Genomic DNA, 57,671 nt, shown 5'->3' on the forward strand with positions numbered 1-57,671 from the left:
GCCGCCGGGCATCCCGCCGCCGGGCATGCCACCCAGACCGCTGCCACCGGGGTTCGCACCACCGGGCGCGTCCGGCACGTCGACCGATCCGATGGTGGTGGGCTTCCAGTCCGACTCGTCGCCGGTCAGCAGGCCGTGCGAGTCCGGGGCGTCCGGCAGGCTCACGCCGCCGGCGCCACCGCCCGCGCCGCCACCGGGCATGCCGCCGCCCGGCATTCCCGCGCCCACGCCACCGCCACTGCCACCACCGACGCCGGGGCCGGTGAGGCCGGGGATGTCGATGCCACCACCGATGCCGGTGCCGCCGGACGTGTTCGCGGTCGGCGCGGACGGCACCTTCGGCGGGGTGAACGCGCCCACGCCGCCACCGGACCCGATGCCGCCGCCGGACCCGGAGCCACCACCGATGCCGGTGCCGCCGGACGTGCCGGGCGGCTTGGGCAGTGTCGGCGCGGTGAACGCCGGAACACCGCCGCCGGTCAGGCCCGATCCGCCGCTGCCGCCACCGATCCCGGTGCCGGTCGGTGTGTCGAAGCCGGGCAGGCCCGTGGTCGGTGTGCTGAAGCTCGGCGTGGAGATGTTCGGGGTGCTGATGTTCGGCGTGCTGATGTTCGGGGTCGAGATGTTCGGCGTCGAGATGTTCGGGGTGCTGACGTTCGGCGTCGAGATGTTCGGCGTGCTGATGTTGGGCGTCGAGATGTTCGGCGTGCTGATGTTGGGCGTGGAGATGTTCGGGGTGCTGACGTTCGGCGTGCTGACGTTCGGCGTCGAGATGTTCGGGGTGCTGATGTTGGGCGTGCTGATGTTGGGCGTCGAGATGTTCGGGGTGCTGACGTTCGGCGTCGAGACGTTCGGGGTGCTGGGGCTCGGGGTCGGCGTGTTCACCGGGGCGTTGCTGCCGGTGTTCGCGTTCACCGCGCTGGTGGTCGCCTCGTACTGGGTGGCCACCGTGTCGACGACCTTGAGCATCGCCTCGGTCATCGGCTTCTCGAACGGGCTGCCGGTGATCGAAACCAGGCCGTTGCCGCCGACCGCGTTGTTCGCCTCCCGGGACAGCGCCGCGAACGACTCGTCGAGGTAGGCCATCGTCTTCTGGCCCCACTGCAGGTACTGGGCACTCGCGTTGAGCTGCGACGGGACCGAGTTGATGCTGCCGATCCCGGCCGCGCCGGAGATGTGCTCGGCCTGCTTGCCGATGCTCTTGGAGAGCCCCTCCATCTTGGTGAGGAACGCGTTCGCGGCCGTCCCCTGCCAGCCCCGGCCCTCACCGGCGATCGCCTTGGACTGGTCGTGCACAAACGTCTCGAGCCACAGCAGCGTGCTGAGCGCGCGCTGGAAGGCGGCATACGCGTCCATCACGGACTGCGCGTTGACCAGCGTGGCGGCCCGGGCGATCTGCTCCGGCGTGGCGATGCCCGCGGCGCCGGTGATCGAGGCCCGCAGCATCGCCCAGCCGCCGGACGTCCGGGCCCAGCCCTGGTAGTCGTTGAGGTCCGTCGCGTCGACGGTGGTCGGCGACCACCAGCCGCCCCCGGATTCTTCCCAGTCCTTGCGGTCGTACTGCTTCGCCATCGCCCTGATCCTCGAGAGAACTGAAAGTTACGCGCGCCGGGCCACGGCCGGGCCCGGCGCTGCGGCGGTCAGGCGGAGCTGCTGCCGTGGTTGCCGACGCTGGTGATCTGGGCCCAGGCGTCGTCCATCACGCCGTCGAGCTGGGTGGTCGTGACGGTGTTGAACTCCTCGGCCGTCTCGTACTCGTCCATCATCTGCTTCAGGTCGACCTGCAGGTCGACCAGCGCCGTCTGCAGCGTCAGCATCAGGTCCATCGCCTCGCCCTTGAGACCCGAGCTGGTCGAGCCGGTGCCCTCGATCTTCTGGCGCATCACCTCGGCCTTGGCGAAACCGCCCGGCTTCATGTGGACGTCCTTGAGCTGGTTGTGCGCATCGATCAGGATCCCGGTGCCGGCGGGGTCGGCGACCGCCTTCAGCGCGTCGATGAAGTGCTGGATCGCCTGGTGGCTGACGACCAGGTTGCCGTCCGGGTTGTTCTGCACGTCGTACGCGGGGATGTTCGGCCGGACGAAGCCGGAATCCTTCGTCGGGATGTACGTGTGGTGCGGGTCAAACGCGTCCGGCTTGACCGTGGCCGGCTGGGTCGTGCCCTGGTAGGTCTTGACGAGCTCTTTCCAGTGGCTCGTTTCGAGCACATTGTCCTTGTACCACTGGTAGGTGTCTTTTTGTTCCTGGTTGTACCCGTTCCAGTCGAACGGCGGCTGGTACCTGCCGGTGTGGGTCGCGTTCCAGTGCGAGATGTCCTGATGGATCTTGTCGATCAACGAGTCGGTCCAGCCCGCCGGCTTGCCGATGGTGCCGTCGTGCGTGCCGAGGACGCCGATCTGCTTGATCGCCTCGGTGTTGGCGTAGTCCATGTTCGCGCCCATGTCAGCTGACCTCCGTCGCTCGGGCTTGGTGAGAACGCATCGCCGGCCTGGTCAGGCACGCCAGGCCGGCGAGGAACCGGCCCTGCGGCCGGCGGGGTGGGCCGGCGTCGTGCGACGCCGGCCCGGGCGGTCAGCCGCCGCGGACGTCGTTCCAGATCGAGGCCTGCCGCTGCTCGGTCGTGCCGTAGTTGTCCGAGATCTGCAGCAGGGTGGAGCGCGCCTGGTCGAGATAGGTGGACATCTCGTTGGCGGACTGGTCCCAGACCTGCTTGGAGACCGTGTACTGCTCGCGGGCGGCACCCGTCCAGTCGGCCATGCTGCGCTCGACACTCTGCTCCATGTCGGTCAGCGCCGACTTGATGCGGGTGTTGATCTGGTTCATGTCGTACAGGGTGGCATCGGCCTGATTGAAGTCGAACCGGAAGTCGGACACCGTGTCGGGTCCTTTCTGAAGCTGAGGGGTGGTGGGGAGGGCGGATCAGATACCGGGGAGGGCCTGCCCGAACGACTGCGCGGTCTGCGCCGCCGAGTCCTCGGCCTCGGTGTAGCCCTTGGTCGTGACACCCATCACTTCGAGCATGTTGACCAGCTCGTCGATGACCCGCTTGAACGAGTTCTCCCAGCTGTCCATGGCCTGGTTGAAGCCGTTGGACGCCGTGCCGGTCCAGCTGCTCTGCAGGGTGGCCATGTTGGAGTTGACGTTCTGCAGGTAGCCGGTGAACTCGGTGGCCCGGTCGGAGAACTGCTGGGCAGCGAACTGCATGCCTTGCTGGCTGGTTTGCACCGTAGGCATCGTCACGTCGGTAGCTCCTCTTCGTGGTACAGGTCTGGGAACACACGGTCCGAAGTGGATGCCGATTCGCGCCAAAGCTGTTTACGACATCCGTCCCGATCCACGCATGTCGACGTCATGAAACCGCCCGCCATGAGACCTGTCAAACACCAGCGGCAGAAGACGGGCATCTTTTGGGCAGGGCGCAATCAGGAAAACATACGGAGACAAGGCGACGTAACGACGAATTTTCCCAAGCTTGCTATTGTCTCGCGGGCCTGGGCTGCACCGCCGCCGCAGGTGCTCACCGAGGGGGTTGCATGAACGGCAGCGAGCGCATCGAGCAGCTCTTCGCGGAGTACCAGCGACAACGCGACAACCTCGCGGACATGCAGCGGAAAATGAGCGAGATCTCGGCCTCGGCCACCTCACCGCGCCGCGAAGTCACCGTCACGGTCGGTCAGAACGGGGTGCTCACCGACATCCAGTTCGCCAACGGCACCTACCGCCGGATGACACCGTCCGATCTGACCGCTGTGGTTATGACCACATTCGCCGAGGCGAAGGAGGCGGCCATGGACCAGGCCGCGCAGATCCTCGCCCCGATGCTGCCGGACGGCCTGAACGCCGCGGATCTGGTGCGGGGCAAGGCCGGTGCCGACGCGTACCTGCCGGCCGAACCGCGGATCGCGACCAGCGTCCGCGAGATGCTCGGGATGCGGGGGCCGACGGCATGAGTACCGCGCGCGGACAGATGTGGGTCAACCCCGACGGCGTCGTCAACGTCGGCCGGGCCTACGGCGAGCACTCCGACACGTACGCCCGGCACGTGCGGGCCATTCACCAGCTGCGCAACCAGTACGGCGAGGCGTGGGGCGACGACGAGACCGGCCGGGAGTTCTCCAAGAAGTTCCTGGCCGGGCTGGACCAGCTGGAGGCGCTGGTCGGCTCGGTCCGGGGGACCCTGGACTACACCTCCGAGGGCCTGACCACCGGCGGCCGGCAGTACCGCGCGGCCGACGACGACGCGCGCACCGCGGGCTACAAGATGGAGCAGGACTTCAGCGACCTGTCGGTGCCCACCGGCACCGTCGCCGCCCGGGTCACCGAGGGCATCCCGGCCGAGCCGATGTCCCGGCTCTCCCGGTCCACGCGGCCCGGCACCGAGACACAGCCGCTGCTCGCCCGGACCATGTCCGCCCGGACCGAGGCGCAGCCACTGCTCGCCCGCACCCTGGCGGCCGACACCGAGGGGCAGCCGCTGCTTGCCCGGACCCTGTCGGCCCGGACCGAGGGGCAGCCACTGCTCGCCCGCACCTTGGCGACCGAGACCGAGGGGCGGCCGCTGCTCGCCAAGACGGCCCGGCTGGCCGTGGCGGACTCCGACGGCCTGCCGCTGGAAGACGCCCAGCTCACCCCACGGATCAGCGCCGCGCTCACGCCGGCCATCCCGGCGATCTCGTCGTACGTGGCCAAGCCCGAGTACACGACCGCGCTCGTCGACGGCCGGCCGCTGCCCGAGGGCTACCGCCTCGAGGCGTTGAACCCGTTCGCCGACGGCACCACCCGCATCGACGCCAGCCTCTACGACGCGGTGGCCCCGATCGGTCACACCCCGGTCACCGACGCCGAGGGCCGGCCGCTCGACCCGGACGGCAGGCAGTTCTTCATGGTCAAGGACAACCCGCAGGCCGACCCGACGGCGTCCGGCTACCGGCCGATGTTCCTCAGCTTCACCGCGGACGGCAGCGCCGCACCGCTCGGCCCGGCCTACTGACCTCCCGTGCCCGACTTCCACATCCCGCACGACCCCGAATGGCAGTGGGTCTACGACCTGATCCTGTACGGCGTCGGCGAGGAGTTCCCGCAGGCCGACCCGACCCAGCTGCGCGCGATGGGCGACGACCTCTACCAGTTCACCAACACGCTGCTCGGCGGGATGGCCGCGACGGCCAACCTGGGCAACGCGCTGAGCGCCCACCAGGACGGCCAGGCCGCCGAGGCGTTCGGCCGGTTCTCGCGCGGGATCACCCAGAGCATCCCGCAGGGCGCGAACATCTCGACGTCGCTGGGCGGCGCGTCGTACCAGTTCGCCCTGGACTCCGAGTCGACCCAGTACGGCATCGTCATCGCGGCGTTCACCCAGGTCGTCGAGATCGCGATCGCGCTCTCCTCGGGCTTCGGCGCACCGGCGGTCCCCGGGCTGATCAAAATCGGCCAGGAGATCGTCAAGACGCTCATCGAGATGCTGTCCACCCGGCTGCGACAGGTGCTGCAGCACCTGGTGTGGGAAGCGGTCCAGGAGGGCCTCGAGGAGCTCTGGCAGAGCGCGGCCGGGCAGATCGTGCAGATGGCCGAGGGCCACCGGCACGGCTTCGACTACAAAGACCTGGGGATGTCGTTCGCCGGCGGCGCGTTCATCGGCGGCGGCGTCGCCGGGATGCACATGATCGGCGGGAAGTTCTTCCCGAAGTTCACCAAGAACGTCTTCGGTGGCGAGGTGCTGTCCGGCGGCGCCGAGACCCTGTTCGAGGGCCTGTTCAACACGATCGTCGGCGGCGGCGGCTTCAACCCGGGCGCGACGTTCACCTCCTCGATCATCGGCGGGATGGCGCACAACGGCGCCTACGAGATCGGCCAGGCGATCGGGCCGGGCACCGGCGGCGCGCACGGCGACCTGCCGCCGTCGACGCTGAAGTCCGCGGTCGGCTCAGGCGGGAACACCCCGCCGGCGCTGACCACCGGCGTCGCTCCCCCGACCACCGGCACCGGCAGCCACGCCGACACCGGCGCGCCTGCGCCCGCTCCGGGCAGCACGGGAACCGGCGGCACGGGCACGGGAACCGGCGGCACGGGCACCGACACCGGCGCGGGAACTGGCGCGGGAACTGGCGCGGGAGCAAGCGGCACGGGCACCGGCAGCACAGGCACCGGCACCAGCGGCACCGGCACGGGAGCCAGCGGCACGGGCGGCACCGGCACCGGCACGGGAGCCAGCGGCACGGGCGGCACCGGCGCGGGAACTGGCGGAACGGGCACCGGGACCGACGGCACCGACACCGGCTCGGGTACCGGCACCAGCGGCACGGGAACCGGCGGAACGGGCACGGGAACTAGCGGCACGGGCACCGGCAGCACAGGCACGGATACCGGCGGAACCGGCACGGGGACTGGCGGCACCGGCGCGGGAACCGGCGGAACGGGCACCGGGACCGACGGCACCGGCACCAGCGGCACGGGCACCGGCACCGGCACGGGCACGGGCGGGACCGGCACCGGCTCGGTCGGCGGAACCAGCGGCGACAGTGCCTCCGCCGGCGGCAACGCGCCGAGCACGAATCCCGCCGGCGGTAATTCCCCGGGCAGTTCGTCCTCGGGCACCGGCCAAGACGGCAATTCCGCCACCGGCAATGCCTCCAGTGACCAAACGGTCACCGGAAACAACGGTGGAACAAATTCCAGCGGCGGCAATACCAGCACCGATGCGGCAAACAGCGGATCCGCCGGCAGCAATATCGGGAATGGCACCACCACTGTCGGTAACGGAACCACCGGACAGCCGGACATCTCGCACTCCGGCGGCACCACTATCGGTACGGGACAGCCGAACACCGGCAACCAGAACACCGGCATTACCGGTAATTCGAACACCGGCACCGTAAATACCGGAACCGGCAATACCGGCAGCGTGGGCAATCAGCCCTCCGGCACGAACCCGGCCACCGGCACGAGCGAGACCACACCGACCCGAGGCAACCCCGGCACCACTGTCACGCCACCACCCGCGACAGCCCCGCAGACCTCGACAGTGGTCAACGCTCCCCCGATCGCCTCCGCCACCGCCAGCCCGGCGCCGACCGGCGGCCTCCCCGGCTTCGACACCCCCGCCCCGGCCTCGGCCACCACGAACCCGGCCACCGACACCCCCACCGGCCCGGCCGCCACCAGCACCAGCGTCCCGGCCAGCAGCACCACCACAGGTCCGGCCACCGGCAGCACGAACACCACGAGTCCGACCACCACCAGCCCCACCGGCCCCGCCCCGGCAAACACCCCCAGCCCCGGGACCAACCAGACCAGCACCACCACGCCCTCCACCACAGGCCAGGCCACCGCGAACCAGGCCACCCCAGCCCCCACCCGCGCAAACCCCGCCACCACCCCCACCCAGGCCACCCCCCAGCGCCCCACCACCCCACCACCCCCGCCGACCGAGATCGGCCTGGTCACCCCGATCGACTCACCGGTCGCCCCGCCGACCCCCGAGATCACCGCCCCGGCACCGCAGGTCGAGCTCCAGGCAACCCCCGAGGTCACCCCGACCGCACCGCAGGCCGAGGTCCAGGCGACCCCGCCGACCCCCGAGGCACCCGCCCCGCCCGCCACACCGATCGCCGCCACACCCACACCCGCGCCCGCACTCGACGACGACGTGGACCTCGATCTCCCCCCGTCCTCCAGCGCCCCCTCCTCTCTGCGCCTCAAGTCGGACGCCCCCAAGATCGCCACCGCGCCGATCGCGCGGACCAACCAGGCCTACGACCAGCGCGCCACCCCCGCGGACGACGTCCTGGCGCGTGAGGACTACGGCACCTACTTCCAGCAGCTCAACAGCAGCCTGGACGCCGGCAAGCCGCTCGCCTACGTCGTCAACACGATCCTGCCGGTCCGCGACGTCTCCAAGATCCCCGCGATGATCTGGAGTGTCGTCACCGGTCTGCAGGATCCGGCCGGCGCCACCGGCCGGGTCGGGTTCGTCTTCGGCGTCAACACCAAGGCGTCGGCCGACGAGTCCGAGAGCCAGCTCGCCGGGATCGACGACGCCATCACGGAGCTGCGCGACAGCGATGCCATGCGCCCGTTCGCCGACTACCCGATCGCGTTCGTCGCGTCGACGTTCGAGGACAAGTTCCCGGCCGGCACGATGCGCAACGAGGTGCTGAACAGCCCCGCGACGCTCGACCTGCTCGCCGGGTTCCTCGAGGCGGGGCACCACCCCTACGTCTCGGTCCAGGACTCGGACGCCAGCAGCCGGCTCGTCTCGCCCGCCGGCCCGCACGTCTTCGACCACTTCGAGACGCTCCTGGCCCCCGCCGACCAGCAGGTCCAGAACTATCTCGACACCCTGGCCCCGCAGAGCCCGACCGGCAGCGACGTCGACATGGCGGTGGACGAGACGGCCGCGCAGCCGGATCCGCCGTTCCGGCCGCTGATGATGGCCGGCGGCTACCGCCCCGACGACCTGCAGGCCCAGCTCGACGCCGCGCTCGGCGACTCGGACGTCGACGAGGACGTAGCCGAGGAACTGAACAAGCTGGCCGAGAACCCCGCAAAGATCACCGCGGCGATCGACAAGGTTCGCGCCGACATGGTGGCCCGGCAGGCACAGGCCAAGGTGCACCCGCTGCTGCCGTACGCGCCGGAGCCCAACCTGTTCCTCGACGGCCTCGCCGTGATGGTCGACACCGAGCTGCAGTTCGGGCCGAAGGGCGCCGAGTTCGATCACCTGGCCAAGCAGCTCACCACGTTCGCGGCCGGCGAGCTGCACCAGAGCTTCGCCACGGCGCACGCGGAGGCCGAGGTCGACCTGCCGGTGCCGGACAGCACGGAGTCGACCACTGTCGACGTGCCGATGGCGCAGGACCAGACCGAGATCCACGAGTCGGTCGCGGTGCACGGCGGCAGCACCACGCTGCCCATCCGCGGGCCGGCGTTTGTTGTCGACTTCGTCGACGGCGCGGTCAGCACCGACCTGCTGCGGCTGGCCCGCGGGCTGCTGCACAGCTCGGCGCTGCCGCAGAGCCATGCCGCACCGGCCCACCCGGTCGACCGGTTCTTCGACTCGAAGCCCGCCAAGGCGGGCACGTCGTTCGCTGACGTGGCGACCCGGGCGGGTCTGCGCGGCGCCCCGGCGGCCGACGGTTACTACCAGACGTCCGAGCCGTTGCGGCCGATCCGGCACGACGACACGGAGGCGGACAGCACCGATCCGGACGTGTCCAAGAAGGACAAGAAGGACCTGGGCAAGAACAAGGCCAACAAGATCAGCGGGGCTCTCGCCCAGCCCGTTGCGCCCTGGGCCGGGGAGGAGTCGGAGACACCGTTCGGGGACGTCACGTTCGGCATCGACCCGCAGCACAAGGCACGCGCCGCCTACGAGTCCATCGCCGGCAACCCGGCCGGCCGCGACGAGCGGATGCAGCGGTACCGGGACAACGAGCTGGACGCCGAGTCCAAGACCGACGAGATGGACACCGACACCGCCCAGGACACCGTCGTCGACCTGACGGACCAGCTGGACGACGTCGCCCTGGGCAGCAAGCGCCGCCGCGAGGAGACCGGTTCGCCGGAGCCCGACGCGGCCCCGCCGCCGGCCAAGCGCCGCGAGGTGCTGCCCCCGGCGGAGTCCTCGGCACCGGGGAAGACACCCGGTCCCGCCACCGAGCCGGAAAATGTCAAAAACACCGGACATCTGCTCGGCGACGCGGCCCAGCCCGAGTCGGCCTGGGCGAGCCGGGCAGCCGACGTCAAACCCGCGCGGATCTCGACCGAACGCTTCGACCCGGGCACCGGCGGGCGCCGCAACGGGCCCACCCCGACCGGTGGCATGGCCCCCGACAACCTCACGATCGACAAGCACGGCCCCGGCTGGCTGGACGGCGCGCTCACCCACATCGCCTCGGACGTGCGACGGGTCCAGGCAGATGACGGCGCCTGGGTGCAGGAGCACACCGTACGGTTGGAGATCGGTGCTTTTGATCCGTCGGTGCGCTCGGCCCAGCAGGGTGCGCCGGACGGCTCCACCCCGAGTTCGCCGGCCGACGTGGCCGCGGTCCGCGAGGCCGCCGCGCGCGCGGTCGACGAGCATCTCAACGGCAAGTACCAGCTGCCCAACGGCGACCAGCTGCACGTGCGGGTCGAGTTCGTCGATCCGCCGGCCCCGGGCGGCTCGCACCCCGCCGACGCCCAGCCGCACGCGTCGGTCTGGGTGCACAACGGCACCGACGACGCCCGGCAGTTCCACTGGCCGGTCGACGCCGTCACGTCCGGCGAGAGCGGCGTGTTCGCCCACGAGGTGCTGCACTTCCTCGGCGCGGCCGACACCTACCACGACCGCGAGATGCTGTTCCGCAGGCCACCGGCCGGCCCGGACGCCCGGGTGCCCACCGCGCTGACCGACAACCCGCACGACACGGGCCCCGGTCTGATGGGCCGGGCGGCCCGCGGACCGGCCCCGGTCCTCACTCCCGGCGACCTCAACCGCATCCACCAGGCCACCCAGAGCGCGGTCCGCGTCCCCGAGGCGCCCGTGAACGGCCCGACCGACTCCCCCGCCGCGCGCGAGCAGGAACCGACCACCGCCGCGCCCGCCGAGCAGGAACAAGAGCCGACGCCCGACGCGCCCACCGCCCGTACCCCGGAGGTCGACAACGACCTCGACCGGCCGCCCTCCTCGGCCGCACCGTCCTCCTCGCGCCCGGAGACCGAAAAAGCCCAGCAGACCGATGCCCAGCAGACTGTGGTCCGGGACCTGCTCAGCGACCCGCAGCGCCTCCCCGGCATCACCGTGATGATCGACGAAGCGATGAACTTCGGTCACCAGACCGCCGGGATCTCGCTCATCGAGTCACTGCGCAAGCTCGGCTACGACCGCGACGTCACCGTGGTCGCCTCCCCCGGCGTCTGGACCAAGGTCGACAAGCTGCTGCCCCCCGGCACCCCGGGCATCACCCGGGTCACCCAGGACGAGTTCCTGGCCAGCCCGGCCAACCCCTACTCCGACCAGCGCACCCCCGGAGCACCGAACCGGCTCGTCCTGGTCGGCGCGTCGGACACCATCGACACGAGCAACGCGGACTCCTTCCTCAACTACATGGGCGCCGACCAGGCCGTCGTCTTCCAGCCTTACGCGTGGAAGAACGGCAGCCGGCTGGCGTTCTCCCGCACCGGCCCGGGCGCCACGGCCACGGTCACGGATCTCAGCCAGGGCACCATCCCCGCGGACGCGATCTTCAACACCGACATGCCGGCCCTCGACACGGCCACCGCGACGGCCACGATCCGGACGGCCCACGGCGACAGCAACCTCGGTGACGCCCTGGTCACGGTCGCCACCGCCGCGCTCGACGACACCATCGACGTGATGCCGGTCTACGGCCTGCACCGCCTCGACAAGGAGCTGCGCCCCGGCGCCGGCATGGCCCTGGCCCACGGTGTGCACGCCGCCGGCCTCGGCCGCCCCGCGGTGATCCTGGAGATCAGCGAGTCGGACGTCGACTTCTCCCCGCCCCGGGACGCGAACCCGGTCCCGTCCTGGCTGACCACCGTCGACCTGCGCGCCGGCGAGCCCTTGACGCTCGACGGGCTGAACCCCGGCGACGTGGTCGTGGTGCGCACCGGTCCGCTGCGCAAGGACGTCTTCCAGACCGCCTACCAGCTCGGTTCCCTGCCGGCGGTCCTCGATGGCGCGAACACCGCCAACCTGGTCCAGCTGCTGGACCGGCCGTACTTCTCGCCGCGGCCCGAGGACACCGGCTTCCCGGACTCCGGTGACCCGGCCGACGCCGGTCAGATCACCGCGCTGACCGCGGTCGCCGATGCGATCCGGGTGGACAGCGCATGGTCGACGGCGCTCAAGGCGGAGCAGAAGGGCCCGTACCAGAACATCGCCACCATCGCCACCGCCACGAGCGTGCTGACCAGCCGGTCGCAGGCCGTCGTGGACTACCCGGGCGAAGAGGATTTCCTGCTCGGCGACGAGTTCGACCGTCTCCGCGATGCGCTGCCGAGCCGCCTCGACGAGGTCGTCGCCATCTTCGGCGGGAGCCCCGAGGCGGTCGCCGCCGCGCAGCCCGTCACCGGGATGACGCAGAAGCAGAAGATGGCGGCCCTGGAACGGCAGATCCCGGTCACCGAGGAACAGATCCAGCAGTTGCACGCGCTCCTGGACGACGAGCGCGCCAACCTGGTGAACCAGGTCCGCGACCGGTACCAGCACCACTCGACCGACCCGAGCCCCGAGTCCGTGACGGCCATCGCCACCGCGATCAACGACCTGCACACCTCGGACAGCGCCCTCAAGCAGTACTTCGACCGGGTCGCCGCGTCGGCCCGCGACCCGCGCCGCGACCAGGTGCTGCAGGGCCTGTCGCACTTCGCGGCGAACCAGCCCGGCACGACCGTCGGCAGCCAGAGCGCCACGTCACCGCACACCGAGGCCGAGGACCGGCTGCGCGACACCGACTATCCGTTCCTGCTCGACGTCAACCCGCTGCGTGACCAGGGCGGCGAGCTCACCACGAACTGCTACGTCGCCGCGATCGCCACCGACATGTCCCTCGCGTCCGGCGGCATCGACCGGTTCCAGGCCGGCGGCGCGGTGGCCAGCCCCAGCGAGTTCCTGGCCAACTACGCCGGGCGGCCGCTCGACACCGTGCGTGACCTCGACCAGGTCCGCGACATCCTCACCGCGGCGGGCCCCGGCGCGCGCGGCATCGTCACCGTGCAGCGCATGGACGGAACCGGACACGCGTTCAACGTCGTCCACGACCACAACGGCGTCGTCTTCCTCGACGGCCAGGCGGGACACTTCGCCGCGCTCGACCCCGCGTACCCTCGCATCAGCCTGGTCTCCACCGGAAACCGCGAGTTTCCCTCGGCCGGCCTGGAAACCCCCGCGGTCCCGGGACCGCTGGTCGGCACGCTGTCCGGCGGTGTTCCGGACTTCGGAAAAACCTTCGACGGTACGTCCATGGGCGTCGAAATCGAGCTCTCCGGCGTGAGCACGTCCCTGGATCGCGGCTCGACACGCGCGTTCGGTTACGTCGCGTCCACCGGCGACACCCCGCTCGTGATGATCACCAAGGACATGTCGACCGGTGATCATCCCAGCCGGTCGAACTGGAAGACGCACACTCTCGAGCTGGTCACCTACCCGGTCGAGGTCTCCTCCGCCGACGGCGTCCAGCTGCGCAAACAGGCCGTGCTGACCCTGCTCGACCACCTGGACACCCACCTCGCCACCGGCGGCGGCCCCCTCACGTCGGCGGACCTCGGCAACGGCCTGCAGCTGGTGGTGACCAACAAGAACCACGAGATCACCTCCGGTTCGCTCGACACCGACCGGCCCGGCACCAAGATCGCCATGCCGGTGTCGATGCAGCAGGTCACCGTCGGCATCCGGGCCTCCGACGTCACCACCTCGGACGACCCGGTCGCCGTCGCCGTCCGCCAGGCGCCCTGGTACGACGACAGCCACACCGGCACCGCGCAGTCGATGCTGGCCACCGCCCCGCCCCCGGCCGGCGTCGACGTGGAGCAGGTCACCGGCGCCTACACGTATGTCATGTCGGTGATCGGGTTCGTCGCCCAGCTGGTCAACGACAACAAGATGTCGATCGGCGACTACTACCCGGCCGACAGCACCAGCACCTCGCTGACCGACCCGAAGATCAAGAACGCCTGGGCGGTGCTGCCCCGCACCAAGCCGATCAAAATGGTGCACTGGCTGCCGGCCGCCGAGAAGGCCGCGACGCTCAAGCTGATCCGCGAGACGCCGCCACCGGCCGACGCCAACGCCGAGGCGTGGCGGGCCGCGCGCGCCTACATCGTGAGCCAGCAGGGCGACGTCGCCGGGCACGGCATCGACGACGCCATCATCGGCGGGGAGCCGGCGGTGCTGTTCGAGCACCGCACGATCACTCCCGACGTCGCGGCGTTCGTGCCGTCCCGGCCGGAGCAAGTGGTCGTGATCACCGACCTGGCCTCGACCTTCGGCGACAACCGCAAGACAGCGGTCGCCCGTGCCGGCACAGAGGTGTCGAGCCCGCAGAACGCGACGGACTTCGCCAACTGGATGCGCACGAAGGTCTCCGAGGCCCGGGCCAGGACGGCCTCCGACGCCGCGCTGATCGCGCAGAGCGCCGTCAACCAGAAGATGACCTGGCTGGCCGAGAACCGCCCGCAGACCTGGCAGGCCATGCTCGCCGAGCTGGCACCCACCACCCGCCCCGCGCCGGCACCGACCGCCGGACCACGGACCGCAGGTCAGCGCCCCGACATCGTCGCGACACCGGTCACCGCGGACGAGATCGCCACCCTGCGCGACACCACCGCCCCGCGCACCGCGAACACCACGTCTTTCGACGTCGTGGAGCTGACACCGACCCGCACCGGCGTGCCGGACCTGGTCGCTTCGTCGTATCGCGAAGCCGGCCTCCCCGTCCCGGAGACCAGCCGCCCGGTGATCAACCTCGGCCGCGTCGACGGCCCCGTCGCCTACGACCACCGCCTGCTGAGCACCGACAACGGCCGGACCGTGCAGGACTTCACCGTCCGCGTGCACCTCGACCCCCGCGACACCACCGCGACCGCGCAGCTCGACCAGACACGGCAGCGCGCGATCGACGCCGTCAACGCCGCCTACAACCAGGGCTTCCAGATCGGCGACGACCAGTTCCACGTCACCGTCGAATTCACCGACGACGCAGGCAGCGCCCACACCTCGATCGCCCTGCACGGCGACACCACCCCGGCCACCACGCAGACCGTGTGGACCACCGCCAGCAGCGACCTCGACCTCGCCCACGAGATCGGCCACTACCTCGGCCTCGCCGACGAGAACATCGACAACATCCGCGTCTTCAACCGCGACGACACCGCCCGGCACGCCACCGACGACTCCCTCATGGCGACCACCGCGGCGAGCGACGACCCGCAGATCCTGCAACGCCACCTGGACCGGATCGCCGCCGCCGAAGAGGGCGCGATCGGCACCACCAGTACTCCGGACGGCACGATGGGCACCCGGCCCGCGCCGGTGCCGCACACCAACCCGGCGTTCGCGCAGCTCACCGCGACCCCGGCGACCCCGGTGACCCGCGCCGGCTACCTCGCCGCCGTGGACCGCAGCCTCGACGAGGCGCGGCCGCTGGCGTTCGTGGTCAACGCCGCCCTGCCGGTCACGGACCTCGACGACGTCCCCGCCATGATCGAACAGGTGCTGGCCGGCCAGCAGGGCTTCGCCGACCGGGTCGCGTTCGTCTTCGACGTCAACGTCAGGGCCAGCGGCGCGCGGGCCAAGCGGGAGGCGAAAGCCGAGGTCGAGGCCGCCATCGCCACGCTGCTCGCCGACCCGCGGATCCGGGACCTGCCCCAGCCGGTCGCGTTCGTGGCGTCGGTCTTCGGCACCGCGAAGTTCCCGGCCGGCACGATGCGCAACGACGCGCTGCACAGCCCGGCGACCCGCGCCCTGCTCGCCGCCTACCACGAGGACGGGCACCACCCCTACGTCTCGGTACAGGACTTCGACCTCAGCAGCCGGCTCGTGTCGCCGACCGGGCCGCACGTCTTCAACCACTTCGACGACCTGCTCGCACCGCTGGACGCCCCGGCCGACCCGGACACGATGGACACCGGCGAGCCGGAGCCGCCGGAGCCGCCGTTCCGGCCGCTGATGTTCGCCGGCGGCTACCGTCCCGACGACCTCGCCGCCCAGATCACCGCGGCCGGTGCCCAGCCGAACCCCGCCGCGGACCTCGGCGCCCTGGGCCAGCCGGCCCACGTCACCCGGGTGTCCGGCAAGATTCACGCCGACATGGCCGCCCGGGACGCGCAGGCCAAGGTGCATCCGCTGCTGCCCTACTCGCCGGAGCCGAACCTGTTCGTCGACGGTCTGGTCGTGATGGCCGACCCCGGGCTGAGTTTCGGCCCGAACGGCGCCGAGTTCGACCAGCTGGCGAAGGAGCTGAACACGTTCGCCGCCGGCGAGCTGGAGGAACGTGCCACCGGCCGGCACGACGAAGCCCCCGCCGACGAGCAGGTCCCGCCGAGCACCGCGCCGACCGACGTCGAGGACGTCATCCTGCCGCAGGACAAGGCCGAGATCCTGGCGTCGGTGGCGGTGCACGCGGGCAACTACACGCTGCCCGGCCGCGGACCCGCGTTCGTGGTCGACTTCGCCGGCGGCGCGGTCAGCACCGACCTGCTCCGGCTCGCCCGCGGCGTGCTCAAGAACGGCCGGCTGCCGCAGGACCACGCTCCCGGGGCCGCCCCGATCGACCGGTTCTTCGACGGCAAGGACGAGAAGGCCGGCGTCAGTTTCAAGGCCGTCGCGGACACCGCGGGCACCGGGGACTACCAGACCTCGGAACCGCTGCGCCCGTTCCGCCCGGGCGGCACCCGTCCCGGCGTGGCCGCGGACGACCGGGCCAACCTGGGCGACGACCCGGTGAACACGCCCAGCCGGGCGCTCGCGCAGCCGATGGCCGGGCCGTTCGCCGGCATCACCTACGGCATCGCCGAGGAACACCGGATCCGGGCCGCGTACGAGTCGATCGCCGGGCGCCCTGCCGCGCAGGACCAGCGCTGGTGGCGCTACGTCGAGAACGAGGTCGTCGGCTTCGTCCGCGACGACGTCACACCCCCGCCGGCCCACTCGCTCTACCACGCGGTGACCGACGGATCCGACGCGGCCGCGAAGGCGCTGCGCGACAACGCTCTCGGCGCGTTCGCCCACGGGCCGGCCCGGCCCCAGGTCACCGCGAACGCCGCGGCGGACGGCACCGGTTTGCCGCACCTGGCACACGCCCTGGGCGGCGACGGCTACGGCGCGCACGGGCACGCCCCGCGCTACCTGGCCACCGCCCTGGGCCGCCCGATCGAGGTCCGGCACGTCCGGGACGGCTCCCTGACCGGTGACATGGAGACGTTCACCCCGTTCGGGCCGGCCACCGGCGCGCTGCCGATCGTGGTGCACCGGCACGAGTCCGGCTGGTTCAGCACCACCGCGATCGCGCCGGGGCCGCTGCTCGCCGCGGAGTCCGACGTCGCCGAGCTGGCGGACCGGCTGGAACGCTCGACCGCGATCTCCAAGCGGGGCCGCGACCAGCGCAGCGCCAGCCCGGAGACCGGGCCGCCGGCCAAGCGCCACGAGCCGGCCGACGTGGAGATGGAACTGGTCAGCGGCCCGGCCGCCACCGGCGACGCCCAGTACACGGCGATCCGCGACCTGCTCGGCGACCAGCGGCAGATGCCGGACATCACCGTGCTGATCGACGAAGCGCTCAACTTCGGCCACCAGACCGCCGGTCTCACCCTGATCGAATCGCTGCGCAAGCTCGGCCACCACCGGACCATCGACGTGGTCGCGTCGCCGAACGTCTGGGCCAAACTCGACACGCTGCTGCCGCTGGGCACACCCGGGGTCAACCGGATCATCGAGGCCAAGTTCGACCCGGACCACCCCTACGTCGACAGGCGCCAGAACCAGCACCGGCTGGTGCTGGTCGGGGCCGCGGACACCCTCGACGCGGCCAGTGGCAAGGCGTTCCTCGACTACCTGGGCGCCGACCGGGCCATCGTGTTCAAGCCGTACGCCTGGCAGAGCACCCACCGGCTGGCGTTCAGCCGGACCGGGCCGAGCGACGACGTCACCACGGTCGACCTGGACACGGTCATCTCCCCCGACGCGATCTACACCACCGACGTGCCGGTGCCGGACGCGACCACCGCCGAGGCGACGATCCGCGCCGCCATCGGTACCGGCCCCCGCGCCGACGGGCTGGTCACGATCGCCAAGGCCGCCCTGGCCGACGAGATCGACGTGATGCCGGTCTACGGCCTGCACCGCCTCGACGACGAGCTGCGCCCCGCCGCCGGCCTGACCCTGGCCCACGGCGTGCACGCCGCCGCCCTCGACCGCCCCGCCGTGATCCTGGAGATCAGCGACTCCCGCGTCGACTACGCCCCGGCCACCGACAACCCGTCCTGGCTCACCACGGTCGACCTGAACGCCGGCGAGCAGGTCGACCTGACCGGTCTCGGTGCTGGCGACGTCGTGGTGGTCCGCACCGGTGGTCTGCCCCAGGACGTGTTCCGCACCGCCTACCAGCTCGGGTCGCTGCCCGCGGTCCTGGAGGGCGCGAACACCGCCAACCTGGTCCAGCTGATCAACCGGCCGTACTTCTCGCCCCGGCCCACCACCAGCGCCGAAGCCACCCGCTTCCCGCACTCCGGCGACCCCGATGCCGACGCGGCACCGATCAGCACGCTCGGCGACGTGACCGAGGCGATCCAGGCCGGCACCGACTGGTCGGTGGAGGTGAAGGAGGACCAGACCGGCCCGTTCGGCACGATCGGCCGGATCACCACCGCCACCAGCGTGCTCACGAGCCGGCTGCAGGCGATGACCGCCGACCCGCGTGAGGCCCACCTGACCCAGGAGGACTTCGAGCGACTGCGCGACGCCCTGCCCGGCAGCATCAAGATCGACGCCCCGCAGATCCTCGGTTACACCGCCGTGGTCGCGGACGCCGTCGCGCACAAGAAGAACGACTACCGGCAGTTCGAGGCCGGCGAACTGCGCCGGATCCCGATCACCCCGGCGATGATCCAGCAGCTGCAGGCGCGGTTGGACACCGAGCGCGCCACGGCCGTGCGCGAGGCGACCACGAAGTACCAGGACCACTCGAACGTCCCCGATGACGCGGCCGTCGCGACGATCGCCACCGCGATCACCGACCTGCGCAACCCGGACAGCGCCCTCAAGCAGTACTTCGACCGGGTCGCCACGGCCGCCCGCGACCCGCAGCGCGACCAGGTCCTGCAAGGCCTGTCGCACTTCGCGGTGAACCAGCTCGGCATCACCGCGCCGCTCGGCAGCCAGCCCGCCGTGTCCTCGCACACCGAGGCCGAGGACCGGCTGCGCGACACCGACTATCCGTTCCTGCTCGACGTCAACCCGCTGCGCGAGCAGGGCGGCGACCTGTCCACGAACTGCTACGTCGCCGCGATCGCCACCGACATGTCCCTGGCCACCGGCGGCATCGACCGCTTCCAGGCCGGCGGCGCGGTGGCCAGCCCGAGCCAATACCTGGCCAACTACGCCGGACGGCCACTGGACACCGTGCGCGACCTCGACCAGGTCCGCGACATCCTCACCGCGGCGGGCCCCGGCGCGCGCGGCATCATCACCGTGCAGCGCATGGACGGAACCGGACACGCGTTCAACGTGGTCCACGACCACAACGGCGTCGTCTTCCTCGACGGCCAGTCCGGCCACTTCGCCACGCTGGACCCCTCGTACGCTCGGATCAGCCTCGTCTCCACCGGCGACCAGGAGTTTCCCTCGGCCGGCCTGGAAACCCCCGCGATCCCGGCGCCGCTGGTTTCCGGCGGCGTTCCCGACTTCGGAAAAACCTTCGACGGTACGTCCATGGGCGTCGAGATCGAGCTCTCCGGCGTGAGCAGCGCCCTGGAGAGCGGCTCGGCACGCGCGTTCGGCTACGTCGCGTCGACCGACGACGGCACCCCGCTCGTCATGATCACCAAGGACATGTCCACCGGTACGGTCCCCGGGCGGCCGAAGTGGACGACACACACCCTGGAGCTGGTCACCTACCCGGTCGAGGTCTCCTCCGACGCGGGGGTCGAGCTGCGCAAACAGGCCGTGCTGACCCTGCTCGACCACCTGGACACCCACCTCACCGCCGGCGGCGGCGCCCTGACCTCCACGGACCTCGGCAACAACCTGCAGCTCGTGGTGACCAACAAGAACCACGAGATCACCTCGGACCGGCCGGGCACGAAGATCTCCATGCCGGTGTCCATGCAGCAGGTCACCGTCGGCATCCGGGCCTCCGACGTCACCACCTCGGACGACCCGGTCGCCGTCGCCGTCCGCACCGCACCCTGGTACGACACGACCCACCTCGACCGGGCCGGCCGGGAGCTGACAACGGCGGCCCCCGGTCTCGACGTGGCCCAGGTGGCCGGCGCGTACACCTACGTGATGTCCGTCGTCGGCTTCGTCGCCAAACTCGCCGACGACTACGGCGTGCCGCTCGGCGACTACGTGCCGCCCGGCGGCGCGCGCACCCACCTGACCGACCCCAAGGTGAAGAACGCCTGGGCGGTGCTGCCCCGCACCAAACCGATCAACGTGGTCAGCTGGCTGTCCGGCCCGGAACGGATCGCGGCCCTCAAGCTGATCCGCGAGACGCCCCCGCCGGCCGCCAACGCCGAGGCGTGGAAGGCCGCTCGCGCCTACATCGTGAGCCAGCAGGGTGACGTCGCCGGGCACGGCATCGACGACGCCATGATCGACAACGGTCACGCGGTGCTGTTCGAGCACCGCACGGTCACCCCGGACGTGGCGGCGTTCGTACCGTCGCGGCCCCTGCCCACGGTCGTGATCACCGACCCGGCCGCGGCGTTCGGCGACAACCGGCGGGCCGCGGTCCAGCGCGCCACCGCCGAGGTGTCCAGCCCGGCGAACGCGACGGCCTTCGCCGACGTGATGCGCACGAAGGTCTCCGAGGCCCGGGCCAAGACGGCCTCCGACGCCGCGCTGATCGCGCAGAGCACCGCCAACCAGAAGATGCAGTGGCTGGCCGAGAACCGCCCGCAGACCTGGCAGGCCATGCTCGCCGAGCTGGCCCCGCAGACCCGCCCGGCGCCGGCCTCTACCACCACCGGCCCTCGCACCGCAGGTCAGCGCCCGGAGACTGTCGCGACACCCGTCTCCGCCGACGAGATCGCCACCCTGCGCGACACCACCGCCCCGCGCACCGCGAACACCACCTCCTTCGACGTGGTCGAGCTGACCCCGACCCGCACCGGCGTCCCCGACCTGGTTGCCGACTCCTACCGCGAAGCCGGCCTCCCGGTCCCGGAAACCAGCCGCCCGGTGATCAATCTCGGCCGCATCGACGGCCCGGTCGCCTACGACCACCGCCTGCTGAGCACCGACGACGGCCGCACCGTGCAGGACTTCACCGTCCGCGTGCACCTCGACCCCCGCGACACCACCGCGACCGCGCAGCTCGACCAGACACGGCAGCGCGCGATCGACGCCGTCAACGCCGCCTACAACCAGGGCTTCCAGATCGGCGACGACCAGTTCCACGTCACCGTCGAATTCACCGACGACGCAGGCAGCGCCCACACCTCGATCGCCCTGCACGGCGACACCACCCCGGCCACCACGCAGACCGTGTGGACCACCGCCAGCAGCGACCTCGACCTCGCCCACGAGATCGGCCACTACCTCGGCCTCGCCGACGAGAACATCGACAACATCCGCGTCTTCAACCGCGACGACACCGCCCGCCACGCCACCGACGACTCCCTCATGGCCACCACCACGGCGAGCGACGACCCGCAGATCCTGCAACGCCACCTCGACCGGATCGCCGCCGCCGAAGAAGGCGCGATCGGCACCACCAGCACCCCGGACGGCACCCTCGGCACCCGGCCGGCACCGCGCCCGCACACCAACAACGCGGCCTTCGCCCAGCTCACCGCGACCCCGGCGACCCCGGTGACCCGCACCGGCTACCTCGCCGCCGTGGACCGCAGCCTCGACGAGGCGCGGCCGCTGGCGTTCGTCGTCAACGCCATCCTGCCGGCCTCGGACATCGGCCAGATCCCCGCCATGATCCAACAGGTGCTGGCCGGGCAGCAGGGCTTCGCCGACCGGGTCGGCTTCGTCTTCAACCTCAACGTCAAGGCCACCGACCCGGACGCCAGGCGGGCGGCGTTCACCGCGACCGAGAACGCCATCACCGCGCTGCGCAACAACCCGCGGATCCGGGACCTGCCCCAGCCGGTCGCGTTCGTGGCGTCGACGTTCGGCACCAAGGATTTCGAGCCCGGCAAGATGCGCAACCTCATCCTGCAGCACCCGGCGACCCGCACCCTGCTCGCCGCCTACCACCGCGACGGGCACCACCCGTACGTCGCGGTCCAGGACTTCGACCTCAGCAGCCGGCTCGTGTCACCGACCGGGCCGCACGTCTTCAACCACTTCGAGAACCTGCTGGCGCCGTTGAACGCCTCGGACACACCGGCCACACCGGCCACACCGGCCGACCCCGACGCGATGGACACCGGCGACCCGGAGACGCCAGAAACGCCAGAGACGCCGGAAACACCGGAGCCGCCGTTCCGGCCGCTGATGTTCGCCGGCGGTTACCGCCCCGACGACCTCGCCGCCCAGATCACCGCGGCCGGCACCCAGCCGAACCCGAACCCGAACCTCGTCCAACTGGGCCAGCCGGGCCGCGTCACCCAGGTGTCCAACAAGATCCGCGCCGATATGGCCGCCCGGGACGGGCAGGCCAAGGTGCACCCGCTGCTGCCGTATTCGCCGGAGCCCAACCTGTTCGTGGACGGCCTCGTCGTGATGGCCGACCCCACGTTGAGCTTCGGCCTGAAGGGCGCCGAGTTCACCAACCTGGCCAAGGAGCTCAACACGTTCGCCGCCGGCGAGCTGGCGGAACGCTTCACCGGCAGCTACCAGGCTGCCCCCGCCACCACGGCGGTGCCGCCGAGCACCACACCGACCGACGTCGAGGACGCCTTCGCCACGCAGGACAGGACGGAGATCCTCGCGTCGGTGGCGGTCCACGCCGGCAACTACACGCTGCCCGGCCGGGGACCCGCGTTCGTGGTCGACTTCGCCGGCGGCGCGGTCAGCACCGACCTGCTCCGGCTCGCCCGCGGCGTGCTGGAGACCGGCAAGCTGCCGCAGGACCACGCCCCCGCACACCACCCGGGCACCCGGTTCTACGAGTCCAAGCCCTCGAGGAAGGGCACCAGTTTCAAGGACGTGGCGGGCACCGCGGGTACCGGCGACTACCAGACATCCGAGCCGCTGCGCCCGACCCGTCGCGGCGTCACACGTCCCGACGTGGCACCGGATTACCAGGCCCACCTCGGCAACCAACCGGTGAACACGCCCAGCCAGGCGATCGCGCAACCGATGGACGGCACGTTCGCCGGCATCACCTACGGCATCGCCGAGGAACATCGGGTCCGGGCCGCCTACGAGTCGATCGCCGGGCGCCCGGACGCGCACGACCAGCGTTGGTGGCGCTACGTCGAGAACGAGGTCATCGGCTTCGTCCGCGACGACAACACGCCGCCGCCGGCCCACTCGCTCTACCACGCGGTCACCAGCGGATCCGGCATGGACCCGAAGGCGCTGCGCGACAGAACCCTCGCCGCGTTCGGCGACCCGGCGTTCCGGACGGCCGTCACCGCGAACGCCGTAGCGGCCGGCACCAGCCCGCAACACCTGGCCAACGCCCTGGCCGGCACCGGCTACGGCGCGAACGGCCACGCCGCGCGTTTCCTGGCCACCGCGCTGGGCCGCCCGATCGAGGTCCGGCACGTCCGGGACGGCTCGCTGATCAATCGCACCGAGACGTTCGCACCGTTCGGGGCGGCCACCGGCCGACCGGCGATCGTGGTGCACCGGCAGAAATCCGGCTGGTTCAGCACCACCGCGATCGCGCCGGGGCCGCTGCTCGCCGCCGAGTCCGACGTCGCCGAGCTGGCGGACCGGCTGGAACGCTCGACCGCGATCTCCAAACGGACCCGGGACCAGCGCAGCCCCAGCCCGGAGACCGAGGCACGGCCGGCCAAGCGCCGCGAACCGGCCGACGCGGAGATGGAACTGGTCAGCGGCCCGGCCGCCACCGGCGACGCCCAGTACACGGCGATCCGCGACCTGCTCGGCGACCCGCAGCAGCTGCCGGGCGTGACCGTGCTGATCGACGAGGCGCTCAACTTCGGTCACCAGACCGCGGGCGTCACGCTGATCGAGTCGCTGCGCAAGCTCGGCTACGACCGCGACATCACCGTGGTCGCCTCGCCGAACGTCTGGGCCAAGCTCGACACCCTGCTGCCGGCCGACATGGACGGCATCAACCGGGTCACCCAGGCCAAGTTCGACCCGGAGCGGACCTACACCGACGCACGCCAGAACCAGAACCGCCTGGTGCTCATCGGTGCGGCGGACACCCTCGACGAGGACGGCGGCGAGAACCTCCTCGACTATCTGGGCGCCGACCAGGCCATCGTGTTCAAGCCGTACGCCTGGCAGAGCACCCACCGGCTGGCGTTCAGCCGTACCGGGCCGGGCGAGGACGTCACCACGGTCGACCTGGACGAGGTCATCTCCGCGGACGCGATCTTCAACACCGACGTGCCGGCCCCGGACGCGGCCACCGTCGAGGCGACGATCCACGCCGCCCTCGATCCGAGCCCGCGCGCCGACGGCCTGGTCACGATCGCCAAGGCCGCCCTGGCCGACGAGATCGACGTGATGCCGGTCTACGGCCTGCACCGCCTCGACGACGAGCTGCGCCCCAGCGCCGGGCAGACCCTGGCCCACGGCGTGCACGAGGCCGCCCTCGGTCGTCCCGCCGTGATCCTGGAGATCAGCGACTCCCGCGTCGACTACGCCCCGGCCACCGACAACCCGCCGTGGCTCACCACCGTCGACCTGAACGCCGGCGAACAGGTCGACCTGACCGGCCTGAGCGCCGGCGACGTCGTGGTGGTCCGCACCGGTGGTCTGCCCCAGGACGTCTTCCGCACCGTCTACCAGCTCGGCTCGCTGCCCGCGGTCCTCGAAGGCGCGAACACCGCCAACCTGGTCCAGCTCATCAACCGGCCGTACTTCTCGCCCCGGCCCACCACCAGCGCCGAAGCCACCCGCTTCCCCCGGTCCGGCGACCCCGCCGCCGATGCCGCGCCGATCAGCACGCTCGGCGACGTCACCACCGCGATCCAGGCCGGCACCGACTGGTCGGTGGCGGTGAAGGAGGACGAGGACGACGGCCCGTTCGGCGCGATCGGCCGGATCGCCACCGCCACCAGCGTCCTCAAGAGCCGGGCGCGGGTGATCACCGACCCGGCCGAGGCCCACCTGACCCAGGAGGACTTCGATCGGCTGCGCCGGGCGCTGCCGGACAGCATCGAGGACGACGCCCCGCAGATCCTCGGCGACACCGCCGTGGTGGCGGCCGCTCTCGCGCACCAGCCCGCCGACGGTACGCAGTTCATGGCCGGCCAACGGCGCCGCATTCCTCTCGACCAGCAGATGATCGAGCAGTGGCAGGCCCTGCTGGACAACCGGCGCGCCGCGATGGTGGCCGAGGCGAGCGAAAAATACCGGGACCACTCAAACGCACCCAGCGACACCGCCATCACTACGATCGCCACCGCCATCACCGACCTGCGCAACCCGGACAGCGCGCTCAAGCAGTACTTCGACCGGGTCGCCACGGCCGCCCACGACCCGCAGCGTGACCAGGTCCTGCAAGGCCTGTCGCACTTCGCGGCGAGCCGGCCCGGCGCCACCCTCGGCAGCCAGAACGCCGCCCCGGCGCACACCGACGACCAGGACCGGCTGCGCGACACCGACTATCCGTTCCTGCTCGACGTCAACCCGCTGCGCGAGCAGGGCGGCGACCTGTCCACGAACTGCTACGTCGCCGCGATCGCCACCGACATGTCCCTGGCCACCGGCGGCATCGACCGCTTCCAGGCCGGCGGCGCGGTGGCCAGCCCGAGCCAATACCTGTCGAACTACGCCGGACGGCCGCTCGACACCGTGCGCGACCTCGACCAGGTCCGCGACATCCTCACCACCGCCGGACCGGGCGCCCGCGGCATCGTCACGGTCCAGCGCCACGACGGCAGCGGCCACGCGTTCAACGTGGTCCACGACCACAACGGCGTCGTCTTCCTCGACGGCCAGGCGGGGCACTTCGCGACGCTCGACCCCTCGTACGCTCGGATCAGCCTCGTCTCCACCGGCGACCAGAAGTTTCCCGCGGCCGGCCTTGATGTGCCGGCAACGCCGGCGCCGCTGACGGAACTGGTGTCCGGCGGCGTCCCGGACTTCGGAAAAACCTTCGAGGGTACGTCGGTGGGCGTCGAGATCGAGCTCTCCGGCGTGAGCACCGCCCTGGACGGCGGCTCGGCACGGGCGTTCGCCTACGTCGCGTCCAGCGACGGCACCCCGCTCGTGATGATCACCAAGGACATGTCGACCGGTGACCATCCCAGCCGGAAGAACTGGAAGACGCACACCCTGGAGCTGGTCACCTACCCGGTCGAGGTGGCCGCCGAGGCCGGCGTGGAGCTGCGCAAACAGGCCGTGCTGACCCTGCTCGACCACTTGGAGACCCACCTCGCCACCGGCGGCAGCCGCCCGCTGACCTCGACCGGCCTCGGCAACGGCCTGCAGCTGGTGGTGACCAACAAGAACCACGAGATCGGCTCCGGCGCGGCGGACGGCGAACCGGCGTCCACGAAGATCGCCATGCCGGTGACCATGCAGCAGGTCACCGTCGGCATCCGGGCCACCGACGTCGCCACCTCCGCGGAGCCGGCGGCCGCCGCCGTCCGCAACGCACCCTGGTACAACAAGGACCACGCCACGTGGGCCCGTGACGAGCTGCACACCGCGGCCCCCGGCCTCGACGTGGACCGGGTCGCCGGCGCCTACACCTACGTGATGTCGGTCATCGACTTCGTCGCCAAGCAGGTCGACGACCACAGCATCGCGATCGGCGACTACGTGCCGGCCGGCGGCCCCAGCATCACGACGCTGACCGACCCGAAGGTCAAGAACGCCTGGGTGGTGCTGCCCCGCACCAAGCCGATCACCATGGTCGGTTTGCTGCCCGACCCGGAACGGATCGAGGCCCTCAGACTGATCCGCGAGACACCCCCGCCCACGGTCAACCCGGCAGCATGGCAGGCCGCGCGCGCCTACATCGTGACCCAGAAGAACGACATCGCCGGCCACGGCATCGACGACGCCGTCATCGGCGGGGAGTCGGCGGTGCTGTTCGAACACCGCACGATCACCTCGGACGTCGCGACCTACGTGCCGTCCCGGCCGGAGCAGGTGGTCGTGATCGCCGACCCGGCCGCGACGTTCGGCGACAACCGGCGGGAGGCGGTGGCCCGCGCCGGGCGAGAGGTGTCGAGCCCGGCGAACGCGACGGACTTCGCCGACTGGATGCGCACCCAGGTCGCCGAGCACCGGGTCAACGCACCCGCGGACAAGCTGATCGCCCAGAGCGCCGTCAACCAGAAGATGACCTGGCTGGCCGCCCACCGCCCGCAGATCTGGCAGGCCATGCTCACCGAGCTGACCCCCACCACCGCACCGGCGACCATCCCGCAGGACGAGCCGGCGGCCCCGCTCGCCTCACCACCGGCCCTCGCCGCGACCGATGTACCCGTCGCTGAGACCGATGCACCCGTCGCCGCGACCGACGCACCCGTCGCTGAGACCGATGCACCCGTCGCCGCGACCGACGCTCCCGTCCTCGAGCGGGACGCGCCTGTCATCGAGCGAGAACAGCACGTCGCGCCGGCCGAGCCGGAGGCGCCGCTCGCACCGCCCGCTGAGCCGGAACAGCCGGAACCGCCGGCCGAGCCGCCCGCGGAACCGGAGCCGCTGGTTCCGCCGGTCGCGCCGGAACCCGAACCGCAGGAGCCGCCGGTGCCCCCGGCCGCGCCGGAACCGGAACCGCAGGATCCGCCTGCCGACGACGAGATCGTCGCGCCTGCCGCGCCGGTCGCCGACGACGCCCCGCCGCCCAGCGAGGCCGACACGCTGCGCGCCGCACTGCCCGGATATCTCACCCGCAACGAGTCGCTCGGCATGGCCGAGCAGATCCGGGCCACCCAGGACGCCGACATCGCCGCCCAGGTGCGCGCGCTCGCACCGACCATCACCGCGGCCACCCTGGCCGAGCTGCGCGACGACGTGCGCAACGGTCTCGGACAGTTCGTCGGCGCGCCGCGGCCCTACCCGACCATGGTCAACGGCCGGCCGGCCGAGCTGCGGGTCACCGCCACGCTGGACTTCACCGGGCTGACCCTCGACCCGCCGGCCCCCGGCGACGAGGACACCGAGCGCACCCTGGCCGGCGAGACCCGGGCCGCCTACACGAACCGCATCAAGGTCGCCCAGGACCACCACATCGAGGGCCGGGTCGGCATCGGGGTCATGCCGCCTGCCGTGTTCGGTGCCGGCCTCTCCGTGCCGACCGCGCCGAACACCAGCCAGTCCAACACCCAGACCGCCGCCTTCCGCACCACCACCGAGGTGGTCGCCGGCGGGCAGACGAAGATCACCGTGCCGGTCACCCTGACGGCCACCCTGGTGGACGCGGACGGCCGGATCATCGGGACCGGCCCAGTCACCGCCGACGGGTCGGTCGGGCTGAGCGTGGCGACCGCGCTCACCGAGCCGCCCGCCCTGCCGGCGCGCGCCGACGACGCACCGGACCTGGCCGGCGAGCCGCCGAAACGGTTCGGCGTCGAGCAGGCCACCGCCCGGACCGCAGCCGCCGACGGCACCTACTTCGAGCAGGTCGAGACGCTGCTCGGCGAGCTGGGTCTCGGCGACGTGACCCGGATCGGCGCGCCCGGCCGTACCGTGCTGCAGCAGATGTTCAGCGACACCGGGCTGGCCGGCAACCTGAGCCGGTCGGTCGCCTACGACACCACCGATCCGCACAAGGGCTGGGTGACCTCCGACCCGCTGCTGCGGGCGCCGAAGGGCTGGCGACGGTTGTTCCCGGGCAAGGACCGGGCGATCCAATACCGTACGGTCGCCCGGCAGGTCCAGGTGGTCGACGAGATCGACGAGGCCGAACACCACGACGACTCGCGGATGGACGTCACCGGCACGGCAGGCACCTCGGCCGAGCGGCAGTGGGGCGGCTACGTGATGGCCGGTGTCGGAGCCGACGCGGCGCCGATCGCGTTCGTGGTCGGGCCGAAGGTCGGCGTGACCCGGCGCGGCGCGCACAAGCAGGAGATCGCCGAGCGGGTGTCCACCACCAAGCGGGTCACCGCCAAGGGCCCCGCGGTGCGCTACCAGACCGTCTACGAGCTGCAGGTCCGCGTGATCGGGCACCCGCCGCGGTTCCTGGCCGGCCGGCTCGACGCGCTGCAGTGGACCACCCGGGACCGGGCACACCACACCCCGCTCTACCCGGACGACACCGGCTGGCAGGGCCGTACCGGCACGAACCGCACCCACTTCGGCCCGGCCCAGCTGGAGCAGGGCACCTCGTTCGGCGGCGCGATCGTCAACGACCTCAGCGGCGGCGACAAGGTGTACGACTCGCTGCTGCAGGTGCTGCGCAACGTACCCGGGAACAAGGGTCTGCGGGTCGACGAGGACACCTTCCTCAAGCAGTTCGGCGACCCGACGCTGGCCCGCGGCCTGACCGCGGGCGTGCAGGCGATCCTGTCCCGGGACTCGGCGGCGCGCACCAAGCTGTCCAACCGCCAGCTGCGCTACCTGCTAGACCGGATCGTCGGCCCGGGCCTGGAGCTCCCGCTGATCAAGCAGGGCAAGCTGCACGACTACACCACCGTCGTGACGGTCCGCGGCACCCTGGACGGTCTCTCCGACGGCGAGCTGGCCGACCGCGGCACGATCGAGACCGACGCCAAACGCAAGATCGTCGCCGGGGCCGGCGGCGGCAAGGACACCAGCACCACCCTCGACGTCGGCGTCGACGCGACGGTGATGGGCCCGGTCGGCACCGCGGGCGGCGCGCTGTTCGGCGGCCCGCGGGTGTCGCACACCTGGGTCAAGGGCAACGACATCGGCGTCGAACGGCGCGCCGCCGTCGACTCCCGCACTGGGCCGGCGCTGACCGAGGACGGCGACGTCGGCACCGTGCCGATGCGCGAGTTCGCTGGAACCCTGCAGGTCACCGCGCAGACCCGCTCGTCGGTACGGCTCAACGCGAACGCCCGGCGGCTGAGCCTCGGCACACCCGGCCGGCACCTGCCCGACGTGGTCGCGGCCGGTGGCACCGCGCCCACGACGTTCCCGCTGAAGCTGCGCTTCCTGGTGCCCGAGCACCGGGTGAGCACCACCGCGCCGCCGGCCGCGCCGGTGGTGGCACCGGCCAACCAGGCGCCGATCGTGGACCCGGCACCGCTCAACGAGATCACCGGCGGCTACCCGAACGACCTGGACGGCGCCCGGATCGAGTCGTTCGTCGGGCTGGAACACCTGCAGGAGGCGGTGCGCGAGACGCTCGTCGACGCCGCCCAGGACCCGATCTTCCGGTTCCCGGACGGCCGGATCTCCGCCGCGATCGGTGAGGTGCTCTCGCCGGAGCGGCTGACCGGGCACCCCGAGGTGTTCAGCAAGCCGGTCACGCTGGCGAACCTGACCCACTCGCGGCGGGCCGCGGACGCGATCGGCGACGCGAAGGTCCGGCTGCGCCCGACCAACCCCCGGATCCTGGCCCCCGCCGAATACGAGAAGGCCCGCCAGGGCCGCTCCGGCGGGACGAGCAGCCGGTCGCGGCACGGCTGGGCGGTCGACGCGAGCGTGTCGGCCGGCGCCTTCGCCGCGATCAGCGGGCCGGCCACCGACCGCGGCGACCACACCTCCGAGGGCAGCGCCCGGCTCGCCGCCTCGCTCACCCCGTGGCAGCGCACCTGGGGCAAGGTGACCGAGAAGGTGCTCGCCGGGCGCGCCAAGCTGCGCACCGACCCGGGCCCGCAGCGCCGGGTACTGGTGCAGGTCGACGTCGAGGCCGAGATCGTCGCGGAGGCCCGCCACGCCAGCAACCTCGACCTGTTCGGCCTCGGCCGGCCGACGACCGGCCGCGCGGGCCAGCAGTTCACCATGCCGGACGCGGTGCTGATCTGGCTGACCGAGGACCAGGTGCACCGGATGCGCGCCGCCGACCTCGCCCGCGACGGCGAGACCGCCGACCGGGCCCTGCGGCAGCAGCACCTCCAGGAGACCGAGGCCCAACAGCACGACGAACGCACGCAACGGCAACGCCAGCTCGCCGAGCACGCCACCCAGCTGGCCGCACTCGGTGCCGGCCCGGCCCGCGACGCGCTGCTGCAGCGGCAGGCCACCCAGGTCCAGGACCTGACCCAGCGACAGGTCCAGCGGCGGACCACGCTGCTCGCCCGCCAGCAGGGCGAGCAGGCGGCGGCCCAGCAGCACCACGCCGGCCGGGTCGCGGCGCTGGCCGGGCTCGCCCCGGCGGCCGTTCCGGTCACCCCGCCGGCCCGGCAGCTGCCACCGGTGGGGCTCACCGGGGCGGGCACCGTGTCGTACGGAATCGGCGGTGTCGCCTCGACGATCGACCTCAGTGACCAGATCGCACCGCTGCGCCGACGCCTCGCCACGGAGCTGGGTGAGCCGATCGCGAACGCGCTGCTGCCCGACTCCCCCGGCGCGCAGCCGCACGACAACGTCCGGGCGCTGCAGAGCTTCCTGGCCGACGCGCACCACCACGCCGGCAGCGCGGCCAACGGCGGGCAGAGCCTGCCGCTGCGCCTCGAAGGACGCTGGAAGGGGCACACCTACCACGCGACGCTGAGCGCGGCGTTCGTCACCGAGCCCACTTTCGACCGCATCGAGCACGTCGACGAGCTGTCGGTCACCGACCGGGCCACCTCGACGCTGGCGACCACCAACTCCCGGGGCCGCACCCTCGCCTCGGTGGCACTGACCGTGGTGGGCCAGGGCGCCGGCACCCACCAGCCGACCGGTGCCGAGCTGACCCAGACCACCGGCACCGGGCCGGGCACGATGGCCGGCGGTGGTGGCGTCCAGGCGTCCGCCGCGCTCGGTACCAAGAACACCAAGTCCACCGCGTCGATCACCCGTGATCAGAAGCAGTCGCTGAGCGTGTCCGGGCCGATCGCCACCTACCGTGGCAGCCTGCGGGTCGACCTGACCGTGACCGGCGCCGGCCTGCCCGCCGACGGCGTCGCGGTCAGCGACACCCGGGTCGTCGACGTGCACCAGCACCCCGGCGCCAGCCGGCCGGCCGGGCCGCTGGGCGTGGCCCACCGGGTCCGCCGGGTGCGACCGAACCGGCTCGGCGACGACAGCCGGCAACGGTGGCGCGACGCGGCCGGACACGACACGCTGCCCGAGCCGGGCCGGTTCGCGGTCGAGCACGTCTTCGCCGACCTGACCGTCCTGCACCGGGCCGCCGAGCAGGCGCTCGTCGCGTCCGGTGCGGCGATCGACGAGAACGTCCGGACCGCGATCCGCAACGGCATCACCACCTCGACGGTCAAGGCCGGCCTGGCGATCATGTCGGACGGCCGGTTCCTGCTGCCGCTGCCGGCGGCGCTGGGCCGCGACCTGATCCTCGACGCGCGGTTGTTGTCCGGGCCCCGGTTCGCCGGCGCGGACGCCGACATCGACCTCGAGGGCTCGGCCGGGACGCTGCGCAGCGACACGGTCGAGCGCACCGCCGGCCACCGGTTCGGCATCCGCACCCAGATGCCGATCATCGCCGGCGGCGTGAACCACCCGCACGGCGCGAAGGCGGTCGGCCCGGACGACCTGCAGGCGCGGCACCCGTTCGGCGCGGTGAACGACCGCAACCACCTGGAACAGCCGCTCTACGCGACCACACCGGACCGGATGCGCAAGGGCGTGGCGACCCGCCGCGACGACGGTGACCCGGTGGCGGACCTGCCGGTCGAGGACCAGGACACCGACGACCCGGTCACCCGCGGGCTGTCATATGGGGTCGCGTTCCGGTTCATCGCGCGCTCGCACTCCACCAGTGGCGGGCAGCCCCGGCACCAGGCCGGGATCGAGCTGACCGTGGACGACGCGGTGTCGGTGCGGATGGACGACGCGTCCGCCCTGGCCCGGACCGGGGAGGCGCTGCCGCCGGCGCTGCGGGAGGCCGCGATCGCCGTCGCCGAGCAGGGCACCGCCTGGACCGCCGCGATCCGGCGGCGGGCCGGGCTGGCCGCCCAGCCTGCGCCGGACCCGGTCGCGCTCGCCGAGGCCGACACCGCGATCACCACCGCCGAGACGGCGTGGTGGGACGCGCGCGCCACCCACGACCGCGAGCTGGCCGCGGTCCACACCCCACAACCCGCGCCACTGCCCCCGGCCGCCCCGCCAATCCCGCCGCCGGACGCACCGGTGGTCCTGCCCGTGGTCCTGCCGCCGGACGTGCCGGTGGTCCTGCCCGTGGTCCTGCCCGTGGTCCTGCCACCGGACGTGCCGGTGGTCCTGCCCCGGGCCGAGCCGCCGGTGCCGTCGGCGACGCCGCCGCTCGCGCCGCCCTTCGTGCCGGGAGCCCGGACGTTCGTGCCGAATTCCCTGGCGCCGGTGCCGGAGGAACCAGAAACCCCGGCGCCTGAGCCGATCACGCCTCCCATCCCGCCGCTTGAGGCGGTCGCGCCTGCCAGCACGCCGGAGATTCCAGAAATGCCGGAATCGCCGGAAACCGACCGCTGGGCGACCCCGGACGGCACGGTCGTGCGTACCGGCCCCGGCACCTACACCGCGAACGGCACCCCGCAACTCCCCGGCCCGGCAGCCACACCCGCACCGCCCCACCTCGCCCGGGTCTTCGACTCGTGGGACACGACCGGCGGCGGTCAGTTCACCCCCGACCACCCGCTCCTCTCCGCCGGTGACGAGATGTCCCGCGCGCTCGCCTACCTCGACGCCGGCACCCCCGTGCTCACCACCGGCACCGAAGAGCTCGACGTCTACGACACGGAAGCCGGCCCCGTGGTCCCGCTGACCTACCGCACCGACGGCCGGTGGATCTGGACCGACGCGGCCGCCTACTACCTGCGCACCTACGCTCTGAGCCCGGACGAACGACTGCTCGCCGACCTGCGAGCCCGCGACTATCACCACCCGCCGGTCGACCCGGCCGCCGCGCGGCGTGCGCTGGCCCAGCTGATCGGTGACCCCCAGGAGGACAGCCCATGACCTACGTGTTCGCCCCGTCCCCACCGGGCGCCCCCGCGTTCGGCGCACCCGGCGCACCGGTCCTCGACCTGGTCGGCCGTTCGTCGGTGCTCGACGACGCGGACCGGGCCGCGGTCACCGCCGTCGCCGCGCTCCCGGGCGCGATCGCACTCTGGCGCTCCTGGCAGCTCGACGGACCGACCCGCGTCTACGTGCTGGCCACCACCGGAAAACCCCCCGCGTTCCCGGCACACTGCTACACGCCCGGCGACGACCTTTCACCGTACGTCCGGGCAGCCCGCCGCTCGTCCGCGCTGCTCTGGACCGCCGCCGACGCCCCGCCGCTGCGCCTGGCCCAGGTTTTCGACGCCGACGGCGGTTTCGCCCCGGACCACGAACGACTCGACGGCCCCGGCCGTGACCACGTGCTCGCCTACCTGACCGCGGGCGCCGCCGTGCTCGGCACCACCGACCGCGGCACCGACGTCGTCGACCCGGAACGCGGCGCGGTCGTCCCGCTCGACCTGCGTACCGATGGGCGGTGGATCTGGCCCGACATGGTCACCTACTACCTGCGCGAGCACGGCCTGGCCCCGGAGCCGGACCTGCTCGCCGCCATCCGCGCGGCCGCCGCGCCACCGGCCGTCGACCCGGTCGGCGAGCACCGCGCGCTCGCCGCGCTGTTCCAGTCGGGCGCGCTGTCACCGGCCGGGAGCGCCTGATGCTGCTGATCGACCCGGAATGGTCCGACGCCACGGACGACGACGACACGCCGCCCGCGGAGGCGGTGCTCGGCGAGTGGGCCGAGGGCCCGGACGGCGCGCTCGGCCCGTTCCGCCCCAACCCGGACTACCGGCCGCGGTTCGAGAACTCGCCGGTCGACCCGCTCGACGCGGTGATCCGGCTGGCCATGCACGGTGACGCCGAACTCGACCAGGTGCTCACCATGCTCGGCGGCAGCCTGGTCGAGATGGCGTTCAACGGCGACGGCCGGCCGCTGCTCGCCCACTCCCCCGACGACCGGCTGTGCGTGCTGATCGCGTCCAGCCCGGCGCACCGGCGGCAGCTGTTCGCGCCGCAGTGGCGCGAGGTGACCCTCGCTGACCTGCTGGCGGCACTGCCCGACGACGCCGACGTGCTGGTCAACCCGGGCGGGCCGGCGTGGGTGCGGCTGGCCGGCGACTTCATTCGTACCGTCTCATGACCATCTTCGTGTCGGTGGCCGCCTACCGTGACCCGCAGCTGGTCCCGACCGTGCAGGACTGCCTGGCCAAGGCGGACCGGCCGGACGAGATCCGGGTCGTGGTGTGCTGGCAGCACCACGGCGACGAGGACGTGTCGGCGATCGCCGCCGACCCGCGTGTGCAGCTGATCGACCGGGATGCCCGGGACAGCCGCGGCGCCTGCTGGGCCCGCGCCCAGATCATGGCCGAGTACGCCGGCGAGGACTGGTTCTTCCAGGTCGACAGCCACACCCGGTTCGCGGCCGGCTGGGACTCCCGGCTGATCGAGCTGGCCGCCCGCACCGGCGCCGCCAAGCCGCTGATCACGTGTTATCCGCCCACCTACGACCCGACCGGCGACCAGCCGCCCGGCGACGTGCCGGCCGAACTGGTCATCGAGGGGTGGTCCGACGCCGGCCTGCCGATCATGGGGCAGCGCACCATCGAGGACTGGGAGAACCAGGACGGTACGGTGCCGGCCCGGTTCCTGGGCGCCTGCTTCCTGTTCGCGCCCGGCTCGTTCGCCCGCGAGGTCCTCTACGACCCGGCCATCTACTTCCAGGGCGAGGAGATCCTGCTGGCCGCGCGCGCCTACACCGCCGGGTACGACCTGTTCCACCCGGCCGAGGTGCTGGCCTGGCACTACTACCTCCGCCAGGACAGTCCGCGGCACTGGGACGACCACGCCGCCGACGGCACCGACGCGAGCTGGTACGAACTCGACCGGGCCAGCCACCGCCGGGTCCTCACCAAGCTGTACTTCCCGGAGGTCGGCCACCTGGCGATGGGCCGGCACCGCACGCTCGCCGCCTACCAGGAGTACGCCGGCGTCGACTTCGTCGCCCGCAAGTGGACACGACCCGCCACGGTCACGGGCGACCGTACGCCTCCAGCAGCCGCAACCACACCTCACTGACGGTCGGATACGCCGGCACCGCGTGCCACAGCCGGTCGATCGGCACCTCGCCCACGATCGCGATCGTCGCGGCGTGCAGCAGCTCGGCGACGTCCGGGCCGACGAACGTGACCCCGACGATCACCTTGCGCTGCTCGTCGACGACCATCCGCGCGTGGCCCCGATAGCCGTCCGCGTGCAGCTTGGCGCCGGCGACCGCACCGAGGTCGTAGTCCACCACGCGTACCGTCAGCCCGGCGCGTTGCGCGGCCGCCGCGGTCAGACCCACCGAGGCGACCTCCGGCTCGGTGAAGACCACCTGCGGCACCGCCCGCTCGTCGGCGGTGGCCGCGTGCTTGCCCCACGGCCCGTCCTCGACCTCCGCGCCACCGGCCCGCGCCACGATCACGTCACCGACCGCCCGAGCCTGGTACTTGCCCTGATGCGTCAGCAGCACCCGCCGGTTCACGTCACCGGCTGCGTAGAGCCAGTCGACGCCACGGACCCGCAGCGTCTCGTCCACCTCGAGCCAGTCCCCCGGCGTACGCCCGATCGTCTCCAGGCCCAGCTCGGCGGTGTTCGGCACCCGCCCGATCGCGACCAGCACCTCGTCGGCCTCGACCATCTCGCCGTCGGTCAGCGTGAGCCGCACCGCCCCGCCGTCCCGCTGCACGGCGGTGACCTCCGCGCCGAGCCGCACCGTCACTCCGGCCTCGCGCAGCGCCGCGGTCACCCGCTCCCCGGCGAACGGCTCGGCGGCGGGCAGGATCCCGTCGCGGGCCAGCACGGTGACCGCGCTGCCGAGCCCGCTGAACGCGGTCGCCATCTCACCGGCCACCACACCCCCGCCGATGATCGCCAGCCGGGCCGGCACCGTCGCGGCGGCCGCCGCCTCCCGGCTGGTCCACGGTGCCGCCTCGCGCAGCCCGGGCAGGTCCGGCAGCAGCGCCGCGGTCCCGGTCGCGACGACCACGGCGTGCCGCGCGGTCAGCGTGGTCACCGTCCCGTCGGCGCCGGTCACCTCGACGACCCGGTCGGCGGTGATCCGCCCGTGGCCGCGGTGCAGCGTGATCCCGGCCGAGGCCAGCCACGCGGTCTGCCCGTCGTCCTTCCAGTGCGAGGCGAAGTCGTCCCGGCGGCGCAACACCGCTGCCGGGTCGAGGTCGCCGGTCACCGCCTGACTCGCTCCAGGAAGATTTCGTACGGCCCGGAGCGCGGCCGCGCTGCGCAACAGCGCCTTGGTCGGCATGCACGCCCAGTACGAGCACTCCCCGCCGACCAGCTCCCGCTCGACGATCGCGGCGGTCAGCCCGCCCCGCACCACCCGGTCGGCGACGTTCTCCCCGACCGGTCCCGCTCCGATGACGATCACGTCGTACGACATGGGGTTCATTGTCAGACGGTCCGGCGCAGGCGCAGGGCCGAGATGAGGAAGAAGACGCCGCCGGGGATGGCGTAGCCGGCGATGTTGGTCAGGGCCGGGTCGGCCGCACCGGCCGCGGTGACGAACGAACTGCCGGCCAGCACCGAGATGCCACCGCTGAGGATCATCGGCCACTGACCGCCCATGCCCCGCCGGCGCACCCCGACCAGCAGCTGCACCAGACCGGCCACGATCGCCCAGGCGCCCCACACCCGCAGCACCGCCGGGATCCCGGACGACGTCGCGACGGCCACCCCGACCGCGGTGAGCGCGCTGACCGCGATGTTCACGTAGAGCAGCACCGGCGACCCGGCGCTCCGCGACGACCGGGCGTCGACGACCGCGGCCGCCACGTCGAACAGCGGGTAGATCACCAGCAGCACGACCGCGAGCGGCCCGAGGTGGGTGGCGGTCGTGAACATCACGAGGGCCCAGACGATCGCGAACCCGAACCGGACGAAATACAGCCGGCGCAGGGCGTCGGGAGCGGTGCTCACGTGCGGCTTGGCGGTGGTGGTCATGCGACTTCCCTTGGTAGAACGAACGTTCTGTCTCCGCAAACAATGCGGGTCCGCTCGCCGCTTGTCAAGACCGAACGTTCTATCCGCTACCATGGCCGCATGAAGCGCAGCGACGCCGAGACCCGGCCCTCCGAGGCCCGCGACCGCCTGCTCGGCACGGCCAGCCGCATCTTCTACGCCGAGGGCATCCACTCCGTCGGCGTCGACCGCATCATCGCGGAGGCCCAGGTCACCCGGGCCACGTTCTACCGGCACTACCCCGGCAAGGAAGACCTGGTCCTGGCGTATCTGCACGCCTCACACGAGATCGAGCGCGCCGCCGTCGAGGCCGCCGTGGCGAGCGGGCAGCCGCCGGTCGAGATCCTGCGAGCGATCGCCGGCGGCATCGCCCAGTACATCCGGTCCCCCGGCTTCCGCGGCTGCGCCTTCCTCAACGCGGTCGCCGAGTATTCCGACCCGGCCAACCCGGTCCACCAGGCCGTGACCGACCACCGCCAGTGGTTCCTGGACACCATCACCACGCTGATGTCCGGCGCCACCCCCACCGCCCGCCACTTCGTCCTGCTCCGCGACGGCGCCATGGTGTCCGGCTGCCTCTCCGACCCGGCCCCGGTCAGCGAAACGTTCCTGCAAGCCGTCGAGAGCCTGCTCCAGACCCACCCGACCACCCAGCCCACCTGAGAAACCGCGGGCCGGTCACCGCCACCGGCGGTCCGGGCACATCCGCGACACCAATCCCAGCCTGGAACGCAGCGCGCCGCCCGCTCCCGGCGCCATCAGCCCCTCGCGAGCGTCAGACCTTCCCTGCCGTACCGTGCCCTCCTGGCTGGTCCTGGTCACTCAGTGAGTGAGCGGCCCCGCCGTCACGGTCGTCGAGCTCGTCCATCCAGCGGCGCCGGAGCACCGTAGGGACGTCTCCGGTCGACGCCTCCCGGACCAGGTCCAGTTCCGCCGCGGTCAGCGGCAGAGCCGGGAACGCCCGCCCGACCGCGGTGGCGAACGCCGAGCCACGCCGAGCCAGACCCGGGGAAACCTCGAGGTAGGCCGGGAGGTAGGGCGCCACCAGCTCCCGCTGCGACGGCGACCAGAGCCCGGCCGCGAGCGCCCCGAACCGGCGCACGGAAATGCCGGCGTCCCCGGTCATCGCGGCCCAGGCCTGTGCCTTGGCCACGGCGCTGGGCCGGGCGGCCAGCGCGGTGAGAGCGCCGAGTGCACCCGTGGCGGTGCCGTCGCGCCGCCGCTCGGCTTCGATCCCCGGCGCGTCGATGCCGCCCAGTTCGGCCAGCCGGTGCACGACCGCCCAGCGCAGATCCGGTAGCAGCGGCACACCGAGATCGGTGGCGTCAACGTCCAGCCAGCGCCGCAGCAGCGCGATGTCGGTGGTGGTCCGGGCCAGCCCGGCGGCCAGGGCGAGCTGCCGGTCGGGCTCGCCGGAGGGTACGCAGGCCGCGGCGATCATCTCGAGCGCGCCGGGCACCGACCTACGGCGTACCAGTTCGTCGAGGGCTCGGTTGAGGGCCGCGGTCACCAGCGTGGGTGATGACTCGCGAGGCAACTGCCCGGGCAGCAGCCTCTCGATCGGCACGGTGGCCCACAACACCGCTCGGACAAGCGGGTCAGCCAGATCGGCCAGCCCGTTCGCCACCACATCGGACGAGAGCTCGTCGAGCTCGATCCGGGCGAAGGTCTCGCCGTGCGAGTTCGGCACCACCACCAGCCCGGCCCAGTCCGGCAACGTCACCGGCTCCGCCTCGAGATCGATCAGACGCGAGCCGACCGGCGCCAACTCCGGGGTGTACGCGGTGACGGTGAACCGGTGCGGCCGGACGCCGTCACGGGTCAGCACCGGCACGCCGTCGTCGCCGCGGGTGACCCGGATCGTGTCGTGACCCGCCGTCCGCAGCCACACCGCGGCCCAGGCGTGCACGTCGCGCGGCGAGGCGGCGTCGAGCGCGGACAGCAGGTCGTCGAGGGTGGCGTTGGCGAAACGGTGCCGGGTGAGGTGCGCGTTCACGCCGGCGAGGAAGTCGTTCTCCCCCAGCCAGGTCACCAACTGCCGGATCACCGCGTTGCCCTTGCCGTACGAGATCTCGTCGAAGACGGTCCGGCCGGTGGCCACATCCGGGACGTCCTCGGCGGCCGGGGCGACCGGGTGTGTCGAGCGCCGCCGGTCGGCCCGGTAGGCGCCGGGTTTGTGGGCCGCCTCGAACGACACCCGGGTGCCGGGGAAACCGGCCGCGGTCTCGGCGACCTGGAAGCCCATGTAGTCCGCAAAAGACTCGTTGAGCCAGGCGTCCTCCCACCAGACGGGGGAGACCAGATTGGCGAACCACATGTGCGACATCTCGTGCGCGATCACCATGGCCCGGCGCCGGCGGTCGTCGTCGGTGGCCCGCCCTCGAGGCAGCATCGACTCGTTGAACGTCACACAGCCCGGGTTCTCCATCGCGCCCCAGTTCAGCTCCGGCACGAACACCTGGTCGTAGGAGTCGAACGCGTACGGCTCGGTGAAGATCTCCGCGTAGTGGTCAAAGCAGAGTTCGGTGACCCGGCGTAGCTCGGCGGCGTCCCGGTCCAGGTCGGCGGCGAGCGAGCGACGGCAATGCCAGCCCATCGGCAGGCCGCGGTGCTGCCAGCGCACCGAGTGGTACGGCCCGGCCGCCACCACCAGCTGGTCGCACGGGATCGGCGGGGTAGCGGCGAACGCGGTGCCCGTGATCGGCAGCGCGTTCGTGAGAACGGTCCACGCCGGGTCAGCGGTGACGGTCAGGGTGATCGGGCTCTTGAGGTCCAGCTGGTCGAAGCAGGCGAACAGCCGCTGGGTGGCATCCAGGCCGAGGTAGGCGCCGACATACCGTTCGCCGTCGACCGGGTCGGTGAAGGCGTGCAGGCCTTCACCGTCGGCGACGTACCGCAGCCGGGCGTCGACGACCACCTCGTGCTTGCCGGGGGCGAGACCGGCGAGCGGGATGCGCCTGCCGTCGTACCCGGTCGTGACGACATCGCCGTCGATCGTGACCTGCAACTGCTCGGCCTGGTGCAGCTCGAGGAAGGTGTCGCCGCCCCGTGTGTCGAACCGCACGGTGACCCGGCTGCGGAAGGTGTCCGTCGCCGTGATGTCGAGCGCCAGGTCGTAGGAGACATCGGCGAGCAGGGCGGCCCGGCGGCGTGCCTCATCCAGGGTCAGCGACATCCCGCCACCCTATGGCCGGCGGCGGGCCGCTGGTGGTCCCGGTTCACCCCTTTCAGGTACGACGATCAGCGTCGCAGCCGGTCCAGGGTCAGCTTGGCGAAGCGTTCCCCCATCCGCCGATGCGCGGCCGTGTCCGGGTGCAGCGCGTCCGGCAGTGGCAGCTCCGCGTGATCCGCCTCGCCGTACAGCTCCAACCCGTCCACGTAATGCAGGTGCGGGTCGGACACCGCTCGCTCCGCCACGATCCGGGCCAGATGCGCGCGGATCACCGTGAGGGTCAGCTTCCCGGCAGCGACCTCGGCCGGATCCCCCGTGGCCCGGAACCGCACCTTGCCCTCCTTCAACGCCTCCACGTCGAACGCCCCCGGTCCCGGCGTCGCCTCGTGGATCGGGCAGAAGATCGGCGACACCACCACCAGCGGCACCTCCGGATGCCCCTCCCGGATCGTGTCCAGGAAGCCGTGCACGGCCGGCACGAACGCCCGCACCCGCATCAGATCCGCGTTCACCAGATTGATCCCGATCTTCACGCTGATCAGGTCGGCCGGGATGTCACGCATGGTCCGCGCCGTGAACGGATCCAGCAGCGCACCGCCACCGAAGCCCAGGTTCACCAGCTCCAGGTCGCTCTCCCGGGCGGCCACCACCGGCCAGATCCCGAGCGGGCTCGTCGCGTTCGACCCCTGACTGATCGAGCTGCCGTGGTGCAGCCAGACCGGCCGGGTCACCGGGGTCGCCGGCTCGATCGGGGCGTCGGCCCGCAGCGCGACCAGCTCGGTCGTCTCGGTGTGCGGGAGCCAGATCTCGACGTCCTTCACCCCGCCCGGCAGGTCGGTGAACGTGATCGTTCCCGGTCCGCTGTCGGTGGTCTCGGTGGCGCCGGTGGCCATGTCGACGGTGTGCCGGATGCCGCCCGGGATGCTGCCCTGCGCGGTGGGCCGGCCGTCGACGACGAGGTCGTAGACACCGTCCGGGCGGGCCGGGACGCCCCGGTACCCGAAGCGGGTGGGCACGGCGTCCAGCTCGATCGTGGTGGCGGCGGTGCGGCAGACCAGTCGTACCCCGGAGGGTTGTGCCTCGACCATGGCCAACTGCGGATCGGGAGTCTGTGCGCGGGCCGCGGCCGGCAATCGATGCGGCCGCAGGCCGCGCGCGGTCCGCTCGATCTCGACGGCGCCGCGGAGCATTTCGGGGGTGATCTCACTGGGGTGCACGAAGGGAACCTTTCTCAGGACGGCCAGTGGCGCAACGCGACATCGAGCGCGTCCACAGCCCGTGACCAGGACTGTTGCGAATCGGGTGAGCTGTGGTCGAAGCCGCCGGCCAGCTCGAGGCTCACGTACCCGTGGAAGGTGGCGCCGAGGAACCGCACCGCGTGGTTCTGCTCGGCGGCGGGCACCTGATAACCGCGCAGGACGGCGCGGAGCATCTCGCTGTGCCGCGGGCCGGCGCTGGCCGCGGCGGTCTGCGGGTCGAGCGGCAGCCGGGCCGCGGCATACCGGCCGGGGTGGGCACGGGCGTAGTCGCGGTAGACGCCGCCGAGCGCGGCCAGGGCGTCCCGGCCGGAGCGGCCGGCGAGCGCGGCCATCCCCCGGTCGGCGAGCTCGGCCAGCGCCAGCAGCGCGATCCGGGTCTTGAGATCGTGCGAGCTCTTGACGTGTGCGTACAGGCTCGGCACCGCCACACCGAAGTGCCGCGCCAGCGCCGACAGGCTGACCTGATCAAAACCGGCCGTGTCGGCCAGCTCCGCCGCCGCCTCGACCAGCCGGTCCGCGGTGATCCCCGCTCGCGCCACGCCCCACCTCCGTATTCCTATACCAGTTATACATTATCCTAAGGCCATTAGGAAGCGGGGCGGTAGACCCGTTCGTCAGGTACCCGGGGAGGCGGACATGATCTGATATAGCAATGGTGCGGGCGACCCTGACGAGAGGCAGCACCTGGCTGCGCGCGGGATTCGGCCTGGGCGTGCTGCTGCTCGCCGCACAGGTCGTGATGTCGTTCGCGGTCACCCAGGCCTGGGCCGACCGGCACCCGATCCTCGACGGCGGCCTGCAGGACGGGGTGTATCTGCTGGCCGCGGCGTTGGTGGCGGCGCGGGCCGCACTGATCCGCGAGGACCGCGGGGCCTGGCTGCTGATGAGCACCGGACTGTTCGCGTACGCGGCCGGCACGGTGTACTGGGTGGCCCTCTTCAGCCGGATGGACCACCCGCCGTTCCCGTCACCGGCCGACGCGTTGTGGCTGGCGTACTACCCGTTCGCGCTGGCCGCGGTGCTGCGCCTGCTGTGGGTCCGGCAGCGCCGGCTCAGTGCGGCAGCCTGGCTGGACGGCCTGATCGCCACGGCGTGTGCGGCGGCGTTCGCGTCGGTGATCTTCTTGACCGGTTTCGCCGGCAGCACCGGATCACGCTGGTCCGCCGTGATCAGCGTGGCCTTCCCGGTCGCCGACATCGTGCTGGCCGGGCTGTTGCTCGGCGCGTGGGCGCTCAGCGGCTGGCGTACCGAGCGGGTCTGGATGCTGCTGCTGACCGGCATGGGGATCAACTCGGCGGCCAACGGGATCCACGCGTTCCAGACCGCGGTGGGGCTGTCCCTGCCCGGTGGCTGGGCCGACCTGCTCTGGTCGGTCGCGCTGGCGGTCATCGTGGTGGCCGCCTGGCAGCGACCCCAACCGGCCACCGAACGGCGGCCGGCCAGCGCCGTGGTCGGCGCGGTGCTGCCGGCGGTGCTGGCCTGCGCGTCGCTGCTGCTGTTGCTCGGCGACTGGCGCTCCGTCGGCGCGCTGCCCCAGGTCAGTGGCCTGCTGGCGGCGCTGGCGATCACCGGCGCGATCGTCCGGATGCTGCTGACCGTCCGGGTGGTCGAGGCCCTGGCGGACGCCCGCCATCAGGCCCGCACCGACGACCTGACCGAGTTGCCCAACCGGCGCAGCTTCCTGGAGGCCGTCGACCGCAGTCTGGATCCGGGTCTGGTCGCCCCGGCGCTGGCCGTGGCGATCATCGACCTGGACCGGTTCAAGGACATCAACGACAGCTTCGGTCACCGCGTCGGCGACCGCTTGTTGCAGCTGGTCGCCGAGCGGCTGGCGGAGGCGGTCGGTTCGGTCGGCACGCTGGCCCGCCTCGGCGGTGACGAGTTCGGCGTGCTGCTGCCGGGCGTCGACGCGGAGCAGGCGCAGCAGATCACGACCGGTTTCCTGACCGTGCTGCGGCGCCCGTTCCACCTGGGGCAGATCGGCCTGCACGTCGACGCCAGCATCGGGGTGGCCGCGTGCCCGGCACACGGCGTCGACTCCAGCACCCTGATGCGGCATGCCGACAGCGCGATGTACCAGGCCAAGGACCACCAGAGCGGCGTGGCGCTGGCCACCGGCGGGCCCGACGACGACAGCGGGCGGCAGCGGCTGACCACGCTGGAGGAGCTGCGGGCCGGCCTGGACCGCGGCGAGCTGACCCTGCACTACCAGCCGCAGATGCTGATCGCCGAGGGCGTCGTCGCCGGGGTGGAAGCCCTGGTGCGGTGGAACCACCCCAGTCGCGGGCTGGTCTACCCGGACGGGTTTCTGCCGCTGGCCGAGCACGCCGGGCTGATGGGCCGGCTGACCACCCAGGTCCTGGAGATGGCACTCGCCCAGTGCCGCGCCTGGAACGACGACGGCCTGGCGCTCACCGTCGCGGTCAACCTGTCCGCGTCCAACCTGCAGGACTGCGACCTGCCCGGGTACGTCGCCGACGCACTGCTGCGCCACGGTGTGCCCGCGCACTCGCTGCACCTGGAAGTCACCGAGGAGATCCTGATCCGGGACGCGGCCCGGACCACCGAGATCCTCGCGGAGCTGCGCCGGATGGGCATCCGGCTGGCGGTGGACGACTACGGCACCGGCTATTCCAGCCTGGCCTACCTGCAGGCGCTCCCGGTCGACGACCTCAAGCTGGACCGGGCGTTCGTCACGTACTGCGACACCGACCCGCGCAGCGCGGCGATCGTGAAGAGCACCGTCGAGCTGGCCCACAACCTCGGCATGCGCATGATCGCCGAGGGGGTGGAGAGCGAGGCCGGGCTGGACCGGCTCCGGCAGTGGGACTGCGACCTCGCCCAGGGTTATCACGTCAGCCGGCCACAGGCCCCGGAGCAGCTCACCACCTGGCTGCGCCAGCAGGCGAGCGAGGTCGTGCACACCGACGACCACACGACGGTCGCCACGTCCTGACGACTCCCGTCCCGGGGTGCCGGAGGGGCCTACTCGGGCCGGCGGTGCTCGGCGGCATAACCGCGCAGCACGGCGGCCACCTCGCGCAGGAAGCCCACCGTCGCGGCGGCCTGCTCCGGCGTCAGCCGGGCCGCCGCCTGCTCGACCCCGTCGAAGAGGGGCCCCAGCGCGCCGAGCACCTCCCGGTACGCCTTCTCGGTGGCGACCACGGTCTGGCGACGGCGGTCCGAGGGGTGCGGGACCCGCTGGGCGTGCCCGGTCGAGGTGAGCCGGTCGACGAGCGTGGTGGCCGACGCGGACCGGATGTTGAGGCGCTGCCCCAACTCGGTGGGGCCGAGCCCGTCCGCGCTGCCGAGCAGGTGATCCAGGGCATGGGCGTCGGTCAGGTTCACCCCGAGCTTGCGGGCCAGACCCTGGGTCGCGTCGCCGTTGGCCTGCAGAAGCTCCCGGACGGCCAGCGCCATGTCGCTGTGCTGACGTTCCTGTGGCCTGGTCACGCCACGATCATAAGCCCACCAGGTAGCAAGAAAATCTAATTACTTGTATAACAAGATTCATGACAGCAGAGATACCTTCTCGGCGGCGCTGGCTCAGCCTGCTCGTGGTCAGCCTCGGCGTGGCGATGATCATCGTGGACGCGACGATCGTGAACGTCGCCGTGCCCGCAGTGATCACCGACCTCGGCGCCACCTCCAGCGACGCCCAGTGGATCCAGGAGTCGTACACCCTGGTCTTCGCGGCGCTGCTGCTGGTCGCCGGGCGCACCGCCGACCAGGTCGGACGGCGGCGGCTGTTCATGGCCGGCGTCGCGGTGTTCGCACTGGCCAGCATCGGATGCGCCCTGGCTCCCACCCCACCGCTGCTGATCACCGGCCGGCTGGTGCAGGGCATCGGCGGCGCGATGATCCTGCCCACCTCGCTCTCCCTGCTCAACGCCACCTTCACCGGGCGCGAGCGCGGGATAGCCTTCGCGGTGTGGGGCTCCACCATCGGCGGGACCGCGGCCCTCGGCCCCCTGCTCGGCGGCTGGCTCACCACCGACCTGTCCTGGCGGTGGGCGTTCGGCGTCAACGTCCCGCTCGGCGCCCTGCTGCTGGTCGGCGCGGGACTGCTGCTGACCGAATCCCGCGAACCCCGCACCGGGCACGGCAACGACTGGGCCGGCGCGGTGCTCTCGGTGGTCACCATGGCCGGACTCGTCTTCGGCCTCATCCAGGGTCGCAGCTACGGCTGGTTCGAGCGCACCGGGCCGGTGGACGTGGCCGGGCTCTCGTGGACCGCCCGGCTGTCGCCCGTACCCTTCGGTTTCGCCCTCGCCGCCGCCGGCCTGATCGTCTTCATCCTCGTCGAGCGGCGCCGCAACGCGGCGGGCCGGCCGGTCCTGCTGGACCTGTCGCTGTTCGCGATCCCCTCGTTCCGCAACGGGAACCTGGTCGCCGGCGTCGTCAGTCTCGGCGAGTTCGGGCTGCTGTTCGCCCTGCCGCTGTGGCTGCAGAACGTCCACGGCTACAGCGCGTTCGAGACCGGGCTGGCCCTGCTGCCGCTGGCGGCCGGCAGCTTCCTCGCCAGTGGCCTGGCCGTGCCGCTCACCGCCGCCCGCGGACCGATCTTCGCGGTACGCGCCGGCATCGTGCTGGAGATCGCCGGGGTGGTGGGTACCGGCCTCGTCGCGGCACCGGACACCGCGTGGTGGCAGATCACGCCGATGCTCTTCGTGTACGGCGTCGGCGTCGGCCTGGCCACCGCGCAGATCACCGGCGTGGTCCTGGCCGACGTGCCGGTCGCGATGAGCGGCCAGGGCTCCGGCACGCAGAGCACCACCCGCCAGCTCGGTTCGGCGCTGGGTATCGCGGTGCTCGGCACCGTGCTGTTCAGCACCACCGCCGGCCAGCTGACCACGGCCCTGGACAGCCGCGGCGTAGCCGAGAGTCAGCGCTCGGCGGTCGTGTCCGCCGTCGAGGACAGCGCCGGCGCCGCGATCCCCGGCCTCGCCGCCGACCCGCGCACCGCAGCGCTGGCCGGCGACGCCGCGCAGGCGTTGTCGACCGCCACCCGGTACACCGCCTTCACGGCGGCCGGGTTCCTGCTGCTCGGCCTGCTCGCCTCGGCCCGGTTGACCCGCGCCGCCCGCCACACGCCTGACACCGCCGCCGTCCCGGAAGGTCTGCACGAATGATCTCGCCACCGCACGGTTCCGCGAAACGCCTGATGCCCTCGCCGCTGGCGGTGGACGACCTCCAGGACCGGGTGCACAAAGCGATCGAGCACTTCCTGTCCGCGCGGGCCGCCACGCTGGCCGCGGTCAGTGACGACTGCGCTCCCCTGGTCGGTTACGCGGCGGACCTGCTCAGCGGCGGCAAGCGGCTGCGCGCGGCGCTCTGCTACTGGGCCTGGCGGGCGGCCGGCGCGCCGGACGAACCGGCCGTCGTGGCGGCCGCCGCCGCGCTGGAGTTCTTCCAGGCCGCGGCGCTGATCCACGACGACGTGATGGACGCCTCCGACATGCGGCGCGGGGCACCGGCGGTGCACCGGCGATTCGCCACGCTGCACCGCGCCAACCGGTGGGCCGGCGACGCCGACCACTTCGGCCTGTCCGCCGCCGTGCTCGTCGGTGACCTGTGCCTGGCGTGGAGCGACGAGCTCTACACCGGCAGCGGCCTGCCGGCGGACGCGCTCGCCCGGGGACGCACCACCTTCAACCTGATGCGCACCCAGCTCATGGGCGGGCAGTACCTCGACCTGATCGAACAGGCCGCCGACGGCCGCGATCCGGCGGGCGCGCTGCACCGCGCCCGCCGGGTCATCCGGTTCAAGAGCGCGAAGTACTCGGTCGAGCAGCCCCTGCTTCTCGGCGCCGAGCTGGCCGGTGCCGGCCCGGATCTGCTGGCCGGGCTCTCCGCGTTCGGCCTGCCGCTCGGTGAGGCCTTCCAGCTGCGCGACGACATTCTCGGTGTCTTCGGCGACACCGCGCTGACCGGCAAACCCGCCGGCGACGACCTGCGCGAGGGCAAGCGAACGGTGCTCGTCGCACTGGCCCTGCGCGATGCCGATCCCGTACAGAAAAAGGTGTTCGCCGCGCATTTCGGCGACCCCGGCCTCGACGCCGCCGGCGTCGCCCGCCTCCGCGAGATCATCGTGGCCACCGGCGCCCTGGCCGCGACCGAGGAGATGATCACGAGCGGGTTGCGCGAGTCGCTGACCGCCCTGCACACGATCGACATCGACCCGCGCAGCCGATCCGTGCTCGCCTCGCTGGCCCGCAACGCCACCGACCGGACCTTTTGAGTACGACGGGCAGCGACGGGCAGACTGTCGTTCATGGCCATCGACTCAGCGGCTCTGCGCTCGCACTTCCCCTCCCTCGACTCCGGCATCGCGTTCTTCGACGGGCCCGGCGGCACCCAGACGCCGCGCCCGGTCGCCGAGGCGATCGCCGCGACCATGTTGCAGCCGCTCTCGATCCGCGGGACCAGCACGGTCTCCGAGCGCAACGCCGAGCGGGCCGTCGCCGAGTTCCGCGCCGCCTACGCCGACCTGCTCAACGTGCCGGCGACCGGCATCGTGCACGGGCGCAGCGCCACCCAGCTCACCTACGACTTCTCCCGGCACCTGGCCAAGACCTGGCAGGCCGGCGACGAGATCGTGCTCAGCCGGCTCGAGCACGACAGCAACGTCCGGCCGTGGGTGCAGGCGGCCGAGCGGGCCGGGGTGAGCGTGCACTGGATCGAGCTCGACGGCGCCGAACTCGACCTCGGCTCGTACCGGCGGGTGCTGTCGCCGCGGACCCGGCTGGTCGCGGTCACCGCCGCGTCGAACGTGCTGGGCACCATCCCGCCGGTCCGGGAGATCGCTGACCTGGCGCACGCGGCCGGCGCGCTGCTCTACGTCGACGGGGTGCACTACGCCGCGCACCAGCTCGTGGACGTGCCGGCGCTGGGGGCGGACTTCTTCGTGTGCTCGCCGTACAAATTCTTCGGTCCGCACTGCGGGGTGCTCGCCGCCGCGCCGGCCCTGCTCGAGGGTCTGGAGCCGGACAAGCTGCTGCCGTCGACGAACGTGGTCCCGGAGCGGTTCGAGTTCGGCACCCTGCCCTACGAGATGCTGGCCGGCGCGACCGCGGCGGTCGACTTCCTCGCCGCGATCGCGCCCGGGGACGGCACCGACCGCCGGGACCGCCTGACCCGGTCGTTCGAGGCGGTGCACGAGCACGAGCTGAGCCTGCTCGCCCAGCTGGAAACGGGCCTGCGCGCGCTCGGTGACCGGGTCACGGTGCACTCCCGCGCCGCCGACCGCACGCCGACCACCCTGATCAGCCTGGACGGCCGGGACGCCGGTGAGGCCCAGCGCCACCTGGCCACCCGCGACGTGCTGGCACCGGCCGGCTCGTTCTACGCGCTGGAGCCGTTCACCGCCCTCAAGCTGCCCGAGCCGGCCCTCCGCGTCGGCCTGGCGCCCTACAACACCCCCGAGGAGATCGACAGGTTCCTCACCGGTCTCGCCGAATTCCTGGGGTGAGGCGCTAGGACCAGGCGATCTCGCCGTGCCGGTCGACGAACCGGCCGGAGCCGTGCCCCGGCCCCTCGGTGGCCAGCGCGACGATCGCGTCGGTGCCCTCGGTGACCGTCTGCGGGCCGCTGTAACCGTTCAGGTCGGTCGCCGTGTAGCCGGGGTCGGCGGCGTTGATCCGGATGCCGGGCAGGCCCTTGGCGTACTGGGTGGTCAGCATGGTCAGCGCCGCCTTCGCCGACGTGTAGGCGGGCGCCACCACCCCCGACTCGGGCCGGTCCGGGTCGTGGGTGTGTGCCAGCGAACCCATGCCGCTGCTGACGTTCACGATCACCGGGTCCGCCGATCGGCGCAGCAGTGGCAGGAACGCCGTGGTGGCGCGCACCACGCCGAACAGATTCACCTCGAACACGTCCCGGAAGTCGTCGGCGGTCAGCGCGCCGGGATCGCCGTACGGCCCGGAGATCCCGGCGTTGTTGATCAGTACGTCGACCGCGCCCTCGTGCCGCTCCACGTCGGCGACCGCGGCCGCCACCGAGGCGTCGTCGGTGACGTCGATCGGGACGAACCGCGCGCCCAGCTCCTCGGCGGCCGCGGCGCCCAACCGAGGGTCCCGGGCCCCGACCACAACGGTGTGTCCGAGCTCGATCAGGCGGCGGGCGGTTTCGCGGCCGAGGCCCTTGTTGGCCCCGGTGATAAAGGTGATCGTCATGGGTTCCATGGTTCGCCGGGCGACCGGGCACCCACCAGGGACGTCGTGACGGTAGGAAGACCAGTACCACCCTCGCACCGCCGCCGTGCGCGACGATGGGCGCATGACGAGCGAGGCGGCGGGACTGGGCGCGACCCTGCGCGCCTGGCGCAACCGGCTGTCCCCGGCCGCGGCGGGCTTGCCGGCCCGGCACGCGCGCCGGGCCGCCGGGCTGCGCCGCGAGGAGTTGGCCGAGCTGGCCGGCCTGTCGGTGGACTACGTCGTCCGCCTGGAGCAGGGCCGCGCGACCACCCCGTCGGCGCAGGTCGCCGCGGCGCTGGCCCGCGCCCTGCAGCTCACCGTGACCGAACGCGATCACCTGTTCCGGCTGGCCCGCCTGGCGCCACCACCGGACGACCTGATCAGCGACCACATCCCGCCCGGCGTGCAGCGGGTCGCCGCCCGGCTCGGCGACGCCGCCACCGCGATCTTCGCCGCCGACTGGCAGCTGATCTGGTGGAACCGCAGCTGGGCGGCGCTGCTCGGCGACCCGTCGGCGGCGCCACCGGCCCGGCGCAACTTCGCCCGCGACCTCTTCCCCACCGCGTCCGACCCGGCTCCGGTGCTGTCCCGGTGGCTGGTCGTCTCGCGGGACGACGGCGCGACAAGAGCCGCGGTCGTCGCCGACCTGCGCCGGGCCACCGGCCGGTTCCCCCGCGACCCGCGGCTGGCGCGCCTGATCCGCGACCTGACCGACGGCAGCCCGGAGTTCGCCGCGCTGTGGGCGGCCGGCGCGGTCGGCGCGCACCGCGAGGACCGCAAGACGATCCAGCACCCCGCGGTCGGCCCGATCACCGTCGACTGCGACGTGCTGGGCGGCGGCGACACCGACCTGCGGATCGTCATCATGACCGCCGCGCCGGACACCGCGGACGAGACGAAACTACGCCTGGCCACGGTCGCCGGAGCACTGCCCTGACCCTGGTCAGGCCTTGGCCGCGACCGCCACGGCGAGGGCGTCCACGGCGTGCTGGTTCATGTCCAGCTCGCTGTGGATCACGTCGAGGATCGTGCGGTCGGTGCCGATCACGAACGTCATCCGCTTGGTGCTCAGCGGCCCGAGGTTCAGCTTGCGCTTCACCCCGTAGGCCGCGATCGTGACCGATTCCGGATCGGACAACAGCGGGTAGTCGAACGTGTTGGTCTCGGCGAACAGCTTCTGCTTCTCGACCGGGTCCTTGCTGATCCCGACCCGCTGCACGCCTGCTGCGCGGTATTCGGTCGCCAGGTCCCGGAAGTGGCAGGCCTCCGCGGTGCACCCGCGAGTCATCGCCCCGGGATAGAAGAACAGCACGACCGGCCCATCCGCGACGAGGTCGCTCAGCCGACGCGGTGTCCCATCCTGATCAGGCAGTTCGAAGTCGGGCGCGATGTCACCTTTACCAATGCTCACCGACGCACCCTACGTCAACAACTCCCCGCCCGCCGCCAGGCCGATTCCCCTCCGCGTCACCCCTATTTGGTACGAATACGGAGCGACCGCCCGCAGGCTACAAGCCACGTCCCGTGACAGTCTCGCGCCCGACCGCGCCGCCTCCCGGCCGCCACGCGCCTCCCGGCCGTCGGCGCAGTAGGCGTTGATGGATCCGTTCGCGCGGGCGTGGGCCGTCAGTCCGAGGTCCGGATCTGCTCCAGGTAGATCAGAGGCTCCCGGAGGTACTCCATGAGCTCCCGCAGCGCGTCCTTCTCCGCCGTGGTGATCACGACGTCCTCCTCCGACAGCGCGCCGACGAGCGTCGTGATCGCCAGGTCCCAGGCCCCGGCGCCCCTGGCGGACAGGACGATCGGCAGGTACTTCGGGCTGATCCTGGGTGCGAGCTGGTCGGTGATCCGGCGGCTGCGCCGGAGGTAATCGATGACTTCCATGGGTCTCCCGTGGGTTCGGTGGTCAGGCCGGCGGATTGGTGGTGACGCCCTCGCCGCTGACGGGGTGGCCGCCGGAGATGCTGCCGTCCTTGTCCAGGGTAACGAGGCAGGTGATGCCGTCGCGGGTGCCGGTGACGGTCCAGCCGTCGTCGTGAGGACGCGGCGCAGGGCGGCTGTCGGGGTTGACGGCGATGCTCTTGAACCAGCCCTCTACCTGTGCCGTGGTGGTGCCAGGCGGGAAGAGCGTCTTGTCGGGCACGGTGGACGAGGGCTTGTGGCCGCCATTACCCCTGCCGTCGCCGTCCCAGACCTTGTCCATCGTCCCGTCGCCCATCTGACCGAAGCGGTGCATGTCGTACCTGGCGTCGGCGAAGTCGGGGTCGTCCCAGGGGTTCTTGGGCGCCTCCGGCTCGGAGGTTCCGGAGGTGCCGGAGGTCTCGGTGCCCTTCGGGTGGTACTTCTCGGCGCTCTGAATGCCCTGCTGCTGGGCTGGTCCCACGCGCCTGGGCATCATGCCGGGGCTGAACTTGGGACGCGTGGGGCCATCGCCGTCACCGCCGCCACCACCGTGCGATGGGGTGGGGCCCGAGGGGTGCTTGTTGTGGAGGCTCGCCACGGCGAACAGGACCACCAGGACGGCGGTGGTCCGCAGCGCCGCCAGGAGTTGTCGCATCGAGGGCCGCCTAGACGTCGAGGAGTGCGCGGAGGGCGGAGATGCTGGTGATCAGGCCCATCAGCCAGCCGAAGATGCGTCCGGTCCAGCGGACGACCGCGACCGCGAGCTGGGCGACGACCAGCGGTGTGGCGACGCCGAGGGTGAAGACCTCCTCGGCCAGCCACACCACGACCTTGGCGATGCAGTCGGCGATGAAGGCACGCACGACCTCCCGCACCGTCTGCACCAGGGTTCCCGCGCCACGGGTCGCGGCACCCATGCCGGCGGCCGTGCCCGCGAAGATCCCGGCGACGTCGATGTTGCCGGCGAGCATGTAACGGTAGGCGTCGGCGGCGGCGCCCTGCCACTCGTTGAGGTCGCCGACCAGCCGCGCCTTGAGGTCCTCGGCGATGGAGAACAGCTCATCGGCCATGTTGTCCCAGGTCATGGCGTGCGTCTCGATGATCTCGGGAGCACCGGCGAGCCAGTCGAGGGCCTGCTTCAGCGGCTCGACCTGCTCGACGGCCCACTCGATGCCCATCGACAGGAGCGTGCTGAACGGGTCGATGGCGATGGACGCCCCGTCGAGAGCGGCGCCCATGCCCGCGATCGAGCCGTCGATCCAGCTGCCGGAGTCGATGGCGTCCTTGATGCCTTTGTAGTCGTCGGCGAGCGGCAGGCCGGTCCAGTCGTCGCGGTGCGCGGCGCTGGTCGACGAGATGTCGGAGGTCGTGGCGATCAGTGGGTTGCTCATGAGGGCGCCGGGGCCGCTCAGGTCGCGGAGCGGAAGGAGTTGAAGCCGCCGGTGGTCGACTCCTCGGTCCGCTGGTAGGCGTCGGCGGTCTTCTTGATTCCCGCGGCGAGCAGCTCGATGTTCTCGGCGAGCATCCCCACGCCCTTGTCCTGGTCCCGGTGGCGTTCCTCCATGACGGGCGGGAGGAACTGGCAGAGCTCCCCGTAGGCACCGTCGGCCTGGAAGATCGCGCCGCTCGCGGCCTTGATCGCGGCGAAGCGGTCATGAATGGCCAACATGGCCGTGGCGTGCGCGCGCAGGGCCTCGATGTCGACCTCGAACCCACCGGCCATCAGTACCGCACCTCGTCGTCCTCGGTGCCGGCGGTCCGGAATCCGGCCAGCAGGGCCCGGCCGGTCGCCGAGTCGGCGCCGACCGTCTCCCGCACGACCTCGGCGGCGGCCTCGGCGAGCTTGACCCGCGCGTTGCGATAGGCGCCCATGATCGCCAGCTGCGACTGCTCCAGGCTCAGGCGCTGCACCCGCGCGGAAAGCCGGACGTCGGCCATCGCCCCCGTGGAGTCGACGGTGACCTCGACGGCCCCGCTGGCGTCGGCGGCCGTGACCCGCAGCGCGCTCAAGCCGGCAGCGGCGGCCTGCGTGTCGGCGGCCCGGCGCGAGGCATCGGCCTGCCAGGCCTCCAGGCGTTCCCGCGCATCCTCGGCGTCCAACAGCGAACCACCCACCGTGCCCCCGATTCCGTAGCCGATCAAGAGATAGAAGGGCGCCAGTGTAGCCGCGATCCGCCACACCAAGATTGCCGAGCGCGGGAAGCGGCCCTTCCCCGAAGGCGTCCGGGAGATCGTGTGGAGGTTCTGTGACGGGCCTTCCACCGGGGCGGCCGGGACGCCAGAGTCGTCGGCATGACGCTCCGACCTCACCCCGGGACGCCGCTGCGGAGCCGGCGCGGCCTGCTGCAGACCGCGCTCAGCTGCTCCGGCTGGCTGCTGCTGGTTCCGCTGGTCTGGTTCACGCAGGACCCGCGCTTCGGCGGGTCGTATGTCAGCCTGCCGATCTGGCTGGCCGCCCTGCTGTTCGCGGCCCTGATGTCGACCACGACCATCCTGCTCGCCTGTATGCAGCGCTCCTGGGGAGTCGCCCTGGTCAGCCTGGCCCTGGCCGCCACCGGCATGGCCTTCACCCTGCGGCAGAGTTCCCAGATCGACTACGCCGAGTACCAGGTCAGCTCGCACCGCACCGAACTCGCCGCGCTGGCCCAGGACTACCGCGTCGGCCGGTTGACCGTCGACCTGACGATGATCCCCACCGCGGATGGCAACCGTGGCCGGCCGGAACGGGAGCTGGGCGACGGCTGGTGGTGGGTGGCCTAGAGCTGCACGCGATCGAGCAGGCCGGCCGTGGTGAACGCCTTCACGAGGGGGTCGTGGCCCTCGGTGAAGTGCGCCCAGCTGTCGAAGTGCACCAGCACGACCTGCTCCGCGGCGAGAACGCGCGCGGCCTCGGCGGCCTGCTCGCTGTCCAGGGTGAGCAGGGCGCCGTCGAAGAGCCCGGTGCGGACCGCGCCGGCGAACAGGATCGCGGTGTGGATCGGCGCGAACCGCGCGGCGATCTCCTCGACGATCTCCAGGGACGCGTTGTCGCCGCTGACGTAGACGGTGGGCAGGCCGTCACCGGTCAGTACGAAGCCGGTGACGTCACCGGTGATCGGCTCGCAGCCCTCCGGGCCGTGCCGGGCCGGGACACCGGTGATCGTGACCGCGCCGAGCCGGGTCGACTCCCACGGGGCCAGACCGCGGGCGGTGCCGCCGAGGCGTTCCGCGCCGCTGGGCGTGGTCAGAGTCAGGGGTACGTCGGCGAGCAGCGCCCGGCCGGAGTCGTCCAGGTTGTCGGCATGCTCGTCGTGCGAGAGCAGCACCGCATCGATCCGGCCGAGCTCGGACGGCTGGGCGGCGGCGGGGGCGAGCTTGACCAGCGTGGTGCCGCTCGGCGAGGGGTAGCTGCGGGGCTCGTCGAACGTCGGGTCGGTGAGGAAGCGCAGGCCACCGTACTCAAAAAAGGCGGTCGGACCACCAAGAACCTTGACGGAAATCATGGATACCTCACGGATAGCAGTGGTGTCATCCGTGATGCTAGCCGTTTGTCACGGATGAGCGCAACCAGTACCGTGAGAAACGTGATCGACACTGCGCCGGGGGCGGACCGGCACCCGGGCCTGGACCTCGCCAACAGCCGCCTCGCCGTCCCCGGCGGCCCGCCTGTCGACCTGCTCGACACCCCCGAGGCGGCGACGCACTGGTTGGTCGAGCGGCAGCTCGTTCCGGCGGACGCCGAGCTACGGGAGATCTGCGCGGGGCGCCTGCGCGGTCTCCGCGAGCAGATCCGCGAGCTGCTCGCCGCACGCGCGCACGAGACCGAGCCACCGGCAGCGGCGCTGAGCGCCATCAATACCGCGCTCAGCCGGGTGCCGACCGCGAACGAGCTGCGCTGGGATCCGGCCCTCGGCCTGCACCGCGCCGCGCCGCACCCCACCGACCAGGTGGTCGACCACGCCCTCGGCCTGCTCGCCGCCGACGTCGCGGATCTGCTCACCGGCGCGGACGCGGAACGCCTGACGGCCTGCAACTCCCGCCCGTGCCAGCGGTTCCTGCTGCGCAGCGGCCGGCGCCAGTGGTGCTCGGTGCGCTGCGGCGACCGGGCCCGGGCCGCGCGCGCCTACGCCAAGCGCACTGACAAGAACTAACCGAGATCGATCGGGCGCTCGAAGAACGTCTCCAGCACCACCACCGTCTGCGTGCCGCTCACCCCGGCGATCGCGTAGATCCCCCGCAGCGTCGCCTGCAACTCCTCGGTGGTCGCCGTGCGCACCTTGACCAGCAGCGACGACGCCCCGGCCACCACGTGCGCCTCCTGGATCGCCGGGATCGCGAGCAGCGCGTCCCGGGTCGGCGGATCACCCATCCACGCCCCCGCGTCGATCATCACGTACGCGGCGACCCCGCGGCCCACGGCGGCCGGGTCGACCTCGACGGTGGTCCGGCGGATCACGCCACGCTCGCGCAGCTTGCGGACCCGGTCGTGCGCCGACGCCGCGGAGAGTCCCACCGCCCGGCCCAGCTCGGCATACGACCGCGTCGCGTCCTCCTGCAACTGCACGAGCAGCCGCCGATCCACCTCATCCACCCGTACTCCTAATGATATTCGTCAAAAGACGGCCTTGACCGTACCAGGTTCGGTATGGCTACGATTCGATCCATGGTTCTCGCTGAATTCAAGATGGTCGACGAACGGTTCCGCTACCTCGACGGCGACTTCGTGGTGGAACAGCTGCACACCGGCGCCCGCAAGACCGAGGGCCCGGCGTATTTCCCGGCCGGCCGCTATCTGGTGTGGAGCGACATCCCCAACGACCGGCTGATGCGCTGGGACGAGACCAGCGGCGCGGTCGGCGTGTTCCGGCACGCCGCCGGATACCCGAACGGCAACACCGTCGACCGGCAGGGCCGGCTGATCACCTGCGAGCAGGGCCACCGGCGGGTCACCCGCACCGAGCACGACGGCGCGGTCACCGTGCTGGCCGATTCCTATCAGGGCAAACGCCTGAACAGCCCGAACGACGTGGTGGTCCGCTCCGACGGCACGATCTGGTTCACCGACCCGGTGTACGGCATCGCCAGCGACTACGAGGGCCACAAGGCGGACAGCGAGTTCGGCGGCGCCTGCTACGTCTTCCGCCTCGACCCGGCCACCGGCGACCTGCGCATCGTCGCCGACGACTTCTGCCGCCCGAACGGCCTGGCCTTCTCCCCCGACGAGCAGCAACTCTTCATCGCCGACACCCGGCAGGAACCCAGCCACATCCGAGTCTTCGACGTCACCGCCGACGGCATGCTGACCGGCGGGAAAATCTTCGCCA

The 57,671-nt window shown here is 72.0% G+C and carries 33 protein-coding genes and 1 pseudogene (1 of these 34 running past the window's edge); 15 read left to right on the forward strand and 19 right to left on the reverse strand.

The window, feature by feature from the left end:
- From Apa02nite_RS28465 to Apa02nite_RS28480, 4 genes and pseudogenes are all read right to left on the reverse strand, one after another.
- A pseudogene (locus Apa02nite_RS28465) lies at positions 1-1,572 on the reverse strand (hypothetical protein); the annotation flags it as partial.
- A gap of 68 nt (positions 1,573-1,640) precedes the next feature.
- Positions 1,641-2,441: a hypothetical protein gene (locus tag Apa02nite_RS28470; protein ID WP_203827738.1), complete on the reverse strand. Its 801-nt coding sequence runs from the start codon at positions 2,439-2,441 to the stop codon at positions 1,641-1,643.
- A gap of 130 nt (positions 2,442-2,571) precedes the next feature.
- On the reverse strand, positions 2,572-2,874 hold the full coding sequence (locus tag Apa02nite_RS28475) for a WXG100 family type VII secretion target (RefSeq protein ID WP_067707104.1): 303 nt from the start codon (positions 2,872-2,874) through the stop codon (positions 2,572-2,574).
- Positions 2,875-2,919: 45 nt separating this feature from the next.
- On the reverse strand, positions 2,920-3,240 hold the full coding sequence (locus Apa02nite_RS28480; protein ID WP_067707101.1) for a WXG100 family type VII secretion target: 321 nt from the start codon (positions 3,238-3,240) through the stop codon (positions 2,920-2,922).
- Positions 3,241-3,533: 293 nt separating this feature from the next.
- On the opposite strand from Apa02nite_RS28480, the gene Apa02nite_RS28485 reads away from it, so the two are divergent.
- Genes Apa02nite_RS28485 through Apa02nite_RS28510 form a run of 6 tightly spaced genes read left to right on the forward strand, consistent with a single transcriptional unit; the run spans position 3,534 to position 35,899 of the window.
- Complete coding sequence (locus Apa02nite_RS28485) at positions 3,534-3,950, forward strand: YbaB/EbfC family nucleoid-associated protein (RefSeq protein WP_203827739.1); 417 nt, start codon at positions 3,534-3,536, stop codon at positions 3,948-3,950.
- Positions 3,947-4,990, forward strand: a complete 1,044-nt coding sequence (locus Apa02nite_RS28490; protein ID WP_203827740.1) for a hypothetical protein — start codon at positions 3,947-3,949, stop codon at positions 4,988-4,990. The genes Apa02nite_RS28485 and Apa02nite_RS28490 overlap by 4 nt, the downstream gene beginning before the upstream one ends.
- Positions 4,991-4,996: 6 nt before the next feature.
- Positions 4,997-33,781, forward strand: coding sequence for an actin cross-linking domain-containing toxin (locus tag Apa02nite_RS28495; protein WP_203827741.1), 28,785 nt, complete (start codon positions 4,997-4,999; stop codon positions 33,779-33,781).
- Complete coding sequence (locus tag Apa02nite_RS28500; protein ID WP_203827742.1) at positions 33,778-34,482, forward strand: hypothetical protein; 705 nt, start codon at positions 33,778-33,780, stop codon at positions 34,480-34,482. The genes Apa02nite_RS28495 and Apa02nite_RS28500 overlap by 4 nt, the downstream gene beginning before the upstream one ends.
- Complete coding sequence (locus Apa02nite_RS28505; protein WP_203827743.1) at positions 34,482-34,964, forward strand: type VII secretion system-associated protein; 483 nt, start codon at positions 34,482-34,484, stop codon at positions 34,962-34,964. Before Apa02nite_RS28500 ends, Apa02nite_RS28505 begins: the two co-directional genes overlap by 1 nt.
- A complete protein-coding gene (locus Apa02nite_RS28510; protein WP_203827744.1) occupies positions 34,961-35,899 on the forward strand; it encodes a GlcNAc-transferase family protein in 939 nt (312 codons plus the stop codon). Before Apa02nite_RS28505 ends, Apa02nite_RS28510 begins: the two co-directional genes overlap by 4 nt.
- Here the strand turns inward: Apa02nite_RS28510 and Apa02nite_RS28515 are convergent.
- Both Apa02nite_RS28515 and Apa02nite_RS28520 read right to left on the reverse strand, forming a co-directional pair.
- Positions 35,853-37,262, reverse strand: a complete 1,410-nt coding sequence (locus Apa02nite_RS28515) for a dihydrolipoyl dehydrogenase family protein (RefSeq protein WP_307871989.1) — start codon at positions 37,260-37,262, stop codon at positions 35,853-35,855. The genes Apa02nite_RS28510 and Apa02nite_RS28515 overlap by 47 nt on opposite strands.
- 11 nt (positions 37,263-37,273) lie before the next feature.
- Positions 37,274-37,822, reverse strand: a complete 549-nt coding sequence (locus Apa02nite_RS28520; RefSeq protein WP_203827746.1) for a hypothetical protein — start codon at positions 37,820-37,822, stop codon at positions 37,274-37,276.
- A gap of 99 nt (positions 37,823-37,921) precedes the next feature.
- On the opposite strand from Apa02nite_RS28520, the gene Apa02nite_RS28525 reads away from it, so the two are divergent.
- On the forward strand, positions 37,922-38,503 hold the full coding sequence (locus Apa02nite_RS28525) for a TetR/AcrR family transcriptional regulator (protein ID WP_203827747.1): 582 nt from the start codon (positions 37,922-37,924) through the stop codon (positions 38,501-38,503).
- A 112-nt stretch (positions 38,504-38,615) separates the two neighbouring features.
- Here the strand turns inward: Apa02nite_RS28525 and pepN are convergent, their stop codons facing one another.
- The 3 genes from pepN to Apa02nite_RS28540 form a co-directional block, all read right to left on the reverse strand.
- Positions 38,616-41,015, reverse strand: a complete 2,400-nt coding sequence (pepN, locus tag Apa02nite_RS28530; protein WP_203827748.1) for an aminopeptidase N — start codon at positions 41,013-41,015, stop codon at positions 38,616-38,618.
- A 65-nt stretch (positions 41,016-41,080) separates the two neighbouring features.
- Positions 41,081-42,229, reverse strand: a complete 1,149-nt coding sequence (locus tag Apa02nite_RS51995) for an SGNH/GDSL hydrolase family protein (RefSeq protein WP_275412538.1) — start codon at positions 42,227-42,229, stop codon at positions 41,081-41,083.
- A 14-nt stretch (positions 42,230-42,243) separates the two neighbouring features.
- On the reverse strand, positions 42,244-42,810 hold the full coding sequence (locus Apa02nite_RS28540; RefSeq protein WP_203827749.1) for a TetR/AcrR family transcriptional regulator: 567 nt from the start codon (positions 42,808-42,810) through the stop codon (positions 42,244-42,246).
- A gap of 113 nt (positions 42,811-42,923) precedes the next feature.
- On the opposite strand from Apa02nite_RS28540, the gene Apa02nite_RS28545 reads away from it, so the two are divergent.
- Positions 42,924-45,227 (forward strand): putative bifunctional diguanylate cyclase/phosphodiesterase, encoded by a 2,304-nt coding sequence (locus tag Apa02nite_RS28545; protein ID WP_203827750.1) that lies wholly within the window; start codon positions 42,924-42,926, stop codon positions 45,225-45,227.
- A 29-nt stretch (positions 45,228-45,256) separates the two neighbouring features.
- On the opposite strand, the gene Apa02nite_RS28550 is transcribed toward Apa02nite_RS28545, so the two are convergent.
- Positions 45,257-45,724 (reverse strand): MarR family winged helix-turn-helix transcriptional regulator, encoded by a 468-nt coding sequence (locus Apa02nite_RS28550; RefSeq protein ID WP_239164633.1) that lies wholly within the window; start codon positions 45,722-45,724, stop codon positions 45,257-45,259.
- Between the two features lie 59 nt (positions 45,725-45,783).
- Between Apa02nite_RS28550 and Apa02nite_RS28555 the strand changes: the two genes are divergently transcribed.
- Genes Apa02nite_RS28555 through Apa02nite_RS28565 form a run of 3 tightly spaced genes read left to right on the forward strand, consistent with a single transcriptional unit; the run spans position 45,784 to position 49,742 of the window.
- Positions 45,784-47,403: an MFS transporter gene (locus Apa02nite_RS28555; RefSeq protein ID WP_203827751.1), complete on the forward strand. Its 1,620-nt coding sequence runs from the start codon at positions 45,784-45,786 to the stop codon at positions 47,401-47,403.
- Positions 47,404-47,435: 32 nt separating this feature from the next.
- The gene (locus Apa02nite_RS28560; protein ID WP_203827816.1) at positions 47,436-48,512 is read left to right on the forward strand and encodes a polyprenyl synthetase family protein; all 1,077 of its coding nucleotides are present in this window, start codon (positions 47,436-47,438) and stop codon (positions 48,510-48,512) included.
- Positions 48,513-48,545: 33 nt separating this feature from the next.
- Entirely contained in the window at positions 48,546-49,742 is a 1,197-nt protein-coding gene (locus Apa02nite_RS28565) for a cysteine desulfurase-like protein (RefSeq protein ID WP_203827752.1), read from the forward strand.
- A gap of 4 nt (positions 49,743-49,746) precedes the next feature.
- Here the strand turns inward: Apa02nite_RS28565 and Apa02nite_RS28570 are convergent, their stop codons facing one another.
- Positions 49,747-50,445 (reverse strand): SDR family NAD(P)-dependent oxidoreductase, encoded by a 699-nt coding sequence (locus tag Apa02nite_RS28570; protein ID WP_203827753.1) that lies wholly within the window; start codon positions 50,443-50,445, stop codon positions 49,747-49,749.
- A gap of 103 nt (positions 50,446-50,548) precedes the next feature.
- Between Apa02nite_RS28570 and Apa02nite_RS28575 the strand changes: the two genes are divergently transcribed.
- On the forward strand, positions 50,549-51,403 hold the full coding sequence (locus tag Apa02nite_RS28575; RefSeq protein WP_203827754.1) for a helix-turn-helix domain-containing protein: 855 nt from the start codon (positions 50,549-50,551) through the stop codon (positions 51,401-51,403).
- Positions 51,404-51,409: 6 nt separating this feature from the next.
- Here the strand turns inward: Apa02nite_RS28575 and Apa02nite_RS28580 are convergent, their stop codons facing one another.
- The 6 genes from Apa02nite_RS28580 to Apa02nite_RS28605 form a co-directional block, all read right to left on the reverse strand.
- A complete protein-coding gene (locus Apa02nite_RS28580) occupies positions 51,410-51,877 on the reverse strand; it encodes a peroxiredoxin (RefSeq protein ID WP_067702254.1) in 468 nt (155 codons plus the stop codon).
- 215 nt (positions 51,878-52,092) lie between these two features.
- The gene (locus Apa02nite_RS28585; protein WP_203827755.1) at positions 52,093-52,350 is read right to left on the reverse strand and encodes a hypothetical protein; all 258 of its coding nucleotides are present in this window, start codon (positions 52,348-52,350) and stop codon (positions 52,093-52,095) included.
- Between the two features lie 22 nt (positions 52,351-52,372).
- The gene (locus tag Apa02nite_RS28590) at positions 52,373-53,023 is read right to left on the reverse strand and encodes a hypothetical protein (protein ID WP_203827756.1); all 651 of its coding nucleotides are present in this window, start codon (positions 53,021-53,023) and stop codon (positions 52,373-52,375) included.
- A 10-nt stretch (positions 53,024-53,033) separates the two neighbouring features.
- A complete protein-coding gene (locus tag Apa02nite_RS28595) occupies positions 53,034-53,759 on the reverse strand; it encodes a WXG100 family type VII secretion target (protein WP_203827757.1) in 726 nt (241 codons plus the stop codon).
- Positions 53,760-53,776: 17 nt separating this feature from the next.
- On the reverse strand, positions 53,777-54,091 hold the full coding sequence (locus tag Apa02nite_RS28600) for a type VII secretion target (protein WP_203827758.1): 315 nt from the start codon (positions 54,089-54,091) through the stop codon (positions 53,777-53,779).
- Positions 54,091-54,468: a YbaB/EbfC family nucleoid-associated protein gene (locus tag Apa02nite_RS28605; protein WP_203827759.1), complete on the reverse strand. Its 378-nt coding sequence runs from the start codon at positions 54,466-54,468 to the stop codon at positions 54,091-54,093. The genes Apa02nite_RS28600 and Apa02nite_RS28605 overlap by 1 nt, the downstream gene beginning before the upstream one ends.
- A 192-nt stretch (positions 54,469-54,660) precedes the next feature.
- Here Apa02nite_RS28605 and Apa02nite_RS28610 point away from each other — a divergent pair, with 192 nt between their 5' ends.
- On the forward strand, positions 54,661-55,128 hold the full coding sequence (locus tag Apa02nite_RS28610; RefSeq protein ID WP_203827760.1) for a hypothetical protein: 468 nt from the start codon (positions 54,661-54,663) through the stop codon (positions 55,126-55,128).
- Here the strand turns inward: Apa02nite_RS28610 and Apa02nite_RS28615 are convergent.
- A complete protein-coding gene (locus Apa02nite_RS28615; protein ID WP_203827761.1) occupies positions 55,125-55,850 on the reverse strand; it encodes an MBL fold metallo-hydrolase in 726 nt (241 codons plus the stop codon). The two genes, Apa02nite_RS28610 and Apa02nite_RS28615, sit on opposite strands and share 4 nt — an antisense overlap.
- A gap of 54 nt (positions 55,851-55,904) precedes the next feature.
- Between Apa02nite_RS28615 and Apa02nite_RS28620 the strand changes: the two genes are divergently transcribed.
- Positions 55,905-56,498 carry an ABATE domain-containing protein gene (locus Apa02nite_RS28620; RefSeq protein ID WP_203827762.1) on the forward strand — a complete coding sequence of 198 codons (594 nt, stop codon included), beginning with the start codon at positions 55,905-55,907 and terminating at the stop codon, positions 56,496-56,498.
- On the opposite strand, the gene Apa02nite_RS28625 is transcribed toward Apa02nite_RS28620, so the two are convergent.
- Positions 56,495-56,938 (reverse strand): Lrp/AsnC family transcriptional regulator, encoded by a 444-nt coding sequence (locus tag Apa02nite_RS28625; protein ID WP_067702282.1) that lies wholly within the window; start codon positions 56,936-56,938, stop codon positions 56,495-56,497. The two genes, Apa02nite_RS28620 and Apa02nite_RS28625, sit on opposite strands and share 4 nt — an antisense overlap.
- 72 nt (positions 56,939-57,010) lie before the next feature.
- On the opposite strand from Apa02nite_RS28625, the gene Apa02nite_RS28630 reads away from it, so the two are divergent.
- Positions 57,011-57,671: the 5' portion of an SMP-30/gluconolactonase/LRE family protein gene (locus Apa02nite_RS28630; protein ID WP_239164634.1), read on the forward strand. The gene runs 233 nt beyond the window's last position; 661 of the gene's 894 nt are visible here — the first part of the coding sequence; its start codon is at positions 57,011-57,013; its stop codon lies off the right edge, out of view.

Origin of the sequence: Actinoplanes palleronii, assembly GCF_016862315.1 — a bacterium.
In the GTDB taxonomy this organism is placed as follows: domain Bacteria; phylum Actinomycetota; class Actinomycetes; order Mycobacteriales; family Micromonosporaceae; genus Actinoplanes; species Actinoplanes palleronii.

Bases quoted from the DNA above. Each gene is read 5' to 3' on its own strand.
- Apa02nite_RS28470 (WP_203827738.1), bottom strand. From the start codon at position 2,441: ATGGGCGCGAACATGGACTACGCCAACACCGAGGCGATCAAGCAGATC.
- Apa02nite_RS28485 (WP_203827739.1), top strand. From the start codon at position 3,534: ATGAACGGCAGCGAGCGCATCGAGCAGCTCTTCGCGGAGTACCAGCGA.
- Apa02nite_RS28490 (WP_203827740.1), top strand. From the start codon at position 3,947: ATGAGTACCGCGCGCGGACAGATGTGGGTCAACCCCGACGGCGTCGTC.
- Apa02nite_RS28500 (WP_203827742.1), top strand. From the start codon at position 33,778: ATGACCTACGTGTTCGCCCCGTCCCCACCGGGCGCCCCCGCGTTCGGC.
- Apa02nite_RS28505 (WP_203827743.1), top strand. From the start codon at position 34,482: ATGCTGCTGATCGACCCGGAATGGTCCGACGCCACGGACGACGACGAC.
- Apa02nite_RS28510 (WP_203827744.1), top strand. From the start codon at position 34,961: ATGACCATCTTCGTGTCGGTGGCCGCCTACCGTGACCCGCAGCTGGTC.
- Apa02nite_RS28515 (WP_307871989.1), bottom strand. From the start codon at position 37,262: ATGTCGTACGACGTGATCGTCATCGGAGCGGGACCGGTCGGGGAGAAC.
- Apa02nite_RS28520 (WP_203827746.1), bottom strand. From the start codon at position 37,822: ATGACCACCACCGCCAAGCCGCACGTGAGCACCGCTCCCGACGCCCTG.
- Apa02nite_RS28525 (WP_203827747.1), top strand. From the start codon at position 37,922: ATGAAGCGCAGCGACGCCGAGACCCGGCCCTCCGAGGCCCGCGACCGC.
- pepN (WP_203827748.1), bottom strand. From the start codon at position 41,015: ATGTCGCTGACCCTGGATGAGGCACGCCGCCGGGCCGCCCTGCTCGCC.
- Apa02nite_RS28545 (WP_203827750.1), top strand. From the start codon at position 42,924: ATGGTGCGGGCGACCCTGACGAGAGGCAGCACCTGGCTGCGCGCGGGA.
- Apa02nite_RS28555 (WP_203827751.1), top strand. From the start codon at position 45,784: ATGACAGCAGAGATACCTTCTCGGCGGCGCTGGCTCAGCCTGCTCGTG.
- Apa02nite_RS28560 (WP_203827816.1), top strand. From the start codon at position 47,436: ATGCCCTCGCCGCTGGCGGTGGACGACCTCCAGGACCGGGTGCACAAA.
- Apa02nite_RS28565 (WP_203827752.1), top strand. From the start codon at position 48,546: ATGGCCATCGACTCAGCGGCTCTGCGCTCGCACTTCCCCTCCCTCGAC.
- Apa02nite_RS28570 (WP_203827753.1), bottom strand. From the start codon at position 50,445: ATGACGATCACCTTTATCACCGGGGCCAACAAGGGCCTCGGCCGCGAA.
- Apa02nite_RS28575 (WP_203827754.1), top strand. From the start codon at position 50,549: ATGACGAGCGAGGCGGCGGGACTGGGCGCGACCCTGCGCGCCTGGCGC.
- Apa02nite_RS28585 (WP_203827755.1), bottom strand. From the start codon at position 52,350: ATGGAAGTCATCGATTACCTCCGGCGCAGCCGCCGGATCACCGACCAG.
- Apa02nite_RS28590 (WP_203827756.1), bottom strand. From the start codon at position 53,023: ATGCGACAACTCCTGGCGGCGCTGCGGACCACCGCCGTCCTGGTGGTC.
- Apa02nite_RS28595 (WP_203827757.1), bottom strand. From the start codon at position 53,759: ATGAGCAACCCACTGATCGCCACGACCTCCGACATCTCGTCGACCAGC.
- Apa02nite_RS28600 (WP_203827758.1), bottom strand. From the start codon at position 54,091: ATGGCCGGTGGGTTCGAGGTCGACATCGAGGCCCTGCGCGCGCACGCC.
- Apa02nite_RS28610 (WP_203827760.1), top strand. From the start codon at position 54,661: ATGACGCTCCGACCTCACCCCGGGACGCCGCTGCGGAGCCGGCGCGGC.
- Apa02nite_RS28615 (WP_203827761.1), bottom strand. From the start codon at position 55,850: ATGATTTCCGTCAAGGTTCTTGGTGGTCCGACCGCCTTTTTTGAGTAC.
- Apa02nite_RS28620 (WP_203827762.1), top strand. From the start codon at position 55,905: ATGAGCGCAACCAGTACCGTGAGAAACGTGATCGACACTGCGCCGGGG.